The sequence below is a fragment of the Nonomuraea guangzhouensis genome (assembly GCF_019396345.1).
Taxonomy (GTDB): Bacteria; Actinomycetota; Actinomycetes; order Streptosporangiales; family Streptosporangiaceae; genus Nonomuraea; species Nonomuraea guangzhouensis.
The window spans coordinates 57,672-113,786 of sequence record NZ_JAHKRM010000014.1 but is presented as its reverse complement, the minus strand read 5'-3'; the positions used below and the strand labels follow the sequence as shown (position 1 = coordinate 113,786).

The following is a 56,115-nucleotide window of genomic DNA, read 5'->3' as shown; positions in this document are numbered from 1 at the left end:
GAGTGCCTGGTCGGTGTCGACCATGGCATGGCGGTGGCTGGCGTCGCCGTCGGCCATCACGACCGGCACGCCGGGCGGCAGCCGGAGCGCCGGTGTGTCGAGGATCTGCGCCTCGATGAGCACGATGCCGTCGACCGCCTGCAGCGTGAGCTGGTCGAACGCCTCGTGCACGGCCCGCTCGGTCTGCGACTCGATGGCGATCATGTTCACGGTGTAGCCGGCCCGCTGTGCCACCCTGGTGATGGCGTCGACGGTACGGGCGTTGCCGAAGTTGCCGAGCCCGAAGCTGATCAGGCCCAAGGTGCGGAACTGCCCGGTGACCAGGGCGCGCGCGGCCGTGTTGGGCCGGTAGCCGAGGACGCGCATGGCCGACAGGACCCGCTGACGGGTCTCTTCCTCGACGTTGCTGCGGTTGTTGGCCACCCGGGAGACCGTCTGGCTGGAGACCCCGGCCATCGCGGCGACATCAGCCATGGACGGCCGCCTGCGCGGGCGCCGCCCTGACGCCGTCTCCTGGGTCGCCCCGTCCACTGTCACCTCTGGTCGTCCGATCGAGCCCGCTGTCCGTGCAAACTCTCGCATGATGTTTACGTAAACACGGCCCATCCGTCAATGGGTCCCGTCCATGACGACCACAGCGCCTAAACATGGATAAATCAGGCAGTGCTGTTAACTTTGGGTTACCTATTGACACGTCTCGCGGCCCGTTCCAGACTACGGAACGTCCCCATCATGTTTACGTAAACACGCAATCACCCGCACCTCCTGGCCTCGAGCGGAACACGGCAGCGCAGGACGGAGTGCGGCTCCAAGGAGGGTTCAGTGGCAGTCTTCGTGGCAGCGCGAACATCGCGCGGCAGGAGCACGAGATGACCGCGCCTGCCGTACGCGGGGGTCTCCCCCGGCCCTTCCTGCGCCTGCGCGTCGCCGGCTACGCCTTCTTCCTGCCGTTCTTCGTGGTCTTCCTGGTCGCGGTGGTCGCGCCGCTGGCGTACGCGATCTATCTCAGCTTCTTCCAGGACCGCATGATCGGCGGCACGGTCTTCTCCGGCCTGGCCAACTACACCCGGGCCATCGGCGACGCGCTGTTCGGCGCCGGCCTGCTGCGCGTCGCGCTCTTCCTGGTGGTGCAGGTGCCCATCATGCTGCTCCTCGCCCTGGGCTGCGCGCTGGCGATCGACAGCGGCAGGCTGCGCTGGCCGTCGCTGTTCCGCATCACGATCTTCATGCCGTACGCGGTGCCGGCCGTGGTGTCGGCCCTCATGTGGGGTTACATCTACGGCGACCAGTTCGGCCTGGTGGGACAGATCGGCGACGCCTTCGGCGTCGCCCTCCCCAACCTGATGTCGCGCTCCTGGATGCTCAGTTCCATCGGCAACATGGTGACCTGGGAGTTCGTCGGCTACAACATGATCATCCTGTACGCCGCGCTGCGCGCCATACCGGAGGAGCTCTACGAGGCCGCCGAGATGGACGGAGCGGGCGCCATCCGCATCGCCTGGAGCGTCAAGCTGCCCGCGCTGCGCCCCGCGCTGCTCGTGGCGACGATCTTCTCGATCATCGGCAGCTTCCAGCTCTTCAACGAGCCGAACATCCTCCAGAAGCTCGCACCCGCGGTGATCACGACGAGCTACACGCCCAACATGTACGCCTACGGCCTCGCGTTCAACGGCCAGCAGATCAACTACTCGGCGACCGTCGCCGTGGTGCTCGGCCTCGTCACCGTGGTCGTGGCGTACGCGGTGCAGATCCTCACGGCGAGAAGGGAGAACACCCTGTGACGGCCGTTGCCGCCGCGCACCCAAGGGCCGCGCACCGAACCTCCAAGGCGAAGCGCCGGAGGAAGAGCCCCACCCTCACCGTGATCATGCTGGTCATGTTCGGGTACGCGGTGCTGCCGCTGTTCTGGCTGCTGGCCAATGCCAGCAAGAGCGGCGCGGACCTGTTCTCGACCTTCGGACTCTGGTTCGGCGGGGACTTCCACCTGTTCGCCAACATCAGCGAGACCCTGAGCTACAACAACGGCATCTTCGTACGCTGGTTCGGCAACACCGTGCTCTACTCCGTGGTGGGCGCGGGCGGGGCCGCCCTGCTGGCCACCATCGGCGGGTACGCCCTGGCGAAGTACGACTTCCCGGGCCGCAAACTGCTGTTCGCGGTGGTGCTCGGCGGGATCTCCATCCCGGGGACGGCCCTCGCGGTGCCGACGTACCTGCTGTTCAGCCAGATCGGGATCGTCGACACCCCCTGGGCGGTGCTCATCCCGTCGCTGTGCAGCCCGTTCGGTCTCTATCTGATGCGGGTCTACGCGGCCGACGCGGTGCCCGACTCGATCCTGGAGTCGGCCCGCATCGACGGAGCGAGCGAGTTCAAGATCTTCCGCACCATAGCCCTGCGGCTGCTCGCCCCGGGATTCGTCACGGTTCTGCTCTTCGCGCTGGTCGCGACGTGGAACAACTACTTCCTGCCGCTGATCGTGCTGAACACGCCGGACTGGTTCCCGCTCACCGTCGGGCTCAACCAGTGGAACGCCCAGGCCAACAGCGGCACCTCCGGCGCCGGTGACGCCACCTATTCCTTCATCCTGACCGGCAGCCTGCTGTCGATCGTGCCGTTGATCATCGCTTTCCTGGCGCTCCAGCGGTTCTGGCAGTCGGGCCTCGCCACCGGAAGCGTCAAGCAGTAACTCTCCACCCTCCCTGTAAATGAGGAAATGTCATGAGAACACGTCCATCGCGGCGCGGTGTCGTAGCCACCGGGGTCGCCGCCGCCCTGTCATTGGCCCTGGCCGCGTGCGGCGGCGGCACCGGCGGGGGCGCCACCTCCGCCCCGGCCGCCGCCGCCCCGAGCGCGTCGGCGGCCGTCCAGGACGCGCTGAGCAAGCCGGCTGAGCTGACGTTCTGGACGTGGGTCACGGGGATCGAGAAGACCGTCGCCCGCTTCCAGGCGAAATATCCGAACATCAAGGTCAACGTGGTGAACGCGGGTCAGTCCGCCGACCAGTACACCAAGCTGCAGACCGCGATCAAGGCCGGCTCCGGCGCGCCTGACGTGGCACAGATCGAATACTTCGCGCTGCCCCAGTTCGCGCTCGCCAAGCAGGTGGTCAACCTCGCCGACCACGGCGCCGCCTCGCTCAAGGACAAGTTCGCCCCCGCGGCCTGGGGCCAGGTGGCGATCAACGGGGGTGTCTACGGCATCCCGCAGGACACCGGCCCCATGGCGATGTTCTACCGGAAGGACATCTTCGACAAGCTGAAGATCAAGCCGCCGACGACGTGGGCGGAGTTCACCGACGCGGCGAAGAAGATCAAGGCCGACAACCCGGACAACTTCATCACCTCCATCGACCCCGGGGACGCCGGCGGTGTGGACAGCCTGATCTGGCAGGCGGGCGGCGCGCCGTTCAAGACCTCGGGCGAGAGCTCGGTCAGCGTCACGCTCGCCTCCGACCCGGGCGTCAAGCAGTGGGTCGGCACCTGGACCACCCTGCTCGGCGACAAGCTGGTGGACCCGCAGCCCGGCTGGACGGACGAGTGGTGGAAGGGCATGGGCTCCGGCAAGTACGCGACCTGGCTGACCGGCGCCTGGGCCCCGAACGGCATCATCAACTCCATCCCCAAGACGAAGGGCAAGTGGGCGGTCGCCCCGATGCCCCAGTACGACGCGGCCAAGCCGATGAACGCCGAGAACGGCGGCTCCTCGGTGGCGGTCATCCCGCAGAGCAAGAACATCCCGGCCGCCGTCGCCTTCGCCGAGTGGCTCAACTCCGACCCGGAAGCCGTCAAGTCGCTGAACACCGAGGCCGGACTGTTCCCCGCCACGAAGGCGCTGCTCGACGACCCGGCCTTCCGTGACGCACCGCAGGAGTTCTTCGGCGGACAGAAGATCAACCAGGTCCTGGGCGACGCGTCGGCCGCGGTCCGCGCCGACTGGCAGTACCTGCCCTTCCAGGTGTACGCCAACAGCATCTTCAAGGACACCGTGGGCCAGGCCGTCGACGGCGGCGGCGACCTGGCCGCGGCCCTCAAGACCTGGCAGGACCGGATCACCGCCTTCGGCACTGAGCAGGGATTCACGCTGAGCGGCAGCTGACCCTCATGACGACCGGCGGCCCGGCGGAAGACACCTTCTCTTCTAGCGGTCGTCGCAACACCCCAGTTGAGGGGATGCGATGGACTTCGAGATTCGAGGCATGTCGCATCGTCGGCATCAACTCCCGGACCGGATGACGATGGCGTAACGGCCGCAATTCGACCGGCAAGAACGTGGGGGCGCTACCAATCACGTCGGTGGCGCCCCCCGGACGTGCCTGGCCGCTACCTGAACGAGACCAATCGACCTCGCAAAACGCTGGACTGGACGACCTGGTCGATCGGTGCAGAGGCGCCAATCCCAACAGTGGAGGTCGCTCTGAGAAGCGGCTCCGCGCTGGTCAAGTTCCGCAGGATGGCCTCACGTCCTCAGACAGAATCGAGACTCCACATGAGCAGGCGCCCGTCCCGCCCCGCCGTGATCACGGCTGTCCGGCCGTCGAGCTCGGTGAGGCGGACGGCGGATACGTCGCCATTGTGCCCGGCGAGCGGCTCGCCGAGCACGCTGCCGTCCTCCAGGTCCCACACGTAGAGCCGTCCCTCTCCGGTGCCGGTCACCGCAACCGGGCGTCCGTCCACGAGCCCTGCGTCCATGCAGGTGATGAAGTCGTCGAACTCGTCCTCCTCGATCAGCTCGGCGATGTCGTCCGGCCAGGCGAGCGGCTCGCCCCATTCGCCCGTCTCGGGGTCGCCGAGCACGACGTCGTCGCGGCTGGCCGCCACCACACGGGGCCGTCCGCCGACCAGTACGAGCCCGATCCCCTGCAAGCCGCCGACGTAGCGGCCGAACTCGACGAGGCTCCGCCTTTCACGCAGGTCCCACACCACGGCGCTGCCGTCCCAGCTGCCCGACACCAGCACCGGCCGGTCCTTCAGCATCCCCGATGTCAGGGCGCCGAGACCATCGAAATGATGCTCGCACAACTCGGCGTGCAGTTCGCGCCGCTCGACGTCCCACACGCGCACGCGCGGGCTCGTACTGCTGTCGCCGCCGACGAGCATCGGCCGCCCGTCCAGCTCCATGCCCAGCGACTGCCCGAGGCCGGCCTGCGACTCATCCACGAAGACCCGCACCGCACCGCTCTCCAGGTCCCACTGAGCGAACGGCTGATGGTCCGCACCCCCGCCAACCACGATCCGGCCGTCGTGGACCACGGCTCCGATCGCCAGCACCTCGATGCCGTCTATCCCGCTGTCCTCGTGGAAGGGCATGTCCAGCCGGTGCTTGCTCCACCGATCCTCGGACGGGTCCCACAGGAACACGCCGTTGGCGGTGTCGACGCAGACGAGGAACGAACGTCCGTCCAGCCTGACGATGTCGAAGTCCTCGATCGGGCCAGCCGAGGGGATCATGGCGGATCGGATGACAGAGAAGGGTGTCATGACCCGACACCGTAGGGGAAACGGCTCATAAGTGATCCAAAAACGGATCAACTGACGACCCGGGGATGCCGTCACTCGCGGTGGCAGGACGGCGCCGCCGAGAGCGGGATGCGGTCGGCTTCCGGCTATGGGTTTCCGTATCTCCGCAAATCGGGGATACGGAAACCCATTCGGCTCGCTATGCCGGCCACCGCCGGTAAGTGATCACCGGGTTGCGACGGCCCCTCGAATACGCCCACTCTCCCGCCGGGCCGCTTCATGCATGTGTCTAGAGGTCGAACGCTCCGTCTTTCACGCCACCGGTGAACGCCTTCCATTCCGGGTTGGTGAACACCAGGGCAGGCCCGTCAGGGTCCTTGCCGTCTCTCACCGCGATGCGTCCGGCGGAGAGGGGAGCTACTTCCACGCAGTTCCCTTGAGCGTCCGAAAGAGGACTCTTGCGCCATGCCGCGTTCTTGAGTTCCTCGCTCAGTTCCAGATCCACTCTTGCTCCAATCTCTCTCCGATCAGCGCCAGCGAGTCTGCCCGGGACAGGGCATCCGCCCTGATCGTCTGGAACCAAGACTTCAGCTTCTCCACGGGCTCAACCCGGTCCACCATGCGGCCCCCGTCTGGGGTGTCGATGTAGGCCGCCTCGTCTCCATCTCCAGCGGTCCGAGCGATCACGAACCCCGCCACCACGCCACTCGTGGACATGGCACGTAGGGGGACGATCTGAATCACTATATTCGGATTCATCCCCATTACGAGGAGATGTTTAAGTTGCTCTCGGGTGATTTCCTCACTCCCTACCGGGCGTAGCAGTACACACTGATCGAGGACGGCATACAGGTAGGGAGGGTTGTCTCGATGCAAGATGGCTTGTCGCTGCATCCGCGCCTCTACGGCTTCTTTTGCCTGCTCGGCGGTTATCCCTGGCATACCTCGGCAGACGGCTTCCGCGTACTCCCGCGTTTGTAGCAGGCCAGGGATGATCAGCCCTTCATAGGCGCACAGTTCCGTGGCGCGCTTCTCCCTGTCCAGCCACGGCAGGAAGTTCCGAAACGTCACGTTGTTGCGAGACCTACGGGGAAGGTGCTGCACGAGATCACCTTGCGGGAGCCCCAGGATTTCCTCACAAAGGCGCGCCGTTTTTTCGTTCATGTGCCGTTCGGCTCGCTCGATGTTGCCGATCTGCTGACCTGTGAGGGCGAGCCGTGCCCCAAGCTGGGCCAGCGTCAATCCCGCTGCTTTGCGCCTTTCACGCAATTCATATCCATATCGGGCCTCAGGGCTCGTTTCGGGATCTAGCTTCACCTCAATTCCCATGCGCCGCCCCTCCTTTCGTACCACTGCAGTGAAACTCTGTGGGTTCAGAATCTGTGTCACTACAGACTTGTCCGGCCTCTCAGAAAATTACCGGCCCGCTGCCATTCTGGCTAGTGATTCACCACAGCCTTTCTTTACGGTGACACAGACAAAGTTGGTGAAAAGCCATGCCAGCGGCGCTCCAATCTCCAGCCCATTTCCACACCTTCACCATGAACGACGTCGATCCCCGCGCAATCCCCGCAAGGGCACGGGCCACCATCACGTCATGGGTGGGAACAGACCACCCCCGGGCGTTCGACCTGCAAACCCTCGCGACGGAGTTGGTCACCAACGCCATCCGGTACGGCCTGGGGACCATGCCCGCGACGCGTTGGGTGCGTATGAGTCTGGAGCGTGAGGCAAGCTTCCTCCGCCTGGCCGTGATCGATCCCGGCCACGCGAACACCTTCCCCCACCTGCGCGAACCCGTGAACGATCCCCGCCCCGACGATGAGGACGCGGCGATCGAGGGCGGCCGTGGGCTGCACGTCGTACAGAAGATCACCAACGGCTGTTGGGGCCACTACTACAACGTCCAGAACGAGCAGGTCGTCTGGGCGCTGGTCCCCCTTCGCTAGACCTCCCCACGGCCGGTATGACGGTGCCTCTGCCTGCCGTGGGGTGCAAGTCTCCCCAGTTGCCGGTCACTGCCACCTGGATCAGGCCTCAAGTTGACACTCCCTCGCTCGGGCTTTTCGTTCGAGACCGGTTGAGGGCGACGGTCCCTGCGCTGACCGCGAAGAGTGTTGCGGCCAGGAGCATGGTGCCGCCGGTTCCGAAGGTCCCGGCGAGGGCGGCGAGGGCGGCGGCGCAGAGGACTTCGCCGGTGTACTCGGCCTGCGCCAGGAAGGAATGGGTGGTGGCCCGGATGTCGCTGGCGGTGCGACGGTTGACCCAGATGGTGGTGACGGTCCGCACCAGGGGCATGGCTATGCCGTTCATGGTGATCACGGCGGCAACCGCGAGGGCGAGGCTCGACGCCAAGCCGAGGAGGACGAGGCTGACCAGCCCGGTAAGACAGGAGAAGGCCAGGGAGGTGCGGGCGCCGCCATCGGAGTCGAGTCGGCGCTGGGCGGCGATGAGGGCGAGGGCCGCGGTGGCATAAGCGGCCAGGTTGATCGCGGTGAACCAGGCCATGCCGGAGGTGTCTGAGGGGAGCCCGAGGTCGGCGAGGTGTACCGGGTAGATCCGGCCGAACGTGTCGGCCGCGCCGTTCACCAGGACAGTGACGACGACCAGCATGAGGATGGTGCGATCGGTGACCGCCAGGCGTGCGCCTCGGCGGGCGATACCGAGGGCGGCCTTGAGGTGGTCCTTGCGGACGCGGACGAAGTTCTTCTCGGGAAAGGCCGCAGTGAACCATGTCCCCAGCAAGAGCATCAGGACACCCGCGCAGACGATGGCTGTCGGGCGGTCCACGAGGGCCGCGAAGACGCCGAACGCGACGATCCCGGCCCCCGAGCCGATCATCTGCCATCGGGCCTGAGCGGCGATCAAGAGGTGTATGCGGTCGGGCTCGTCAATCTCGTCGGTCGCCCAGGCAACGTCCGATCCGCTGGTGAAGGTCCAGGAGATGCCCCACAGCATCTGGGCCAGCATCAGCGGGACGAAGCTGGGGAACAGGCCGGTGACCGCCATGGCGGTGGCCATCAGGACGTGCGACGCGACGATCGCTTTCTTGCGACCGAGGGTGTCGGCCACAACCCCGGCCGGGACCTCGAAGAGAATGCTCGCCACCCCTTGCGCGGCGGCGATGAGCAGCAGCTGCGCAGGGGACAGGCCCGCATCGACAGCCATATAGAGGCTGGTGACGAGCCACCAGCCGTTGTGCAGCACTGCCCGCAGGAAATTCCAGACCAGGAAGCGGCGGGCGAGGACACGGGGTCCGGGGTGCGGGTGCTCGGGGAGGGCGTCAGGTCCTGCGGGCGTCGGCGGATTCGAACGGCTCATGGCTCCTCGTGTGCAGGTCGGCGGTGACTTCTGGGCACACGAGTACGCGCATGTTCGGCCCGTCCCTCTCACTGGATCGCATACGACTGTTCGTCGAGATCCTGCTGAGGCCGACTGCGTGCTGTCAACGCAATTTGGCGCAGTACGGTGTGCGCGTGGGCGCGGTGACGGAAGCGTGGGCGCGGATCGAGGAGTGGCTGGCGCGGCATGCCCCGGCCAGCACGGCCGTGCTTGCCCCACCCGCTGACCCGGCCGACATCGCCGCCGCCGAGGCCGCGCTGGGGCTCGCCTTCCCGCCTGAGCTCGTCGAGTCGCTGCGCCGCCACGACGGCCTGCGCATCTGGGCGAACATCCTGCCCGAAGGGCCGCCGCTGTCGACCGCCGGAATCGTCGACCACTGGCGCGCGTGCATGGACGTCGCCGCGGACTTCGACGGGCTCACCCCGCACCCGCCGAGCGCCGAGCCGTGGTGGCACGAACGATGGGTACCGTTCGCCGCCCAGGATGGCGATGCGCAAGTGATCGACCTGCGGGCCGGGCCCGGGTATGGGCGGGTCGGGTGTACCTCGCACGACGGCCTCGGCGACTTCGATGGCGCCTGGCCCACGCTCGGCACCTACCTCACCGAGGTGGCCGACGCGCTCGCCGCGGGTAGTCCGGTGCGCTTTTGGTCGCCGTACCTGACGGTCGACGGCGAGCTGTGGTGGAGCACCGAGAATCCGGATGTTGTGCCCGCAGGCGCCAGGCGCTTTGTGAACAAATTCTGACGCAAATACTTTTTATGATAAATGAAAATTATTGACCGGTGAACACGACTACGGCTTTGCGCAGGCGGTTGACCCGGGTTATCTGCCCGGCCTAAATCCCTATAAGGTTGGGCGCGGCGCGCAGACAGGCCCGGCTTTGCCGCGATATCTGACCATTCGTAGGTCGAGGAGATACTGGTGAGTGGCGATACCCACCGCGAAGACCAGGCGATACGCCGGGCGACCGATCGCCTGGTCCAGGTCTTCGCCGGCACCCACTCCGCCGAACACGTCAAGGACGTGATGGCAGCGGTTCATCGCCGCTTCGACGGCTATCCCGTCAGGGACTTCGTCCCCGTCCTGGTCGAACGAATCGTCCGCGGTGAATTGGTGGCAGAGGCGGCGACCGCTGCTGCCGAAGCGCCATCAGAGGCATCCGCGGACGTTCAACCGGAGACCGTGAACCCGGCATCGGACACTCCTGATTCACCAGAAAGTCATTCTCCAGAAAGCAATCGTTCATCGCGAATCCGCAGCAAGGGATTTCTCTCGCTGATCCTGGGTGTCGCGGTCGCCGTGGTCGTCGCCGTCGTGGTGGTCGTGAACATCAGCCAGAAGGAGACGTCACCGCCACCACCTCCGCTCACGACCGTGCGCGGTGTGATCGGCTCCGAGAAGAAAGCATTCTTCGAGGACCCACAAGTGCTGAAGGCCTTCGCCGACAAGGGAGTGAAGGTCGAAGTCGAACCGGCGGGCTCCCGCCAGATCGCCACCTCGGTCGACCTCGGACGCTACGACTTCGCCTTCCCGTCGAGCGCACCGGCGGGCGAGCTGATCCAGCGCAAGCGTCATGTCAGCGCGAAATACACGCCGTTCTCCTCGCCGATGGCGATCGCGACGTTCAAGCCGATCGCGGACCTGCTGACCAAGGCGGGCGTCGTGAAACAGGGCGCCGTCCTGACCTTCAACGTCGACCGCTACCTCGAACTGCTCACCACGGACGTCAAGTGGGCCCAGCTCACGGGCAACACCGTCTATCCCGTCGACAAGAACATCCTGGTCTCCACGACGGACCCGCGCACGTCGAACTCCGCGGCCATGTACCTGGCGATCACCAGCTATGTCGCGAACGGCGACGCGATCGTGCACGGCGCCACCGCCGAGAAGAACGTGCTGCCCCTGCTGACGAAACTCTTCACCAGCCAGGGCTACACCGACAACACCTCCGAGGGCCCGTTCGACGAATATCTCACGGTGGGCATGGGCCCGACCCCGATGGTCTGGATCTACGAGGCGCAGTTCGTGGACGCCGCCGCCCGAGGGCAGATCAAGCCGGAGATGGTGCTGATGTACCCGTCACCGACCGTGCTGTCCAAGCACACCCTGGTGCCTCTCAACACGGCCGGTGACCGCGTCGGCCGCCTGCTGAGCACCGACCCGGAGCTGCAGCGGCTCGCCGCCGAGCACGGGTTCCGCTCGGGCGACGCCACCCAGTTCGCCAAGGTCGCCGCGGACCACCAGGTGCCCGTCGCGAAAGACCTCATCGACGTGGTCGACATCCCGTCCTATGACACGCTTGAGCACCTGCTCAAGGGGGTCGGCAAAGCGTACGGCTAGCCGGAAGCCACACACCTAAAGTAATGCTGTGATTACGCTTAGCCCATGAGCAGCTACGTCCGAACCATTCGGCAATGGATGCGCCCGCAACCGTCCGCAACTTGGACGGAACTACCGCTTGCGGGCGCACCGCTCTCGGAGATCGTCCTTTTCGGCAACGGAAAGGATGCCGACGTCATGGTCGAGCTTCTCGACGGGCGGCAGTTCGTCTTCGGGTTGAGCGGCGCTCTTCGGGTACACGGCTGCCTCGGACTGGAAAGCGAGGTGACCAGCTGGGACGACCGTTCGCTGATCATCCGATATTTCGGGCAAAATCTGAAGGTGGCGACCGTACGGCTTGGGGTCCCGGTCTGGGCAGGCGCGGAGGAGGAGTTTTCGGCCGACATCCGCGAATGGCTGGCCACGGACGGTGCCAATGACCTGCTTTGGGGGCTGGCAATGGAGATCGAGGTCGCGCGGACATCCCAACCCGCTATTTAAGTCAGGCGGCGATATCGGTCAGGGAGCGGTCGCGGGTTCGGACGCCGAGGCGGATGATGGCGGCGGCGATCACGAGCAGGCCGACCATCACGAAGGACGCCGGTCGCGCGCCGAAGCTCGTGAGGATCGGGAGCACCACGAACGGCGTGACGGCGCCGCCCAAGTGCCCGACGCCGTCGGCGATGGCCGAGGCGGTGCCGCGGGCGCGGGTGGGGAAGACCTCGGCGGTGTAGGTGTAGGCCGGGGTGGCCATGAAGGCGATGCCGAACGAGCTGAACAGGGCCCCGGCGGTGGCGACCCCCTCGCCGAGGTCCAAGGTGATGAGCAGCAGGGACGCGGCGAACACCAGGGTGCCGATGACGACCATGGTGCGGCGTTCCATCCGCTCCACCAGCAGTACGGCCGCGATGACGGAGATCAGCGGCATGACCCGGCCCAGCACGGTGACCAGGATCGCCTTGGAGGTCGAGATGCCGATGCCTTCGAGAATGAGCGGCAGGTAGCTGGCGTAGCCGTACATGGCCACGTAGAAGATGAACCAGAAGCCCAGCACGATGAGCATGCGAGCCAGGTACGGGGCCTTGAACAGGGCCCGGGCGGACACCTCCCCCTCGGCGGAGGCACTCTCCTCAACAAGGAGAGTGCCTCCGGGCGGCAGGCCCACGCGGGACTCCATCTCACGGACGATGCCGTCGGCCTCCTCCGCCCGGCCCATCGCGACCAGCCAGCGCGGCGACTCCACCAGGGCGTTCTTGTTGACCAGCGGCAGCACCAGCAGCACCAGGCCGCCGAAGCCCAGCAGGAAGCGCCAGCCGGTGGCGGAGGCCGCCAGCACCGGCAGCGAGGCGAACCCGATGAGCAGGAGCAGCACGGTGCCGACCATGTACAGGCGCGACAGGTAACCGCCGCGCTGGTTCTTCGGGGCCAGTTCCCCGATGTAGGCCGAGCAGAGCGCGAGCACGGCGCCCATCCCGCAGCCGGTCAGGAACCGGAAGAACGTCAGCGACCACACGTCCCACGAGAACGCCGTCAGGAACCCGCCGACGCCGAGCGCGGCGATGGTCAGCGTCAGGCCCTTCTGCCGGCCGTACCGGTCGGCGACGCGCCCGAACAGGTAGGCGCCGATGCAGTAGCCGACGAGATTCCAGGTGACCGGGTACCCCAGCGCGGCCCCGGTCAGCCCGAACTCGTCGCGCATGGCCGGCAGGGTGATCGCGAGGACGGAGATGTCGTAGTTGGCGAAGAAGAAGCAGAGCATGAGGGCGAGCCAGGCCGCCCGGTTGAGCCCGACCTTGGGCATCGCGTCGATGCGGGCGTCCACGGCGCGTGCCGACACCGGCGCGGGCGAATCGAGGGGCATCTGAGACATCGCGGCCTCCTGAAATGGGACGAATGGAGCGTGGGCTGGAGGCGCTCTCTAGCGGCGGGGCTTGTGGCGGGGCTCACATAGAGGCGGTGCGACGAACGGTAGGCAGGTCACGACGGCGGTGACCATCGCGGTTTGGCGCACGTGCACATGCGCCAAAACGCAACGTGCCGAGAGAAAAGGGCCGCGGGCTACAGGGTCAGGGCCTGTCCGGCCCACTCTTCGCGCATGGCCGCGACGAGGTCGCTCACCAAGGGGTCCCGCTCCTCCCGGGAGCGCCGCCACGCCACGCCGAGCAGGAACTCCAGGTCCTCGCGGAGCGGGATCACCGCGAAGGCCGGGTCGTCGAAGACGCTGGCGCTGCCGCCATTACGCGGATCGATCGTCAGGGTGAGACCGTGGCTGCGGCGGACGTGGCTGGCCAGCATGACCGAGTCGTTGTCCGGCATCTGGTGGAACGAGGTGATGCCGGCGTCCCGCAGCCGCTGGTGCAGCCGGTCCACCGCCAGCGGCTGAGGCGTGAGCGGCCCGATGGTCATGGTCCGGTGCGCGACGTCCTTCAACGTCAGCTCCGGAGCACCGGCCAGCGGGTCATCGGCCAGTACCGCCACCGAGAACGTGTACCGGGCGACCACCAGGCTGTCGAGCTCGAGCCGGTCGAGCGGGAGGTGCACCAGGACCGCCTCCAGTTCGCCCCGCTCCAGGGCGGGCAGCAGCTCGGCGGACCGCGCCATCGTCACGTCCACGGGGTGCGCGGGGAACCGCTGCTCGGCCACCGCCACGAACCGGTCCATCACCGCGGGCGGGCACAGGTGCGTGCCGCCCACGCGCACCACGCGGCTCTCCAGGGCCGACGCCTGGTGTACGGCCTCCTTCAGGCCGTCCACCTGCTCCAGGATGCCGCGTACCCGCTCGACCAGGACGGTGCCACCGGGGGTCAGCTCGACCTGGTGGTAGCTGCGGACGAACAGCTCGGCCCCCAGCTCCCGCTCCAGGTCCTTCACGGCGCGGCTGACCGGCGACGGCGTCAGGTGCAGCCGCTCCGCGGCACGACCGAAATGCAGTTCCTCGGCGACGGCGAGGAAGCACCGCAGCTGCTGTACGTCCATGAGCGGGAGTCTGTGACGGACCGTCATCGCACGTCAACCCGCACATCCCGGTAATCCGGCGGAAACGCACGTTGCCGATCGGGACGCGTGCCACGTTGCCGTTTCGGACGTTTTCAGACAGGAATCGCCGTGGCATTCTCCGTCATAGGACACCTGGCCGTAACAAATCCGGCACACAGGCCTGAGCCGCCGATCCGGATCGCCTCCGAGGTCCGTGACAGACCACTCTCTTCACACACAGGGGTGATTCACCATGCCCGCGATCAGGGGCCTTCCCCTCGCCGGCCTCCGGGTCATCGACCTGGCGGACGGCAAGGCCGAGATGTGCGGCCGGTACCTCGCCGACCTCGGAGCCGACGTCATCCGCGTCGAGCCTCCCGGCGGCGCGCCCACCCGCCGGCGCGAACCGCTCCACGACGGCGTGAGCCTCTACTTCGCCACGCACAACGCCAACAAGCGCGGCATCACCCTGGACCTGAACGACCCCGCCGGCCGTTACGGGCTGCTCGACCTGGCGGCGGGGGCGGACTTTCTCATCGAGACCGAACGGCCCGGCACCCTCGACCGGCTCGGTCTGGGCGTGGACACGCTGCTCGCCCGCAATCCGGCGCTGGTCGTCGTCTCGATCACCGACTTCGGGCAGACGGGCCCGTACCGGGACTGGACCGGCACCGACTGGACGCACCTGGCGCTCGGCGGGGTGCTGTCGCGGTCGGGCATCCCGGGCCGGCGGCCGGTCATGCCGCCGGGGCCGCTGGCCTACGAGTCGGCGGCGATCCAGGCCGCGTGGGCGGCCCTGCTGGCGTACCTGAACCGGCTGGAGACCGGGCGCGGCGATCACGTCGACTGCTCGGTGTACGAGATGACCGCCCAGGCGCTGGACCCCGGCTTCGGCATCGGCGGCTCGGCCACCGGCGGCGTCCCGGCGACCAAGCTGCCCCGCGGCCGCCCGAATGCGGGCAACCTCTACCCGATCTTCCCCTGCGCGGATGGGTATGTGCGAATCTGCGTGCTGGCCAGGCGGCAGTGGCGCGGGATGTTCGGCTGGCTCGGCGAGCCCGAGGAGTTCGCCGATCCCAAGTACGACTCGATCGCCGCCCGGTTCGGCGCCACCGAGCGGCTGCACGCGCTGATCGGGGCGCTGTTCAGGGACAAGACCAAGGACGAGCTGGTGGCGCGGGGCCAGGAGCTGGGCGTGCCGATCGCGGCGCTGCTCGATCCGGGCGAGGTGCTGGCCGGCCCGCACTTCCTGGCCCGGGGCGGGCTGCTCGACGCCGAGATCGCCCCCGGGCTGACCGGGCGGGTGCCGTCCGGGTACGTCGAGGTGAACGGGGTACGCGCGGGATTCCGGCACCGGGCTCCCGAGGTGGGCGAGCACGACGACGAGGTGTCCGCCGAGCCACTCCGCACGACGATCACCAAGCCCACCGAGCCCGCGGGCCCGCGACGGCCGCTCGACGGGATCCGCGTGCTCGACCTCGGTGTGATCGTGGTCGGGGCCGAGCTGGGACGGCTGCTCGCCGACCAGGGCGCCGATGTGATCAAGATCGAGAGCCTGGCGTACCCCGACGGCAGCCGCCAGTCGGTGACCCCGGGCGAGACCATGAGCGTCGGCTTCGCCTGGGGTCACCGCAACAAGCTCAGCGCCGGTATCAACCTCCGCTCCCCGGAGGGTCTGGAGCTCTTCAAGCGGTTCGCCAAGGAGTCGGACGTCATCCTGTCCAACTTCAAGCCCGGCACGCTGGAGTCCCTGGGTCTCGGCTACGACGTCATCAGCGAGCTGAACCCGCGCATCATCATGGCCGACAGCAGCGCCCTGGGCTCTACCGGGCCGTGGAGCAGGCGGATGGGGTACGGCCCGCTCGTCCGCGCCGCCACCGGGGTCACCGGGCTCTGGCGCGACACCGGCGTCGAGGCCGGGTTCTGCGACGCCATCACGATCTTCCCCGACCACGTCGCCGCCCGCGTCGGCGCGGTCGCCGTGGCCGCCGCGCTGATCGAACGCCGGCGTACCGGGAAGGGCGGCACGATCAGCGTCTCCCAGGCCGAGACCATCCTCACCCAGCTGTCCACGGGCTTCCTGCGCGAGTCGCTGGAGCCCGGCTCGTTCACCGCCCACGGCAACAGCGGCGAGTGGGACGCGCCCCAGGGCGTCTACCCGTGCGCGGGCGACGACGAGTGGTGCGTGGTGAGCGTCGAGGACGACGAGCAGTGGCGTGGCCTGTGCGCCGTCATCGACCGTCCCGACCTGCGCGCCGACGCCCGGCTGGGCGACGCGGCAGGTCGGCGCGCGCACCGCGACCTCGTGGACGCGGCCGTGACCGCGTGGACGACCGGCACCCCGCCGCGTGAGGCCATGGAACGGCTGCAGGCGACCGGCGTGCCCGCCGGGATGATGCGGCGCGTCACCGAGTACCTCGACGATCCCCAGCTCACGGCCCGTGGCTTCCTGCGCGAGACCCATCACCCGACCATCGGCCACGCGCTGCGCACCGAGAACGCCCCAGCCACGTTCCGGGGGGTCGCCGACCCCGAGCTGCGGCCGGCGCCGCTGGCCGGGGAGCAGACCCGGATGCTGGCCGCCAAGCTGCTCGGCCTGGCCGAGTCCGAGATACAGGCGCTCATCGAGGCGGGCGTGCTGGAGGAACCAACCGTGCAGAACGAGAGGAACTGACCGTGGGTGAGCCCGCCGCGCTCGTCGAGCGCCGCGACCACATCATGCTGATCACCTTGAACCGTCCCGAGGTACGCAACGCCGTCAACGCCGCCCTGACCCGTGCCGTCGGCGAGGCCCTGGACGAGGCCGACGCCGACGCCTCGGTCCGCGCCGTGGTGCTGACCGGAGCCGGGGACAAGGCGTTCTGCGCCGGTGCCGACCTCAAAGAGGTGGCCCGCGGCGAGTTCTCCACCGAGGGGTTCAAGCCGCACTGGGGCTTCGCCGGATGCGTCACGCACCCCATCGCCAAGCCGGTCATCGCCGCCGTCAACGGGTTCGCGCTCGGCGGCGGCACCGAGATCGCCCTGTGGGCCGACCTGGTGGTGGCCTCTGAGACAGCCGCGTTCGGGCTGCCCGAGGTCAAGCGCGGCATCATCGCGGGCGCGGGCGGCGCGTTCCGGCTGGCCGCGCAGCTGCCCACCAAGGCCGCCCTGGAGATCCTGCTGACCGGTGAGCCCGTGAGCGCCGCCGACGCCCTGCGGCTCGGCCTGATCAACCGGGTGGTAGCGCCGGACCAGGTCGTACCGGCCGCGCTGGCCCTGGCCGAGACGATCAGCGCGAACGCGCCGCTGTCCGTACAGGCCAGCAAGCGGATCGCACGGGGCATCTCCGACGGCACGATCCCGTCGGAGCGGGCCGCCTGGGAGCGGACCGCCGCCGAGGGCGCCGCGATCATGCGGTCGGCGGACGCGAAGGAGGGGCCGCGCGCCTTCGCCGAGAAGCGCGCCCCGGTCTGGGAGGGCCGATGAACCGCGCGCCCGTCATCGCCGGGCTCGGCATCACCGAGATGGGCAAGGTCTACGGCCGCGGCGCACCCGAGTTCGCCGCCGACGCCGTACGCCGCGCCGCCACCGACGCCGGGCTGGACCCGCACGACGTGGACGGGCTGCTGACCAACACCGGCATCACCGGCGACGTCGGCCTGTCCCTCCAGCGCGACCTCGGGCTGCGCCACCTGCGCCTGCTGTCGGAGGTGCAGGCGTACGGCTCGTCGGCCGGGGCCATGGTGCAGTACGCCGCCATGGCCGTCTCCTCCGGCATGGCCGACGTCGTGGCCTGCGTGTTCGCCGACGCTCCGCTGAAGGACCGCTCGATGGGCGGCGGCGCCGCCTACGCCGGCGCCCGGGCCCTGACCGGCTGGCAGGGCATGGCCGCGGCCTCCGGCATCTACAGCGCCAACAGCATGTACGCGCTGGCCGCCCGCCGGCACATGGCGACGTACGGCACCACCAGCGAACAACTGGGACACATCGCCGTCGCGCAACGTGCCTGGGCGGCCCGGAACCCGCTGGCCCAGATGCGCACCCCGATCACCCTTGAGGACCATCAGAGCTCCCGGTGGATCGCCGAGCCCTTCCACCTGCTCGACTGCTGCCTGGTCAGCAACGGTGGCGTCGCGGTGATCGTCACCTCCGCCGACCGGGCCGCCGACCTCGCCCAGCCCGCCGTGCACATCCGCGGCTGGGGGCAGGCGCACCCCGGGTACGTCATGGGTAAGGACAGCGAGTTCGGGCTGGTCAGCGGTGCCGCCCTGTCGGGTCCCACGGCGCTGAAGAAGGCCGGGATCACCATCGCCGACATCGACGTCGCCGAGCTGTACGACTGCTACACCTACACCGCGCTCATCTCCCTGGAGGATTACGGTTTCTGCGCCAAGGGCGAGGGCGGCCCCTTCGTCGCCAGTGGGGTGCTCGGGCCGGAGGGCAGCCTCGCGGTCAACACCGGTGGCGGGCAGCTCTCCTCGTACTACATGTGGGGGATGACCCCGCTGTCGGAGGCCGTCATCCAGGCCCGTGGCCAGGGCGGCGACCGGCAGGCCCCGCGCAACGACATGGTGCTGGTCAGCGGCAACGGCGGCGTCCTCGACCATCACTCCACCCTCATCCTCAGCCCGCACGCGCGATAGGAGCATGCCGATGCCCGTGGGAACCGTTCACCGCGACGCGGCCACCGCCGAGTTCTTCGACGGCACCGCGCGCGGCGAACTGCTGATCAGGCGCTGCGCGGAGTGCGGCGGCCCCGCCGCGCCGCAGGCCCGCACCTGCCCGCACTGCGGCTCGCCCGTCCTGTCCTGGACGCCCGCCGCGGGGACCGGCCAGGTCGTGAGCTGGTCCGTGGTGCATGCCAAGGGCGCCCCGCCCACCGTGGTCGCGATCGTCGAGCTGGACGAGGAGCCGTGGATGCAGGTCCAGATCAACGGCGTCGCGCCCGAGGAGGTGCACGGTGGGATGCGGGTGCGCGTCGCCTTCGAGCGGCCCGAGGGGGGTGAGGCGATCCCCGTGTTCCGGCCCGCGAACTGATCTGCGGAGGCCGCCGCTACCCTGAGCTGGATGGACATCCAGCAGCTCCGCTACTTCGTGGCCGTGGCCGAGGAGCTCCACTTCGGGCATGCCGCCGAACGGCTGCACGTGACGTCCTCCCCGCTCAGCCGCCGCATCCGGGAGCTGGAGAAGGAGCTCGGCAAGGACCTGTTCGACCGCGGTTACCACCAGGTCGAGCTGACCGCCTTCGGCCGGGCGTTCCTGGAGCCCGCCCGCGACGTGCTGGCCCGCTTCGACGCGCTGGCGGACCTCGCGGCCGGGCCCGCCGCCGACGCTTCCGAAGCCGTGCGTGTGGGGGCCACGCCGCTCGCCCCCACCCAGGTCCTGGACCTGGTGCTGGAGACGTTCGAGCAGGTGAGCCCCGGGATCGAGCTGCCGGTGAGCCTGGAGCCGTCGGCCGGGCTGCTCGCCCTGCTGGCGACGCACAAGCTGGACATCGCCGTCGTCCACCTGCCTGTGGAGGCTCCCGGCCTCGACAGTCTCGCCTTGGCCGAATACCGCTTCGCCATCGCGATGCGCGCCGACGACCCGCTCGCGGGCCATGCCCGGCTCACGCTCAGTGACCTGGCTGATCGGCAGTTGCTGCTCACCTCGTTCAAGGTGCACCCGACGGTGATGAAGGGGCTGCGTGATCACCTGCGCGAGGGCGGGGTCACCCGGATCCGGGAGCTGCCGCACAGCGACGTCGTACAGATCGCGGCGCACGTCACCCACTCGCGCGCCCTGTCCCTGACCACGCCCAGCACGATCGGGGGCCGCGTCCTCACCGAGGCCGGGCTGGTCCTCGTGCCGCTGGACGACCCTGACCTGCACTTCCGGCTCGGCATCGTCTGGCCGGCGAGCGCGGCGGCTCGCGGCGGGCCGCTGGCGAGCGTCATCGCGGTCCTGCGCGAACGTCCGCTTGCCTTCCTCTGATCATCTGCCGCCATCGGCGCTGTGGGATGGGGAGTGCTCGCCCTGTCCCGAGGCGAGAACGTCAACGCGGTTTGGCTGTTGGCCGCGGCGCTCGGCTCCTACGCCATCGCCTACCGCTTCTACGCCCGGTTCATCCTGCACAAAGTGCTGGGCGCGGACAGCCGTCGGGCCACTCCTGCCGAGCGGCTCAACAACGCCATCGACTACCACCCGACGGACCGCCGGATCCTGTTCGGCCACCACTTCGCCGCCATCGCCGGAGCCGGGCCACTGGTGGGACCGGTGCTGGCGGCCCAGATGGGTTACCTGCCAGGCACCATCTGGATCGTCGCCGGCGTGATCTTCGCTGGGGCCGTGCAGGACATGGTGATCCTGTTCTTCTCCATGCGGCGTGACGGCAAGAGTCTGGGACAGATGGCGCGCGAGGAGATCGGCCCGGTGGGCGGTGCGGCGGCGCTCGTCGCCGTCTTCGCCATCATGATCATCTTGCTGGCCGTGCTGGCGCTCGTCGTGGTGGGCGCCCTGGCCAAATCCCCTTGGGGCGTCTTCTCTCTCGCGATGACCATCCCGATCGCTCTGTTCATGGAGTTCTACATGCGCACGATCCGGCCCGGCCGAGTGGTGGAGACCACCCTGATCGGCGTCGGGATGCTGATCCTGGCGATCGTGGCCGGCGGCTGGATCCAGGAGTCGAGCTGGGCGGCCACGTTCACGCTGAGCCAGTCGTCGCTGGCGCTGTGGCTGATCGCCTACGGATTCGTCGCCGCCGTGCTGCCCGTGTGGATGCTGCTGGCACCCCGTGACTACCTGTCCACGTTCATGAAGATCGGCACCATCGTGCTACTCGCCGTCGGTGTGGCCATCACCCTGCCCCCGCTGAAGAACACCGCGTTCACCGCGTTCGCCTTCAACGGCAAGGGGCCGGTTTTCGCGGGGTCGCTGTTTCCCTTCGTGTTCATCATCATCGCCTGCGGAGCCCTGTCGGGATTCCACTCGCTGATCGCCTCCGGCACGACGCCCAAGATGATCCAGAAGGAGACCCAGGTCCGGATGATCGGCTACGGCGCCATGCTCATGGAGTCATTCGTCGCCGTCATGGCCATCACCGCGGCCTCTCTGCTGAGCCCCGGGCTGTATTTCGCGATGAACTCCCCGGCGGGGGTCGTCGGCGCCACCGTCCAATCCGCCTCGCAAGCGGTCAGCAACATGGGCTTCGTCATCACGCCCGAGCAGTTGCAGGCGGAGGCGCAGGCCGTACAAGAACAGACATTGATCGCGCGGACCGGGGGCGCGCCCACCCTGGCCGTCGGCATCTCGCAGATCTTCTCCGGCTTCCTCGGAGGAGCCGCGTTGAAGGCGTTCTGGTACCACTTCGCGATCATGTTCGAGGCGCTCTTCATCCTCACCACGGTGGACGCCGGGACCAGAGTGGGCCGCTTCATGCTCCAGGACACGCTGGGCAACCTGTGGAAGCCCATCGGCCGAGTGAGCTGGTGGCCCGGACTGACGGCGGTCAGCGCGGTGGTCGTGGGCGCCTGGGGATACTTCCTTTACCAAGGCGTCAACGACCCTCTGGGCGGTATCAACCAGCTCTTCCCGCTCTTCGGCATCGCCAACCAGTTGCTCGCCGCCGTGGCACTGACCGTCGCCACCACGCTTTTGATCAAGAGCGGGCGGCTCAAATGGGCGTGGGTGACCGCGATACCACTCGCCTGGGACGCGGCGGTCACCCTGACCGCGAGCTACGAGAAGGTCTTCTCCAGCGATCCGACGCTCGGCTTCTTCGCCCAGCGCACCCGCTTCCAGGGGGCGCTGGACCAGGGGCAACTCCTGGCTCCGGCCAAGACCGTCGGCGCGATGCGGCAGATCATCGTCAATTCCACCGTCGACGGGATCCTCGCCGCGCTGTTCGCCATCCTGATCATCATCGTGATCGTGGACGCCATACGGGTGTGGGTGAAGGCGATCAAGGCCAAGGAGCCGTTGCCGAACACGGAGACGCCGTTCGAGGAGTCCAAGCTCCTCGCGCCGGCTGGGCTCATCGCCACCCGCGAGGAACGCCGACAGATGGCCACGGCGGAAGGCGGGTAGCCGCCCACTCTCCGGATGGAGGACGTTGCCGGGATTCCGGGCAGACTCCGGTTGTGACTTGGACACCGGATCATGAGGCGTTGCGCGGGCGCGTTGCCGTGGTCGCCGGCGCGACTCGAGGCGCTGGACGCGGCATCGCCGCCGCGCTGGGTGAGGCAGGCGCGACTGTCGTCTGTACGGGACGCAGCAGCGTCGCCGGTCGCGGCCAGTCGGATTACGATCGCCCCGAGACGATTGAGGAGACGGCCGAGATCGTCACGCGGCTGGGCGGCATCGGGATCGCGATTCAGGTGGACCATCTCGAGTCCGACCAGGTTCAGCGCTTGGCCGAGCGCCTGCGTGACCAGCACGGGCACATCGACGTGCTGGTCAACGACATCTGGGGCGCCGAGGTCCTCAAAGGCGGGCCGGCGAGCTGGAACACCCCGATCTGGAAGCACGACCTCGACGACGGCCTGCGGATACTGCGCTTGGCCATCGACACCCACGTGATCACCTCCCACCATCTCCTGCCGCTGCTGATCAACGAGCCGGGAGGTCTGCTCGTCGAGGTGACCGACGGCACCGGTGAGTACAACGCATCGCGGTATCGGCTCTCGGTGTTCTATGACCTGGCCAAGGTCGCCGTTAATCGGCTGGCCTTCTCCCAGGGCCACGAACTGCGCCCCTATGGCGCGACGGCGGTCGCCATCACTCCTGGCTGGCTCCGTTCGGAGATGATGCTCGACAGCTTCGGAGTCACCGAAGGAAACTGGCGTGACGCCCTGGCCCCGAATGGTGCCGCTCCGGACGGGTTCGCGTCGTCGGAGTCACCCAGATATGTCGGCCGGGCCGTCGTGGCCCTGGCCTCGGATCCCGATCGGGCGCGGTGGAACCAGCGGTCTGCCAGCTCCGCTCAGCTCGCGTACGAGTACGGGTTCACCGACCTTGACGGCTCTCAGCCTGATAGCTGGGCGCTGTAGGTTCACCGGTAGGACCCCGGGCGGACGATCATCATGACGACGACGGCCGCCCACAGCAGGTTGTAGATCCCGGCGAGCATGGAGAGCGTGCGTAGCTCTTTGCCGTCGCCGGGCTCGGCGAGCGCGGCCTGCTGGCGTGGATAGATCTGTACGGCCAGCAGGCCGCCCGCGGCGGCGGTGAGGACCATGGAGATGTTGATCCAGATCTCCCCCATCCTGCCCTGGACGACGGCCAAGGCGATCCCGACCACGGGCACGACGAGGCCGAAGACGCTGTAGCCCCGGGTGATGCGGTGCAACGCGACGGCCACGGCCCGGTTCCGCTCTTGGGGAGTCGGGTCGCCAGGGGCGCCTCCGGCGGGCACGCCGGAGGCGACCGGCGCGTACCGGGGAAACAGGCTCGTCGCGACGGCCGAACCGCCCACGAGCACGATGCCCGCGAGGACGTGCAACGACAGCAGCAACTTTTCCACAGACCCTCCCAAGGCAAGCTTCAGGCAGGCTGAAGCTTAGCATGGTAGCTTCAGGCAGACTGAAGGTCGCCTTCGCGGCAGGTCAGGCGGGGGCAGTTGCCGCCGAACGCGGCAGGTCAGACGGTCGCGCCGCCTTCGAACGCGGCGCGTACGGCATCCGCGACCTGCCGTTGGATCGGGTCCGCGGCCGGGCCGAACAGCCGCTCGTCCACCTCCGCCACCACCTGCTTCGCCGCCTCCAGCAGGCGCGCGCCGTCAGGCGTGAGCTCGATCGCCGAAGCGGAGCCCGCGCGGGCGGTGTTGTCGCGCACCAGCCCGGTCCCGGCGAGCACCTTCACCGCCGTGTGGACGCTCTGGACCGTGGTCCCCGACATCCGCGCCAGATCGCTGAACGACACCCCGGGCACACCGGCGATGTGACCGAGCAGGCCGAGCCGGCCGACCGTGAGATCGAGCGGCGCGAGGGCGGCACCGAGCTCGGCCTCGATCCGGCGCGCCAGCGTGAGCAGGACGATGGAGGGGCTGGTCGCGGGCGGGCTGTTCTCGACGGTCACCTCCCCAGTCTCCCCCACCTGACCTGGGTAGCGCAGGCTGTACCTATGGACTCCAGCGCACGGGATCGATCATGGAGGGGTCCCGCCGACATGCTTGGTGACATCGCAGAACAAGCCACCGAGCAGGGAGCCCCCGATGTCGTACGCCACCGTCAAGTCCCCCTCCACCAAGCGCCGCGGCCGGCTGGCCCTGGCCGCGGTGGCCATCGCCGCGCTGAGCGGCCTCAGCCTGAACGCCACGCCGGCCACCGCCGACTCCGCGGACACGGTGCAGCAGGCCCTGAACGGCCTGGTCGGCAAGGGCGGTTTCCCCGGCACGCTGGCCGCCGTGCGGGACGCCGACGGACGCACCCGTGACTACACCGCCGGTGTGGGCGACCTGAAGACGCGGGACGAGGTGCCGGTCGACGGCCGGGTGCGGATCGCCAGCAACACCAAGATGTTCACCGCCGTGGTCGTGCTGCAACTGGTCGGCGAGGGCAAGATCGAGCTGGACGCCCCCATTGAGACGTACCTGCCCAAGCTGATCCGCGGCAACGGCAACGACGGCCGCAAGATGACTGTCCGGCAGCTGCTCCAGCACACCAGCGGCCTGCACAGCTACACCGCGAACATGCCGCCGATCCTGGAGAGCCGGCACAGGTACACCGAGCCCCGCGAACTCCTCGACACCGGGCTGGCGCACAAGCCGGACTTCGCGCCCGGCAAGAGCTGGCTGTACAGCAACACCGGCTACGTGGTGCTCGGCCTGCTCGTGCAGAAGGTCACCGGCCGGCCGATCAGCGAGGAGATCACCAACCGGATCATCAAGCCGGTCGGGCTGCGCGACACCTACTGGCCCGGCATCGGCGAGCGGACCATCCGCGGCGCCCACCCCCACGGCTACACCCCCGACCAGAAGAAGAAGATGGTGGACATCACCGAGCTGGACCCGTCCTGGGGCTGGTCCGCCGGACAGCTCATCGCCACCCCGAGCGACGTCAACCGCTTCCTGGCCGCGCTGATGGACGGCGACCTGCTCAAGCCGGCCCAGCTCAAGCAGATGAAGCAGACCATCAAGGCGCCCGGCCTCCCGGCCACCTGGACGTACGGGCTCGGCCTCGTCAAGATCAAGCTGAGCTGCGGCGAGTCCGCCTACGGCCACGGCGGCGACATCGACGGCTACGAGACCCGCACCGGCATCACCGAGGACGGCCGCGCCGCCACTGTCGCGGTCACCGCCCTTCCCACCTCGGAGGCCGGCGCCGAGCAGGTCAACGCCGCCCTCGACACCGCACTCTGTGCCGCCAAGTAGCCCCCAAGCTTCCAGGTCACGCGGCTAAAATTACTCAGTGAGTTCGGCGCGTTGCGCAACGGCGGCGAAGGAGGCTTGTGGACGAGAGCGGGTCGTTGATTCAGCTGGCTCATCGGCTGGAAGAGGTGGTGGGCGAGCTACGCGGCATCCCCGTCGACGTCGTGCGACTGGAGGACAACGAACTCGTCCGGTTGCAGATCGGACAGGCCGCCCGCTCGGCCCGCGAGCTGCGTGCCATGCACCCGGTGGGCTCGACGGAGAAGGCCCGCGATGAGCAGAAGAGCAGGCGCGACGTGCTCGACGCCCTGCGCGACGGCATGGCGATGCGTACGATCATCCACACGAGCGTGCTGGACGACCCGCGCAAGGCGGCCCGGCTCAGGGAGCTGCACGCCGCCGGTGACCTCCACCGGGTCATCGATGAGCCGATCCAGCAGTTGCTCATCTTCGACCACGCGGTGGCGTTCCTCCGCATCACCCCCGTCCCCTACTCGCCGGGCGCCCTGGTGATCAGGCAGCAGAGCCTGATCAGCACGCTCATCGACCTGTTCGAGCAGACCTGGACCAGGGCCAGGGAGGTCACCGAGCCGGTGCACCGGCTGACCCCGCGCGAGCGTGAGGTGCTCACGTTGATCGCCGAAGGACGTACCAACGGCGCCGTGGCCCGCGCCCTGTCGGTCTCCGAGGCGGCCGTCAACAAGCACGTGGCCAGCGTGTTCACCAAGCTCGAGCTACCCGCGTCGGAGGACGACAACCGGCGGGTGCTGGCGGTGCTCGCGTATCTGCGCGGCACAGCGAAGTAGGCCTCGTGGGTAGTGCCAGGTCTACCTCGTCCTCACCCCAGCCCCCATGCGGACGCACTCCGGTACGCACTTCAATGGTGTCATGCAGAGAATGACTGGATTGCTGGTCGGCGCGGTCTTCGGCGCGGTCTTCGTCGTCGTCAACGCGCAGAGCCCGCTGAACACCGTGACCGCGAACCTCTTACGGGTGGTCGCCTGCCTGGCAGCCGCGAGTGTCGTCGCCATGTGGATCATGACGGCCAGGAAGGAGCGGTCCGTCGCGGGCGGCCCGCTGTTCGGCCGTGGCTACCTGATCGTCGTGGCCGCCGAGGTGATCCTGCTCTTCGGCGGGATCCGGGTGCTGGCCGCCTGGGAACGCCCTGAGCAGACCAACGTGGCCTGGGTGGCGTTCGTGGTCGGTGTTCACTTCATCGCGTTGGCGCCGATCTGGAAGGACTGGAGGATCACCGTACCCGGGGTGGTGCTCACCCTGCTCGGCGCCGCCGGGCTCGTTCTGGCGTCGACGGCCGCCGTGGCCTGGGTGCCGCTCATCAGCGGTGTGCTGTCCGGCGTGGTGCTCCTGACCGGCTCCCTCACCTTCGGCTGGCGCGCGGTGGCCCGGCCGGCCAAGGTTGCGTGACGGGCCACTAGATCGGGAAGCGGCCGCGGTGGATGCGCCAGTGGCGGCCGGCCTTCAGGTGGTCGACGATCGCGCGCTGGAGCACGGTGCGGCGCGGCAACTGGTCGAGCGGCGTGGTCAAGGTACGGAACACGAACCGCAGCACCTCGACGTCGGCGTCCTGCCCTTCCGGCTCCTCGTAGGGCTCCAGCTCGAACATCCGCTGGAACCGGACGATGTTGGAGTCCTCGGGCAGATACTCCAGTAGCTGCGGGTCGAGCAGCCACGAGCCGCAGGAGAACGCCGTGTAGCGCTCGTCGGGAAAGTGGCGTGGGAAGAACGCGCGGGCCTCGTCGAGCGACGCCGCGACCGCCTCCGGGGTCATCGGCCCCGACTCGGGGATGTGCAGGCCGATGGCGGTGCCGCCGCGCTGGTGCTGCAGCCGGCCCAGCTCGTAGATGCCGCCGCGCGCGTGCAGCGTCAGCCAGCTCTGCATGACCGGCCAGCCCTCGCGGCGCATCCGCCGGTCGACCGCGAGGTTGCGGCCCAGGTCCGCGAGGGTCACCCACGACACGGCATCGGCGATGCCGTGGTCGCGGTGGTACGTCGTGACGACGTCGGCCAGGGCCAGGTACGCGTACACGTAGAGATGCCGCCAGGCGGGGCCCCGTTCGCGCGGCAGCTCCGGACCGGGCGACAGCCAGCCGTGGCCCCCGAGATCGGCGCGGACCAGGGCTATCGAGCGGTCGAGCAGCCAGCGCAGCTCCGGAGTCCACAGGGGAGAGTCGGGGTCGGGCCAGCCCGCCATGACCTCGGCGGCGTCGTCCGGCCGCACCGCGAGCCGGTCGAGGATCGCGGGCGCGTCGGCCTTGGCGGGCAGCGGGGCCGATGGCCGGTCGCCGGCGAGCCGATGCACGCGGTCGACGTCCTCGACGGGTACCCCGAGCCGGGCGGCGGTTTCGTCCAGATCCACGCGGATGATCGTACGATCCGGGATACCTCCTCCGAAAGGTGAAAGTTTCAGCTTCACAGCAGCTCCACCGTGCGGGAACGGCCGCGTCTCGAAAGTTTCGCTTGATGGGCTGAAATCTTTCTGAGACGCTCGGCCATCGTCGGCCCCCGCCCCACGGAGGACGCAGTGCACCTCAACCGCACCCGGTTCTGGGCCATCGCGGCGGCCTTGGCCGCGATCGCCGCCGCGCTCATCGCCCCCAACGCCCAGGCCGCCCCGGGCTGTCGCATCACCTACACGGTGACCAGCCAATGGCAGAGCGGTTATGGCGCCAGTGTCAGCGTTACCAACCTTGGCGATCCGCTCACGAACTGGAAGCTGACCTGGTCGTTCACCGCCGGCCAGGCCATCAGCCAGCTCTGGAACGGCACGTACACCCAGTCCGGCGCCCAGGTCACCGTCGTCAACGCCGCCTACAACGGCTCTCTGGCCACCGGCGCCAGTACGTCGTTCGGCTTCAACGCCTCCTGGAACAACTCCGCCAACCCGGCGCCGACCGACTTCGCACTCAACGGCACCACCTGCACCGGCAGCACGCCGGCCCCGACACCGACACCGACCCCGACGGTCACCCCCACCGGCGGCACCGGCACGCTGCCCAGCAGCTTCCGCTGGCGCTCCGGCCCCGCGCTGATCGCCCCCAAACCGGATGCGAGCCACAACATCGCCGCCGTCAAGGACCCGTCGGTCGTCTACTACAACGGCCGCTGGCACGTCTTCGCCAGCACCGCGAACGCGAGCGGCTACAACATGGTCTACCTGAACTTCACCGACTGGGCGCAGGCGGGCGCCGCCACGCACACGTACCTCGACCAGAGCGCGATCGGCACCGGCTACCGGGCGGCGCCCCAGGTGTTCTACTTCGCTCCGCAGAACAAGTGGTACCTGGTCTACCAGACCGGCAACGCCTCGTACTCGACCACCACCGACATCAGCAACCCGAGATCGTGGAGCGCGCCGCAGAACTTCTACGCCAGCATGCCGGACATCATCCGCCAGAACATCGGCAACGGCTACTGGGTCGACATGTGGGTCATCTGCGACACGGTCAACTGCTACCTGTTCTCCTCGGACGACAACGGCCACCTCTACCGCTCCCAGACCACCGTGGCGAACTTCCCCAACGGCTTCACCAACACCGTCATCGCCATGCAGGACGCCAGGAACAACCTCTTCGAGGCCTCCAACGTCTACAAGATCAAGGGCACGAACCAGTACCTGCTGCTGGTGGAGGCCATCGGCAGCGACGGCCGGCGCTACTTCCGCTCCTGGACCTCGACCGCCATCACCGGCCCGTGGAGCGGGCTCGCCGCTTCCGAGAGCAACCCGTTCGCCCGCAGTACGAACGTCACCTTCGACTCCACCGCCTGGACCAAGGACATCAGCCACGGCGAGATGATCCGCGACGGCTACGACCAGACCCTGACCATCAGCCCGTGCCAGCTCCGCTACCTGTACCAGGGCCTGGACCCGAACGCCGGCGGCGACTACAACTCGCTGCCCTGGAGGCTGGCCCTGCTCACCCAGACCAACTCGACCTGCTGAGCAGTCATTCGCCCCGCGGCTCCTCGTAGGGGATGCGGCTCAGGTGCATGATCTGGCCCAGCGTCCCCCACTCGTCGCCGCCGAGCTTGGTCAGCGGGCGCAGCAGTTCGGCGTCAGGGCGCCCGTTGACGAGATACTCCTCGTGCACCGCCGCGAGGAAGATCCTGCCGAAAACCAGGGTGGAGTTGCCCATGCGCAGAGTGGTGTGCGAACGGCACTCCAGGACAACGGGAGCGCTGGCCACCCGGGGCGGCCGCACATGACGGCTGGGTTCGCGTTCGATTCCCATCGTGCCGAATTCGCTGACGACCCGCGGGAAATCGGTGGCGGTGTCGCGGATCAGGTGCAGATTCGGTTCGGAGCAGAAGTTGACGACGAACTCTCCGGTGTCCTCGACATTGCGCAGGGAGTCCTTGCGGCCGATCGAGGTGAATTGCACGATCGGCGGATCGGTGCTGGCGATGCTGAAGAAGGAGTGCGGAGCGAGATTGTCCACCGCTCCGTCGGGTGTGACGGTGGAGACCCACGCGATCGGACGCGGGACGACGACCGAGGTCATGAACCGGTAGAAGGCCGGCCCGCCCAGAGCCTCGGGGTCGAAGTCGACACGCATGCCGTTCAGTATCCGCCGCGCTCACGCTGTGCGGTGGCCGCCACACGGAAAGGCCGTGTCATCGTGTGGCCATGGAACCAACCCCGCCGGCAAGAGGCTCAGGACGCGTCATCATCTTCAACGGAGCGTCGAGCTCCGGAAAATCGACCCTGGCCAGGGCAGTGCGGCACGCGCTTGACGAGCCGTTCCTGTACGTCTCCTCCGACCAGTTCGTGGCAAGCGGAATGCTCCCCGAGCGGCGCGACGACGAAGGTCCTTTCTCCTGGTGGAACGAGATGCGGCCACGCTTCTTCAAGGGCTTTCACCAATGCCTGCCCGCCCTGGCCGGCGCCGGCAACGACCTGATCGTGGAGCACGTCATCGAATTCCGGGCCTGGCGTGAATCTCTTTCCCGCCTGTTGGCGGACTTCGACGTGTTCCTTGTCGGAGTGCATTGCGACCTCGCGGAGATCGACCGGAGAGAACGCGAGCGAGGGGACCGCCGCATCGGAGAGGGCCGCTCTCACGTAGAGACCGACGGCATACACACATTCGGACCGTACGACTTCGAGGTGGATACCAGTGACGGAGTTTCCACCGCGCTTGTCCAATCCGTAATGACTGCCTGGCATTCAAGAAACACGCGACTCGGCGTGCTACGGTCCAAGGTGTGACGGAGCGCCGTATTCTGTGGGCTGATATGTTAACCGCGATCTTGCTCATTGGAACTGGGGCTTTATTTCTGGCGAGTCGCCAGGCGGCAGCAGGAGGCATCCTGTCAGCTGCGACAAACCTGATCTCGCAAGCTTGCGCTGTAGGCGCCGCGGCCCTGCTGTTCGCGGGACTCTTGCGACGTCCACGCACAGGGCCGTCTTTACTCAGTCCGATCCTTGACGAACGTGAAACTCCTGAACGATTGATGGCCCAGCGGGTGATGCAGGCACTGGACTGGAAGCTGGCGGTGCTCCGTACCGCCACTGGCATCATTGTTCTTCAGGCAGCCCTGACCGGAATATCTGCGGTTCTCCCCTGGTAGCCGATGAACCCGGGTTCGGCAATCGACCCTACTCGGGAGGCTCCGGGCGCGGCCAGGTGACCGCGGCGAATACCGCTGAGCACACAAGGAAGCCGGCGCACACCGACGCGAAGCCTGTCCAGAATGAGCTGAGCGACGAGCCGATGTCGATGCCCAACAGCAAGGCGGTGACCAGACCCACACCCAACCCCCAGCCCAGCGCGGCCACGTAGCGGGGCGGCTTGTGCGCCAGGGCGCCGACCAGCGGCAGTACCAGTGGGAATAGGGCGACAGCCCATCCCGCCGTAGGTTCGCCGAACAGGGCCAGCCTGACCGCGGAGACGGCGGCCGATACACCGACCGCCACGAGGGTCCAGATCACGAGCTTGACCGGATGGTAGCGGGTGTTGTGTTCGGCGGCGTAGGCATCCGGGCCTAACGTCCAGAAGGAGAGAAGCTCGCCAATCATGTCACCAATGTTTTGTTTGTCATCGTCGGGATGCTTCTCCTCGGTCATGCGTGGTTTCCTCCTCGAATGGCAGGCGTGACCATAGCAGCAGAGGGCCAAGGCGGTGGGCGCCTGCTCCTCAGGGGGTCTTGGCCTCGCGCCGCCATCACCCACTGTAACGAAAACGTCACTCTTCCGATTTGAGTAGTGACCTACTCATGTCCTGGCCGGACGGCGTGCCTAGCGTCGAGGCTGATGTCAGGGAGGTGGCGATGCGGGCCTACGCGGTTGCCGCGAGCGTGATGGTGCTGATGGCCGCAATCCTGATCGGTCCGGTGAGCCCGGCGATGGCCGGAGCCGGGGAGCCGACAAGCGAGCCGGTGGTAGGCGGGTCGGTGACACCGACGGCCTCATCGTCCTGCCCGACGCTCGACGAGTGGAACAGCGAGACGCATGACGGCACCCACGAGGCGTCCGTGCCGAACGTCATGGGAATGACGCGGGAGAACGCGAAAGCCACCCTGGCGCAGGCCGGGTTCGACACGGAGGCCACACCCTCCGACGCGGCGGCCGACTGGACGGTGACCGACCAGACCCCCACCAGCGAGGAGCTCGCGAACTGCGGCTCCACCGTGACCATCGACCTCGAAGCGCCGACCGTGGAGGTCCCGGACGTCGTCGGCGACCCGCTCGATCAGGCGGAACAGGAGGTACGGGACCAAGGACTCGTCTCATCCGTGGCCCAGGGAGAGGCCGCCGAACCGCGCGTGGTGGACTCCCAGGATCCCGCCGCCGGTACGCGGGTGCCGAAAGGCAGCACCGTGACGCTGCGCCTGCGTCCCCCCGCTCCGGTGTCCCCGACTCCTGAGCAAGTCGCGGTTCCCGACCTGAGCGGGCTCAGCGCGAGCGCGGCGAGACGGCGGGTCCAGGAACGGGGGCTCACGCTCGTCATCGGCAGCGGAGATTCCGGCAGCGGAGGCAGTGTGAGCGAGCAGGAGCCGGCCGCCGGCAGCCTCGTCGAGCGCGGTAGCTCCGTCACCGTCACCCTGACACCGGTCACCGGGCCGACCGACCCCGCGAGCCCGGAGGTCACCCCGACCGACACCGACGAGTCGCCGGAGGCCGGCGCCATCGACACCGACGAGACGGGCTCGTCGAGCACGCCACTGCCCATCCTGCTGGTGGCCGTGCTCGTGGCGGCGGCCGTCCTGGTCTGGGCGCTACGCCGCGCCCGCCGCGGGCGGGGAACGCCCGCGATGGCCGCGGCATCCGCGATGCCCGACATGACCGCGACCACCGTCATGCCGGCGACGTCCGCGCCGCCTCCGGCGGCCTCAGTCGTCTGCGTGCCGTACGCCGACCTCTCGCCCCGCCTGGAGCTCCGCGAGCTGGTGGCTCCCTCGCTCAGCCTCGACTTCGTCTGCCATCACGACCAGGGCCGCCAGGAGATCAGGGAGATCGTACGGTGACCGTCACCTTCACCACCCACCCCAGCACCGCCGACCTGCTGCTCTACGCCGATCCACGACAAGCGGCCCAGGAGCTGTCGCAGGCCGTGGACGCCCACCGGGTGCTCGACGAGATCACCCGGCAGGTCCAGGCACCGCCCGGCGAGCTGCTGCACAAGGCCGCGGAGGCGGGCGCCACCCTGTTGGGCGGCATCGACGTGGGCTCGGTGCTGCTGGGCGGCTGGGCGAAATACCGCAGTCTGCGCGCCGCGGCCCGCAAGACCTTGGACAACCCGGGCATGGGGCTGATGGTGCCGCTGGCCGAGCACGAGGTCGTCTCCCACCACGAGCCCTATGTCGAGGTGCAGGTCAACGGTCAGCCCGTGGGCCGGGTGACGTTCGGGATCGACCTGGTCCTGCATCTGACGATGGTGACCGCGAGTGTGCGGGCCGGTCGGCTGATGCGCCTGACCGGGGGCGCCTGCACGGCCGCCATCGTCTGCAAGATCCATGGCGTCGAGGTGGCCAGAAAGGACTTCGAGCTGGTCACGTTGCCGATCAACCGCGACCTCGGAGAGGGGTTTCCCCTGCTCCCCGAGGCGCGGATGGCGAGCTGACCGGTCAGTCGAAGGTCTCGTGGGTGGTGTCCGGGATGTCGTCGTCCAGCTCGACGCACACCCGATCGATCGTCCCGGTGAAGGGGAAGCCACGCGGGTAGTCCCAGCTCACCGGCGACAGGGCGTCTCGGCCCAGCACCAGGCCCTGCCAGCCGATCAGGTACCGCGCGGTGGTGATCGGCTCCTTGCCGCCGGCCGAACGGCCGTCGACTGCCAGCGCGGCGACGCCCTGGCGCGGACCGGTCTTCGTGAAGATCATCGACACGACTCGGTCGCCGGGCGGCAGGTCGCGGTCGCCACGCACGCGGTACCGGGTGCCCTGGTGGTTGTACTCGTAGTGGAGCCGGCCGCCGGCGACGTACAGGACGTGACCGCCGTTGACGTCGCCCTGCGAGATGAGCACGCCTTCGTCGCCCGCCCGCAACCTGACGTGGGCGTCGATGCGGTACGAGCGATCGTAGATCAGCGGCGTGACCCCGCCGGGGATGCGGCTCATCTCCGGGTACAGCACGAAGCTCCGCCGGCGCCTGGGTGAGGCCGCGCTGTGGTACATCGCGGCCCGCTCGGCGAAGTTGCGATCGTCCAGTGGGAAGACGTCGTACCGGTCGGCCTCGGACCACCAGCGGCCGATCAGCTCATGCAGCACGTCCGGGCGCTCGGCCGCCAGGTCATGGCATTCGGAGAAGTCGTCGTCCAGGTGGTACAGCTCCCACCGGTCCTCTTCGTAGGCAGTGCCGCGCTCGTGGTAGGCGACCGCCTTCCACCCTTCGTGCCAGATCGCGCGGTGCCCGTACATCTCGAAATACTGGGTGGTGCGGCGGGTCGGCGTCGCGCCGTCGGTGAACGTGTAGCGCATGGACATGCCGTGCACCGGCAACTGCGCGAGCCCTCGGTAGGTCCGCGGCATCTCGGCGCCGACGATGTCCAGGATCGTCGGCGTCACGTCAATGACGTCGTGGAACTGCCCCCGCACGCCGCCACCGGCGACCCGCCCCGGCCAGGAGACGATGAGCGGCGCCCGGACGCCCCCGGCGTGCGTGTTCTGCTTGTACCGCTTGAGCGGGGTGTTGCCCGCCTGTGCCCAGCCCCAGGGGTAGTTGCCGTGGCAGCGTGGGCCGCCGATCTCGTCGAGCCGGGCGTGGTTGTCGGCGTGGGAGACCTCGTCCCCGTTCTCGTAGGCGATGGAGTTGGTGTTGCCGAGCCTGCCGCCTTCCTGGCTGGCGCCGTTGTCCGAAAGCAGGACGATCAGCGTGTCCTGCCGGGTGCCGATGCGTTCGAGGTGCGCGAGGAGCCGGGCCAGGTGGGCGTCGGTGTGCTCCAGCATCGCGGCGAACGCCTCCTGCAGCCGGGCGGCGACGGCGCGTTCCTCCTCCGGCAGCTCGGCCCAGGGGTGTACGCCGTCGTTGCGCGGCGCCAGCGCGGTGCCGGGCGGGATGATCCCGAGTTCGAGCTGCCTGGCGTGGCGGCGCTCCCTGATCACGTCCCAGCCCTCGTCGTAGCGGCCGCGATAGCGCCGCAGGTATTCCTCGGGCGCCTGGTGCGGCGCGTGGCCCGCCCCCATGGCCAGGTAGAGGAAGTACGGCTTGTCGGGCCCCACCGACTTGTGGTCCGAAATGCAGGCGATGGCCCGGTCGACGAGGTCCTCGGTCAGGTGGTAGCCCTCCTCCGGCGTCCTCGGCGGCTCCACCCGGTGGTTGTCCTGGACCAGCTCGGGATAGTACTGGTCGCTGATGCCCTCCAGGAAGCCGTAGTAGCGGTCGAAGCCGCGGCCCAGCGGCCACTGGTCGTAGGGGCCGATCGCGCTGGTCTGGTCCATCGGGGCCAGGTGCCACTTGCCGAGCGCGTAGGTGTTGTACCCGGTCTCGCGCAGCACCTCGGCGATCGTGGCCGCGCGGTGGGTCACCGTGCCGCGTTTGCCGGGAAAGCCGCTGTCGGCGTTGGACAGCAGGGACATGCCGACGGCGTGGTGGTTGCGGCCGGTGAGGAGCGAGGCGCGGGTGGGCGAGCACAGTGGCGTGACGTGGAAGTTGGTGTAGCGCAGCCCGTCGCCGGCCAGCCCGTCCATGGCGGGCGTGGCGATCTCCGATCCGTAGCAGCCGAGGCTGCCGAACCCGACGTCGTCGAGGACGACGACGATCACGTCCGGCGCGCCCTCGCGCGGCCTGGGCGGCTCCGGCCACCATGGCGTGGAGTCCTGGTAGGTACGCCCCACGGGTCCGGCCGTCATGCGTACACCCTCTCCTCGAGCTGGCGGAGCGTCAGACCGCGGGTCTCCGGAGCCAGCCGGTAGGTCACCGCCACGTTCAGGACCGCCAGGCCCGCGATCACCAGGAAGGACACCGCGCCGAGCGCTTCGAACATGCTCGGCAGCGCGAGCGTGCCGACCACGCTGCCCGCCTTGCCGACCATGTTGACGATGCCGATGGCGCGTCCCCGCACCGAGGCGGGGAACAGTTCGGGCGCCCAGGAGTAGAAGGCCAGCGAGGTACCGCCGTTGATCACCGCGATCGTGATCGCGAAGGCCACCAGGACGAGCCACGAGGTGCCGAACCCGGCCCAGATGAGGAACGTGCACACGGCGGCGATCGCGGTGCCGGTGAGCGCGATGAAGCGACGGCCGATCGACTCGATCACCCACAGGCAGACGACGAGGCCGAGGATCACCGCGAGCGTCGTCGTGGCCGCGGTGAACAGCAGCGCGGTGAACGTGCTCGGCGTGACGATGCGGCTGATCAGGCTGGGCTGGTAGAGCAGGATGGCCGATCCGTACAAGTTGTTGCATCCCCAGTACACGCAGAGCATGACCATCATGATGACCAGCGGCTTACGGAAGAGCAGGCGCAGCGGGGCCGGCTGACGGGTGCCGGGGGCGGCCGGAGCGGCTTCGGGCGGAATCTCGCCGGAGGTGGCGTAGCGCCAGGCGGCCAGCGCCTCCTCGTGGCGGCCGTGGGCACGCAGCCAGTACGGCGACTCGGGCGTGCGGCGCCGCAGGAACAGCAGCAGCACCGCCGCGATGGCCCCGGTGGCCATCACCCATCTCCAGTGCTCCGCGCCCGCGAGGGTGAAGATCAGCAGCGTCACCGCGATGGCGGTCAGCGCGCCCAGCATCCAGGCCACCCCGCCCAGACCGGTGAACGTCCCACGCCTCCTGGACGGGATGAACTCCGCGATCAGGGCGGCCGAGGCCGGCATGTCCGCGCCGATCGCGAAGCCGACGAAGAACCGCAGCGCGATGAGCTGCCACACGTCATTGACGAGCAGAAACCCCAGTGAGGCCAGGACGAAGACGGCCATCGACGCGAAGAAGACGGGGCGGCGGCCGAGCCGGTCGGTCAGCGGTCCGGTCAGTACGGAGCCGAGGGCCATGCCGACGAACGCGGAGGCGCCCACGAGGCCGAGCAGCCCGGGATCCGGGGAGAGTTCAGGCTTGATGCCCAGCAGGGCACCGGACAGAACCAGCAGGTCGTAGCCGTCCACGTAGTAACCGCCGATGGCGGTCAGTGCGATCCTGCGCTGCCCTCTGGTCATGCGTCCCGTGTCGAATTCGACAGTTTCGCTCGTCATGCGGGCGAATCTATGCGGGACATATCCATTCGTCTATTGCCATAGTGCGACTGCAAATCATACGTTTTCCGAATGAGCGAGCGTCTGAACCTGCAGCTCAGCTGGCTGGCCACCTTTGTCGCCGTCGTGGACCACGGCAGCTTCACCGCCGCCGGGCGCGCCCTGGGCCGGTCGCAGCCGCGGGTGAGCGCGCACGTCGCGGCACTGGAGCAGGCGCTCGGCGGCACGCTGCTCATCCGTACCAGCAAGGAGCTCACGCTCACGGCCGCCGGCGCCCGGTTCCTGCCCAAGGCGCGGGCCGCGCTGGCGGAGATCCAGTCCGGCGTGGACGAGGTGCGCACCCTGGGGACCAAGCTCAGGGGCCGGGTCACGGTGGGCGGTTACCCGGGGCTGAGCGCCGTGCTGCTGGCGCCGCTGATGCAGCAGTTCCGCCGGCTGCATCCCGGGGTCACGGTGGTGCTGCGCGAGGGCGACCCGCTGCAACTGGAGGAGGCCCTCGCCCACGGCGAGGTCGACATCGCCCTGCGTACCTCTGACGTGCCGCAGGTACACCACAACGTCCCCTCGACCCACCTGTTCCACGAGAAGATCGTCCTGGTGGTGCCGGCCCGCCATCCCTTGGCCACCGCCTCCCCGATGGACCTCGGGCTGCTGGCCGACGAAACCGTCATGGTCACCGGGGATCCCTATGGGGGCTGGGCCGACTACCGCGACCGGCTCGACCGGATCGGCGCCGACCCCGTCGAGATCATGGTCATCTCACAGCCCACCACCATCTCCGCCCTGGTGGCCGCCGGTTTGGGAGTGGCGATCCTGGGGGCGTTCGCCGCGCAGGTGGCGGTGTTCGGGGATGACGTGGTGATCCGGTCGCTGCCGGGGCCGCTGTGGCAACGCGAGATCCGCCTGTATCGCCGGTCGGGGCGCGTGTCCACCCCGACGGTGGACGCCTTTCTCGACCTCCTCCACCAGACGGCCCCGGCTCTGACCGCACGTACCGCCATCTGGCACTCAACCGGAGGTACCCATGGCAAGACTGAGTCTCATCAACCCTGACGACGCGACCGGCAACGCGGCCAAGACGCTCGCGGCCTTACCGGTCAAGCTCAACATCTTCCGCATGCTGGCGCACGCGGAGTCGTGCGTGATCCCGCAGGTTCGGCTGGGCCAGGCCATCCTCAGCAGCCTTGACCTCGGGCACCGGCTTCGCGAACTGCTGATCCTGCTCGTCGCGCAGGTCGAGGGCGGCGCGTACGAGTGGCGGCAGCACGTGCCGATCGCCCTGGGAGTCGGCGTGCCGCAGGCGCAGATCGACGCGATCGAACGGCTGGACCTCGGCAGCGACGCCTTCGACGACGCCGAGCGTGCGCTGCTCGCGTTCGGCAGGCAGGTGATCGAGAACGTCCGGGTTGAGGAGAGCGTGTTCACGGCGGCTCGGGGCCACTTCTCCGAGCGGCAGATCGTCGAGGCGATCCTGGCGATCGGCTTCTACATGACCATGGCCCGGCTGACCGAGGCGACGGAGACCGACCTCGACCCGGCCTCGGGGATGACCGTGTTCGAGTCCCTTCAGCCCCGGGACCCGTCCGCGTGAACCGCCCGGGAATTATCGGTGGGCGCGACCGGCTGAGCTTGTCGACATCTCCGGCACCACTCACATCCTCCCTTTGGAGCCGAACATGACCGATCGCGCCGACCAGACCATCGACGCTCTGCGCAGCGGACACGATCACCTGGCCGCTCTCGTACGTGGCCTCGCCCCCGAGGACCTCACCCGGCCGTCCGGAGCGGCGGAATGGGACGTGTCGCAGGTGCTCAGCCACCTGGGCAGCGGCTCGGAGATCAACCTGGCCAACCTGGAGGCCTCGCTGAACGGCACCGCCGCCCCGGACGGGGACTTCAACAAGGCGGTCTGGGCCCGCTGGGACGCGATGTCCCCGGCCGAGCGGGCCGAGGGGTTTCTGACCGCCAGCGAGGCGCTGGTCAGCCGCTACGAGAGCCTCGACGCGCAGACGAGACAGGACCTGCGCGTCAAGCTCGGCTTCCTGCCCGTCCCCGTGGACGTCGCGACCGCGGCGGGTCTGCGGCTCAGCGAGTTCGCCCACCACTCCTGGGACGTCGAGGTCGCCTTCGACCCGGCGGCGGCCCTGGCCCCGGCCGCGACCGACCTGCTCCTCGACCAGGTGGGCCTGCTCATCCACTTCATCGGCAAGGCCGACGCTCTTGGCGGCCGCCGGGGCAGCCTGACCATCCGGACCACCTCTCCCGAGCGCTCCTTCGGGCTCGACCTGGGGGAGAAGGTCGCCCTCGTCGACGAGCCCGCCCAGCCCGACGCCGTCCTCAGCGCGCCGGCCGAGTGGTGGCTGCGGCTCACCACCGGCCGCCACGCTCCCGAACACACGCCGGACGGCGTGACCCTCACGAGCCAGACCCTCACCCTGGACGACCTGCGCCGGGTCTTCCCCGGCTTCTGACCCCGGGACACCGAGCCCGGCCCGGGTCCCGGGCCGCGCTCGAACCGGGGACCGGGACCCGACGACCGGACCGGGGACCGGGGACGTGGTCCCTAGAAGCACACCTTCCGCAGGTAGCGGTAGCCGACCTCCGCGGTGCGCCGGGGAGTCACGTCCGGGGTGTCGTTCTCCACGATGTACTCCTTCACCCGGTGCGCGTCGAAGATCCGCCGGAAGTCGATGGTCCCGGTGCCGAGGTCGGCCATGTCACCGTTGAGGTCCCGGTCCTTGACGTGGAACTGCAGCACCCGCTGCGGCGCCCTGCGGATGACGTCGAGCGTGAATCGCACCGGGTCGGCGACGCCGCGCCCGATGCCGCCGGTGACCGCCCAGTAGAGGTCGATCTCCAGATGGACCAGGCGCGGATCGAGCTCCGAGGTGAGTACGTCCCACGGCGTCCGCCCGCCGCCGAGGTCGGTGGTGAACTCGTGGGCGTGGTTGTGGTAGCCGTACCGCAGCCCGGCCGAGCGGGCGGCCGCGGCCTCGACGTTCATGCGTTCGGCCCACGCCTTCCACTCGTCCTGGCTGGTGGAGTTCAGGTAGGGCACGATCATGAAGGACTGGCCGAGGGTCAGCGCGTTGTTGATCTTCGTGTCCAGCCCGGCGGCGTCGGTGGTGAGGCCGTCGTGGCTGGAGCTGGCCCGGATGCCGATCCCGTCGAGGAACTGACGGAGCTGCTGGGCCGTACGACCGAAGTAGCCGAGCGCGAGCTCGACCTTCGGGTAGCCGATCTCGGCCAGGTAGGTAAGGGTGGTGTCGTAGTTCTGGGACATGTCATCGCGTACCGTCCAGAGCTGGATGCTGATCTGGTCGGGAGGGACGCGGTGACCGCCGCCCTGCGGGGTCGCCGCGGCGGCGGGCGTGGCGGCGGCGGCCAGGGCGCCCGCCCCCAGTCCGAGGCCCGCGGCGAGCAGGGAACGCCTGCTGGGGCCGTACCCGTAACACATGGGGATCTCCTAACGTGTGGGCTGGAGTACGACCTGGTCGCTGCCGGTCAGCGGGGGCAGGTCGGCACCGCCGGGGTCGGTGTAGCCGGCGACGAAGACGCCGGTGAGGTGGTCGGTCTCGGGGTCGTGCCCGCTCGGCTCGGTGGTCTGGATGGAGCCCGTGCAGCCGCGGGCCGTGGTCTGCGGATGACCGTGGTCGTCGTGGCCGAGGATGTAGTCCACGGTCACGTTGGCGCAGTCCACCGGCTGGTCGTCGGTGATCCGCACCTCGAACTCGACGACGTCGCCGAAGTGGAACGCCTGCCCCTCGGCGGGCCGGACCAGCTCCACGACCGGCGCGGCGTTGCCGACCACGATCCGCACCGACGTCGCCGCGGACATGCCGGCGGTGTCGGTGACCTTGAGCGTGGCGTTGTAGAGGCCGTTCGTCCGGAACGTGTACGACGCCTCGGGGCTGCGGGAGTCGACCGTGCCGTCGGCGTTGAAGTCCCAGGCGTAGCGGAGCCTGTCACCGTCGGGGTCGGTCGTGCCGGCGCTGGTGAAGCGGACGGTGAGCGGCGCGTGGCCGCTGGTCACCGACGCCGCGGCGGCCGGGATGGGAGTGTGGTTGCCGGTGTAGCCGATGTAGTCGTAGCGGGCGAGCTGGGCGTCCGGGTTCTCCTGGAAGTAGCCGTCGCCGTACTCCAGCACATAGAGCGCGCCGTCCGGGCCGAACTCCATGTCCATCGGGTTGTCGAAGACGAACGACGGCAGCACGTCCTCGATCCGCCCGTCACGGTGGAACGCCTTGACGTAGTCACGGGTCCACTCGTAGAAGAGCGGAACGCCGTCGAAGTACTTCGGCCACGCCACCGGAGCGCGCCCGCGCGTGGTGCGCGGGTCGAAGTGGTACGCCGGGCCGGCCATCGGGCCGATGCCGCCGGTGCCCAGCGCCGGGAACTCCGCAGAAGGCCCGTAGGAGTACCACACGTCCGGCTGCGCCACCGGCGGCAGCTTGCGCAGGCCGGTGTTGTGCGGCGACTCGTTGACGGGCGCGGCGCAATCGAACTTCGCGCCTGACGCTCCGGTCGCGAAGTCGTAGTCCACGTACGGGAGCCGCGCCGTCGCGCAGTAGGGCCAGCCGTAGTTGCCGGCCTTGCGGATCAACGCCCATTTGCCGGTTCCCGCCGGGCCGCGCAGGGGATCGGCCGCTCGCGCGTCGGGCGAGTAGTCGCCGACGTAGAGATCGCCGGTGGACCGGTTGAGCTCGATGCGGAAGGGATTGCGCAGGCCCATCGCGTAGATCTCCGGCCGGGTGCCCGCGGTGCCGGACGGGAAGAGGTTGCCGCGGGGGATCATGTAGGAGCCGTCCGCGCGCACCTTGATGCGAAGGACCTTGCCGCGCAGGTCGTTGGTGTTGCCGGCGCTGCGCTGGGCGTCGAAGGCGGGGTTCTGGCCGGGGCGCTCGTCGATCGGGGCGTAGCCGCCGGAGGAGAACGGGTTCGTGTCGTCGCCGGTCGACAGGTAGAGGTTGCCGCCGGCGTCGAAGACGATGTCCCCGCCGACGTGGCAGCAGATGCCGCGATCCACCGGCACGTCGAGAACGCGCTGCTCGGTGCGGAGATCGATGGTGGCGCCGGTGAAGCGGAAGCGGGACAGCCGGATCAGCCCCTTGAAGGGCGCGAAGTCCGCCGGCGTGCCGGTGGTCGGGGCGTCGCCCTCGTTGACGTCCGGCGTCGCCGGGTCGTCGATGGGGGTGTTGAGCGGCGGGGAGTAGTAGAGGTAGACCCAGTCGTCCGCCTTGGAGCCCTTGCCGAAGCCGGGGCTGAGGGCGATGCTCTGCAGCCCCTCCTCGTCGTGCCGGTAGACGTCGAGCCGGGCGGCCTGCGTGTTGAGGCCGGTCTTCGGATCATGTAACCAGACGACACCGGTCCGGGTGGTGTGCAGGACCCTCGAATCCGGTAACACCGCCAAGTCCATCGGCTCGCCCGGATTGTCGTTCAGTGTCACCTTCTGGAACTGGTCGTCGGGCGGCGGAGCCACAGCGGCGCTCCCACTCCCGGTGGCATTCGCGACGGCGGCCGGCATGAGGATCGCCGCAGCGGTCAGGGCGGCGATTGCGGTTCTCGTTCTCATGCCTCTCCCTTCGGTCGACTCGGGGGGACAAGAGAGGGCAAAGTAACGTGAATGTAACCCGACTTACGCCGATTGAGGAGGACCTAATTACGCAGGAACACTCATCTTTCGCCTTTTTTCGGACTAAGCATCGTTTCTCACCTGATCTTCATGATTCATCGAGATCCATCTGAGACGGCTCGGACAGCGTTGAGGCCACTGAGAACCCCTCGTACCGGATGGCTCGCATGACACCAAGCAAGATCAGAATCGCCCTGGCGGTGATCGCCACGGCGGTCTCCCTCACCGCCTGCACCTCGACGACGGCCCAGACCACCTCCGCCGGCGTGAGCACGTCCAGCGCGAGCGCGTCCGCCCAGGCGGGGAAGGTTTCGGCGAACACCGCCGACGAGGCCCAGATCACCGCCGCACTCCAGGTCGCCGGAGTGACCAACCCCGACCGGTGGGCCAGAGAGGTCATGGAGTACCGGCCCTACGCCGCCGACGACACCGACCTCACGTCGCTGCGCCAGAACCTGGCCAAGTACAACCCCGGCCAGGACACGGTTGACAAGATCGTCTCGGCGCTGACGCCATGATCATACGCAGAGGGCTCCTGGCCCTGGTTCTCATCAGCATCATGGGCGCCGCCTTGGAGCTCGCCGCCGAACGCCACTGGCAGACCCTGCAGCAGTTACTCCCCTGGGGAGCACTGGCCGTGCTCACGCTCGCGCTGGCGCTGCTCGCCGTCGGCCGGCCTCAGGGAGCGGTGACCACGGTGCGGGTGCTCGCGCTGGCCGTGCTGCTGGTGGCGGCGTTCGGCGTGTACGCCCACGTGTCCGCCAACTACGACGCGGGCCTGCTCGACCAGCGCTACGCCGACACCTGGGACGCCCTGTCCCCGCTGACCCGCTGGTGGTACGCCGTCAGCAAGTCGGTCGGCGCCGCGCCACCCCTGGCACCCGGCATGCTCGCCCAGAGCGCACTGCTCCTCCTGCTGGCCACCCTGACCCGCACCCGCACGAACGCCGATACGCCGACCCCGGTGCCGAGCCGGTAGCCAGGACAAGACGCGCGCACGCTCCGTTAACATGATCTGACACACAGTGCCGGATGGAGCGTATGCGCAACCCCCCACGCGAGCTCGCCCTGGTGATCGGCGCGGTGGCCGTGCTCAGCGCGGTCTTCACCGTGCTGGCCGGGATCTACGTCAACTTCGCCACCGACGGTCAACCCGAGCTCAACCCGGCGCACATCGTGCCCGCGATCCTGTTCGCCTGCCTGGCCGCCGGGCTCACGCCGCTGGGCGGCTTCCTGCAGTCACGCTGGGCCAACCGTACGGCGACCGCGACCAATCCGTTCACCGCGCACGACCTGCCCACGTTCAAGCGGCTGCTCAAGGACCTGCGCGAGGAGGCGCGCACGCCCAAGTTCGCCGAGCTCCAGGCCCGCGCCGCCCGGCGCGGGCTCGCCTTCGACCGGGCCGACCTGGAGAAGGTCACCAGGCAGGGCGCCGGCTGGCTGACCGACGCCGAGCGCGCCGAGCCGGTCATCCGCGCCTTCCTCCTGGTGCACGACGTGCCGGACGCCGCGGCGGACAAGTGGCTCCAGTCCTACCGCAGGCTGGTCGATCCCCAGCCCGCCCGGCCCACCCGCCGCACCAGGCTGATCATCGGCATCGTGCTGTCGGTCGCGTTCGCGACCGCGGCCTTCCTGGCCTACGTGGTGTACGTCGACACCCACGTCCCCGACTCGCTCAAGCGCCCGAACGTGACGATCCTCTCCCTGTACGCGCCCGGCAAGCCCCTGGTCGTCAACACCTCCACCACCGCGCCCCCGCACGCCAGGCTGGGCGGCTCGGCCATCAACACGGTCTTTGACGAAGCCCAGCGGTGGGACCTCCAACCGGAAAAGCACGATGGCGCCTTCCGCTACCGGATCCGCAACCGCCTGAGCGAGCGCTGCCTGGCCCCGGAGGCCCGGCGCATCATCGAGGGGATCTACCTCACCGAGGCGGCCTGCGACGACTCCGACGACCAGCTCTGGCGGCTCACCGGCGACCACGCGATCGCCATCGCCTCCCCTCAGGGAGACCTGTGCGCCGAGCCCAACCAGAGCTCCGCCGAGCCGGGCACCCCGCTGATCCTGCTGCCCTGCGCCGCCGACCGGCCCGGCCAGCGCTGGCTGATCACCGACCGCCTGCCGGACCTCGGCAGCTCACTGGCCAGCGCGGAGAACGGCCGTTGCCTGGACGCCATGGGCGCCGCGGACCTGATCATCTGGGGCTGCCACGGCGGCGTCAACCAGGCGTTCGGCTACCGACGGAACGCCCAGGGCGAATACACGATCACCAGCATGGGCGGCTGCCTGGCCGCCGCCGGCCCACCGGATCAGCGCCGCCCGGCCCGCGAGCCCTGCTCCGGCTCCGCCGGCCAGCTCTGGCGCTTCAATTACCGCTCGGCGTACAACCGGTGGCACTACTGGGAGGTCCAGCACGTCGCCAGCGGCCTGTGCCTGCAGTTGGACCCGGCCAGGCAGGAGGTGTCACTGCGCCCGTGCACGCGGGCGAACGTCCAGCAGTGGCGCACCCCCGACTGGCTGAAGCCCCCGAACACGCCCGCCCATCCTGCGTAACGCCAGGTCAGCGCGCCTCCCCCAGCAGACCGCGGGTGCGGCCGACCATGGGAGGATGCCGGCCAGCAACCGCCTGCCCGTCCTGAGCCTGGCGCTGGCCTCGGGGGCCATGGACGCCTTCACCTTTCTCGCCCTGGGCCGGGTCTTCACCTCGAACATGACCGGCAACCTGGTCCTGCTCGGCGTGTCAGCCGGTCATGGCCGCTTCTCCGAGGCCCTGGGCTCGCTGGTGGCACTGACCGCGTTCGTCTGCGGCCTGGTCGCCACTTTCCGGTTCACCGTCTCGACCACCGGCTGGACCGCCCGTACCCGGCTGGCCCTGGGCGCCGAGCTGGGTCTGCTGATCGCGCTGGCCCTCGCCTGGGCCCTGTCCGGCCCGCGCCTGCCGATGATCGCGACCGCCGCGCTCGCGATGGGCATCCAGAGCGCGATCACCCACCGCCTGCACACCTTCATCGGCTCGACGACGTTCATCACCGGCGCGCTGACCAGCTCGATCTCCCGGCACCTCACTCCCGGCACCGGGCCGCCGCACCTTCCCGAGCTGGTGGCCGTACTCCTCGCCCTGACGCTCGGCGCGGCCGCCGCCACGGTGACCCTGCACCTGCTCCCCGCGGCGGCTCCCGTGATCGCGCTGCTGGGCGCGGCGCTCGCCCTGATCTCCAGTACGCGCTGACGCTCAGTTCCCGTGCAGCACCGCGCGCAGCCGCGGAACGAACCGGTCGGGGTCGTCGGCGAAGCCGATGTGGCCGCCGGGGAACATCGTCGGCTCGATGCCGAGTGCCGCAGCGAGCGCGGTCGACGTACGGTCGCAGATCTGGCCGGTCGAGTCCTCGCCGATGCCGACCACGACGCGGGCGCGCACCGAACGCAGGGCGGCGAGGTCGGGCTGCCAGCTGACGGTGCCACGCAGCTCGTGGGAGAACCAGCGCTGCTCGTCCGCGACCTGCTGCGGATCGCGTTCGCCACCGAACATCATCTCGATCGCCCCTTCCGGCATGGCGATGTTCGCCTGGGCCATGAACTTCGTCCAGGCCCCTATGACGTCGCCGCCGAGGTAGGTGGCGATCTGGTCGTCGGTCCCGGCGCGGAGCTGCTCGCGGTCCTCCAGCAGTTCGACCAGCGGCGGCTCATGGGCGATGACGGTGTGGACCTGCTCGGACCGAGCGACGGCCAGGGCGGTGACGGCGCCCCCGCTGGAGCCGAAGACCGCAGCCGGGCCGGCGTCCAGGTGGGTGATGAGCCGGGACAGGTCGTCGGCGCGTAGCTCCGGGGTCGAGTCCTGGCCGGGGTCGTGGAGGGGGCTGCGGTTGATGCCGCGCGGGTCCGTGGTGAGCACGGTGTGGTCGGCGGCCAGGAGGTCGGCCGCCGCGGCGAAGGACCGGGCGTCCATCGGGGCGCCGACGAGCACCAGCAGGGGGCCCTCGCCACGTACTTCGTAGTGCAGGCGCGCGTCGGCGATCTCAAGGGTGCTGACGGTGTGGTTCATGGGTTTTCTCCTCGTCGTCGGTCGGTCGAAAGAGGTGACTCCGGCGATGGGGCAGAATCGTCGCTTGTGAGCGAAGTCTTTTCCGCCGCGTCGGCGGACCCGGCAACGGAGGGCGCCGAGGACCTGGTCCGGGCACGCGCCGGGGACGACGCCGCGTTCAACCGGCTCGTCCGGCCGTTGCGCCGGGAGCTGCACGCCCACTGCTACCGCATGCTCGGCTCCACCCATGACGCCGACGACGCCCTCCAGGACGCGCTGTTGCGGGCGTGGCGAGGGCTCGCGCGTTTCGAGGGCCGCAGTTCGCTGCGCTCGTGGCTGTACACCGTGGCCACCCGCACCTGTCTGGACACCATCGAGTCCCGAGGCAGGCGGGCCCTGCCGATGGACCTCGGCCCGGCCAGCGACCGCGCCGTGCTCGACGACGCCCCGCTGACCGACGTCGCCTGGCTGGGCCCCTATCCCGGCACCGGCCCGGGCGAGCGCTACGAGCAGCGCGAGGCCGTCGAGCTGGCCTTCGTCGCCGCCCTGCAGCACCTGCCGGGCAACCAGCGCGCGGCGCTGCTGCTCTTCGAGGTCCTCGGGTTCTCCGCCGCCGAGATCGCCACCACCATGAACACCTCGACCACGTCGGTGAACTCCGCCCTGGCACGCGCCCGCAAGCTCGTCGCGGAGAAGGTGCCCTCCGCAAGCCAGCAGCGGACGCTGCGCCAGATCGGCGACGCCCGGGTGCGGGAGATCGTCGCCGGTTACTCGACCGCGCTGGAACGCGGCGACGCCGACGCCCTGGTCGCGCTCCTCACCGAGGACGTCACCTGGTCGATGCCGCCGCTGCCGCACTGGTACCACGGCCTCGACGCCGTCACCGACTTCGCCGTGCGGGTCCCGCTGACCTCATGCGGAAGCTGGCGGCACCGGCCGGCCACCGCGAACGGCCAGCCGGCCGTGGCCTGCTACCTCCGGAACGACGACGCCGGCGCGCACGTCGCCTGGTCGATCAACGTACTGACCCTGAGTGGCGAGCGCATCGCCGAGATCACCTCGTTCGTCGGCCCCGAGCACTTCACGCCCTTCGGGCTGCCGAGCTCGTTGCCCTGACGTTTCTTCTCACTGAGGCTTAATGGTCGCCTCACCGCGGTTCAAGGGCCGCCGTCGAAGGTAAGCGTCATGAGCACGATGACCGCACAGTTGCTGGAGCGCCCGACCAGTGGTCGTCGCGCCCCGGCCGACCACCGGGGCGACCCGCGGTGGGCACGCCCCGCGATGTGGGGCGTGCTCGCCCTGGCCGCCGTCCTCTACACCTGGGCGCTCGGCCAGAACGGCTACGCCAACGACTACTACTCCGCCGCGATCTACTCCGGCACCCAGAGCTGGAAGGCCTTCTTCTTCGGAGCCCTCGACGCCGGTTCGTACATCACCGTCGACAAACCGCCACTCGCACTCTGGGTGATGGGTCTGTCGGCCCGCCTCTTCGGGTTCGGGACGTGGAGCATGCTGCTCCCCCAGGCCGTCGCGGGCGTCGCCGCCGTGGGCCTGGTCCATTCGGCGGTGCGGCGTACGCTCACCGCCAGGCCGATCGGGGACGGGACGGGGCACCTGGCCCACGTCGCGGCGCTGATCGCGGCCCTGGTGATGACGCTCACGCCGATCACGGTGGCCATCAACCGGGACAACAACCCCGACACCATTCTGGTTCTGCTGCTGGTCGCGGCGGCCTGGTTCTGCCTGGAGGCGATCCGGACCGGCCGGACGCGTACGCTGCTGGTCACCGCGCTGCTGGTCGGCCTGGCGTTCAACACCAAGATGCTCCAGGCGTACCTGGTGCTGCCCGCCTTCGCGGCCGTCTACCTGATGGCCGCGCCGGGCCGGCCGCTGCGGCGGATCGGGCGGTTGCTCGCGGCCGGCGCGGTTCTCGTCGTCTCCAGTGGCTGGTGGATGGCGATCGTCGATCTGTGGCCGTCGGGCAGCCGGCCGTACATCGGCGGCAGCTCGGACAACACCGTCTGGGACCTGGTCGTCGGCTACAACGGACTCGGCCGGATCTTCGGCGCGAGCGCCGGTAGCAGCGGCGGCGGCGCCAACTTCGGCGGCGAGGCCGGGGCCACCCGGCTGTTCAACGACACGATGGCCGGACAGATCTCCTGGCTGATCCCGTTCGCGGCCCTCGCCCTGGCCGTGGGGGTCGCCCTGATCGGCCGTCGGCCGCGGACCGATCCGGGCCAGGCCGCCCTGCTGCTGTGGGGTGGCTGGCTGGCGATCCACTTCGTGGTGTTCAGCTTCTCGGAAGGCGGCTTCCACCCCTACTACGCCACCGCGATGGCGCCCGCGATCGCCGCTCTCACCGGGATGGGCGCGGTGCTGATGTGGCACGCCTACCGGCGGTCCGCCGCCTGGAGGTGGGCGCTGCCGCTCGGCATCGCCGTCACCGGTGGCTGGTCCTTCGTGGTGCTCCGCCGGACCACCGACTTCGTGTCGTGGCTGCCCTGGGTGGTCGCCGGCGCGACGGCGGTGGCGGTGCTCGGGCTCCTGGCGGTCGCGTTCGGCGCCAAGCGGCTGGCCGCCGTGGCGCTGGTGGCGGGGCTGTTCGGTGGTCTGGCCGGACCGGCGGCGTACGCGGTGACCCCGCTGACCTCGGCCGTCCAGGGCACCAACCCGACCGCGGGCCCGGCCGGCAGCGGCGGGATGGGGAAAATGGGCGGAATGGGCGGCGGACCCGGTGGCACCCAGCAACCTACGGCCGGCCAACGTACGGGCCGGCCCGGCGGCGGTGGGCAGGTGAGCACTCAGCTGATCGCGTACCTGAAGGCCAACCAGGGCGACGCCACCTGGCTGGTGGCCGTCGACAGCGCGCAGAGCGCGTCCTCGATCATCCTGTCCACCGGCAAGGCCGTCATCGCCATGGGCGGCTTCACCGGCAGCGACCCGGCCATGACCGTCGCCAAGCTCAAGGGGTACGTCGCCGCCGGCACGCTCAAGTACATCCTGATCACCGACGGCAGAAGCTCTTCGGTGACCGAGTGGGTCAAGGCCAACGGCACCCTGGTGGACGCCTCCGCCTACGGCGGCACCGACAGCAGCGGCCAGGCTCTCTACGAACTCGGCTGACGACCGGACAGCGGCCCGGGCGACGGTGATCGCCCGGGCCGTTCGGCACGTTCATGGGCGCCGGTGCCGGTAGTGGTCGACGACCAGAGCGGCGGCGCACGCCATAGTGGCCAGGCCGAATCCGATGCCGACGAAGATGTTGATGCCGATGTTCGAGGTCACGATGTTGAGCACCGCGCTGATCAAGAGCAGGACCCACAGCACGGGACGGAACATCCCGCGCTGGGCGGTCTGGGCCGAAGGGGATGACTCGGTCATGGTGTGCTCCTCACTCGACGGGCTGTCACGCATCGAAGCTACGAGCGATCACCGCCGACGACGATCCCACCAGCGAGACGGGCGTGGTACAGCAGGCTGTACTCCTTGGCCGATGATCTGTCGACCGCCCGGGTGATGCCATATTGTCCTGGGCTATGCCGACCCACGACCCCACAGCCGACCGGCGGTCGGCCCGTGGATGGGACGCGTTCGCGTTCGCCCGCGCCCGAGCCGTCCTGGACGCGCTCGAACACATCGTCGGCGGGCTCGGCACCGCGGTCCTGGCGTTCGTCGCACTCGTGTTGGTGATCGCCACCGCACTGACCTGCCTCATCGGTGTGGGCCTGCTGCTGGCGCCCGTGACGCTGCGTGTGGTGCGGGTCGTCGCCGACCGGGAACGCGGGCGGCTGTCCCGCTGGGGTCCGGAGGTCGTCGGCCCGGCGCCGATGCCGCACGGGCTGCGCCCCGCCCTCGCCGACTCGGCCGTACGCCGGGAACTGGGCTGGGTGGCCGCCTATCCCCTTTTCGGACTGTTGCTCGGTGGGCTGGGTCTCTCGCTGCCCATCTACGTGGTGGAGTACACCCTTTTCCCGTTGTACTGGCAGCTGTTGCCACTGGAAGAGCAGTCCACGTTGACCTACGGGCTCTGGACCGTGCAGGACTGGCCCAGCGCCCTCGCTCTCTCCCTGGTGGGCCTGGGCTGGATCGTCGTCACCGGGACGGTCGCCCCGGGCATGGCTCGGCTGCAGGCCTGGTTCGGCCGGCGGCTCCTGGCGCCGGTCTCCGGCACCGACCTCGCGCTGCGGGTCGTACAGCTCACCGCGACCCGAGCCGCCGCGCTCGACGCGCACTCCGCCGAGCTGCGGCGCATCGAACGGTCGCTGCACGACGGGACGCAGAACCGGATCGTCGCCGTCAACGTCCTGCTCGGCGCGGCGCGCCGGGCGCTGACCCGCGATCCGGCCAGCGCCGAGGCCATTCTCGAACGCGCGCAGGACGCCGCCGAGCAGGCGCTCGCCGAGCTCCGCGGGGTCGTCCGCAGCATCCTGCCGCCGGTGCTGACCGACCGCAGCCTCGCCGACGCACTCACCGGCCTGGCCACGGCCTGCCCGGTGCCCTGCCGGATCGACGCCGACCTCCCTGTCCGGTGCGCCTCCTCCGTCGAGGCCACGGCCTACTTCGTGGTGGCCGAGACGCTCACGAACATCGCCAAGCACAGCCGGGCCCGGCACGCCACCGTCACGGCTCGCCTCCATGACGACCGGCTCGACCTGCGGATCACCGACGACGGCCAGGGCGGGGCGGACGAACGCAACGGATCCGGGTTCGTCGGCATCCGCCGCCGTACCGAAGCGCACGATGGGACATTCATGCTGAACAGCCCTTCTGGGGGACCCACCACCGTGACCGTGAGCCTGCCATGCGGATCGTGATCGCGGAGGACGACGCGCTCCTGCGCGAAGGGCTCGCGCTGCTGCTGCGCGCGGAGTCGCTCGACGTCGTGGCCACCGCCGGCGACCCCGCCGGCTTCCTGGAGGCCATCGGCGTCCACCAACCGGATGTCGCGATCGTCGACGTACGGATGCCGCCGACCCACACCGACGAGGGGATCGTCGCCGCCGTCGAGGCCAGGCGACGCCAGCCGGACCTGGCCGTGCTCGTGCTGTCCGCCTACGTCGAGCAGGCGTTCGCCACCGAACTGCTCTCCCACGGCAGCTCCCGCCTCGGGTACCTGCTGAAGGAGCGGGTCGGGCGGGTCGACGAGTTCCTGAGCGCGCTGCACCGGGTGGCGGACGGAGGTACGGCCATCGATCCGGATGTCGTGGCGCAGCTGCTCGTACGCACCCGGCCGGACACCCGGCTGGAGCGCCTGAGCCCTCGGGAGCGTGACGTGCTGGCCCTGATGGCCGAAGGCCTGGGCAACACGGCCATCGCCGAACGGCTCTTCGTCACCGACGGCGCCGTGCACAAGCACATCCGCAGCATCTTCGCCAAGCTCGACCTGGCGCCCACCGACCGGGCGGACCGGCGCGTCACCGCCGTCCTGCACTTCCTCGAGGACGCCAACCGCCGAGTCTGACCGATCAGTTCGGAGGCATCGGCGACGGCGCGACGGCGTCGCGGGCGACCTGCTTGGCCCTGCTCACGTGGTCGAGGATCTCGCGCGCCTCGACGAGGAACGCGGTGCCCGCGAGAGTCAGGGCGACGTGATGGGTGCTGCGGTCAAGCAGCCGCACTCCCAACTCGCGCTCCAGCCGCCGCACCTGCTGGCTCAGCGCTGACTGCACGATGTGCTCCCGGGCCGCCGCCCGGCCGAAATGCAGCTCCTCGGCAAGCGTCACGAAATAGCGCAGTTGGCGCAGCTCCATCGCCGCCACCCTTCCCAAGCCGGGCGGCGCCGATACCGACCAGCGTCCTATCACTGTAGAACGACTTGGGAAGCGTCAGCAGGCGTCACTTGCTGGGCTGAGGGGTCTGACAAGCGATCTTCGGGTTCATGCCGAGATAGTTGAGGGGACCCGCCAGGATCGTCACGGCGATCGTGGCCACCTGGTTGCAGTCATCGATCGGTTTTGTGTAGTAGTTGCGCTGGTGCGCCGCGAAGGCGCCGACGACCAGCCAAAGGATCACCACGATGGATCCTAAGCGCATGGGTTCTCCTTCCCTCTTCCTGAACCGTGGCCTCCCCTCTCCCCTCAAAAAGGGCAAGGAAACGGAACCCTAAGCAGCCAGGTCCTTGACCCGTCCTGTGGTGCTGGTGGCCGCCAGAGCGACGGCGAACAGGATGAGCTGATTGAGGATCTTGAGAAACACCAGCATCCCCACAGCGCCGGCGACGACCTGGTAGGCGGGGTTGGCCGCCGTCAGGTTGAGATAGACCTGCCCGAGGGTCTTGAGCACCTCCAGGCCGATCACGATGACGAGCGCGGGGCCGATCACCCTGCGCAGCGGCAGATGCAGCCGTGGCGGCGCGGTCAGCAACGCCATCGCCAGCAGGGTGTTGACCGCGAGGCCGATGACGAACGCGGCCGCGGATAGCCCCCACTGGGCCGAGATGGCGTCCGTGCCCACGGTGTGCACGGCCAGCCAGCTCAGCAGCCACTCGGCGGCGAAGGCGACGCCGACCGACAGCAGGAGCAGCAGCCCGAGCCCGGCCACCACGCCCAGGTCGATGAGCTGACGCACGAGGAAGTGCCCCGGATACTGCTCCAGCCGCCAGATCGCCCTGCTGGCCGAGCGCAAGGTGTCCATCCAGAACAAGCCCGTCAGCGGCAGCGCGACGAACGCCACCGCCCCGGCCGTCCCACGCGCGTCGATCAACGCCTGGACGTCCAGCCGCGGGAGGTTCTCGCGCAGGTAGTGCTCCACCGCGAACAGCACCGGCGGATAGTCCAGAAACCGGCCGAGAATCGCGAACCCCAGCAGCGCCAGCGCGAAGGTGGCGAAGAAGGAGTAGTAGGTGAGCGCGGCCGACAACCGGCCGGCGTCCGTCTCGTCATAGCGGACCACGGCCCGGACGAGGTGATCCAGCCAGCCATGGCGGCTTCTCGCCCGCGCCCAAGCCGCCGCCAGCCGCTGTCGTGTCACTTGAGGTCGTTCACCGTACCGTTTCGTGCTGATCGCGGGCGGAACCGCCGGAAAGCTTCACTCTGCCCCCGCGAACGCGAGGTCAACGCGCGTCTCATTGTCTCGGCCGCACCCTACTGGGCGGCGGTGAGCCGTGCCTATCAGGGCCGGAGATGAGAGTCTGAAGGTGTGAAGCCAGATCAAGAACCCCTCTGGGGGCTGGTGCCGCCCACGCTGGCCAAGATGGCCGCGTGGAGCGCCTGCTTGATCTTCATCGGGGTCGTGGCCAACTACGTGTTCGGCATCGTGGCGACGATGCGCATCGTCGCCCTGCCGGTCGCGGTCGCGCTGCTGCTGACCGCGCTGCTGTACCCCCTCACCAGGCGGCTGCGCGCGACGGGGCTGCGGGCGATCTACGCCACGTGGGTCACCATGCTCGTCGCGTTCGCCGTACTCGGTGGGACCGGCTGGATCATCGGGGTACGCGCCAACGAGGAGTTCCCCGGCCTGGTGATGCAGGTGCAGCAGACCGCCAAGACGGTGGAGGGCTGGCTCTACACCGGCCCGCTGCATCTGCAGCCGTACCAGCTCAGCAAATGGGTCGATGACATCGCCGTCCTGGTCACCGCGCAGCAGCGGCAGATCACCACGACGGTGCTCGCGGGCACCGTCGTGCTGCTCGAAGTGCTGGCCTCGATCGTCCTGCTGCTCTTCGTGACGTTCTTCCTACTCAAGGATGGCGAAGGGATCTGGGCCTGGTTCCTCAAGGCGTTCGGCACGGTCGCGCCACGCGTCGATCGAGCCGGGCGGACCGCCTGGGTCACGCTCTCGCACTACGTCCAGGGCACCGTGGCCGTGGCGGCGGTGCACGGCGTGCTCATGGGCATCGTGCTGGCGGTCATGGGCGTCCCGCTCTGGGCGGCGCTCGCCGTGCTGATCTTCCTGGCCAGTTTCATCCCGATCGTCGGCATCTTCTTCGCCGGAGCCGTCGCGACACTGGTGACGCTCGGCGCGAAGGGCCCGATCTACGCGCTGATCTTCCTCGGCATCCTGGTCGTCGAGCAGCAGTTGGAGAACCACGTGCTCCAGCCGCTGATCGTCGGCCGGGCGCTGCACTTCCACCCGCTGGCGATCATCATCGTGCTCGCCGTCGGCGGCATCCTGGCCGGGATCGCGGGCGCGGTCGTGGCCGTGCCGATCGCCGCGATCCTTTATCGGGCGGTGCCCGAGCTCTTCCGGGATGCTCCGCCTCAGCTCCCCCGTGGGCCGGACGCGGCACCACCGGCACCACCGACGCCCCCGGACAAACCCGCGCAGGCGGCCGGGCCCTTGGCTCCCACCAGCGGGAAGCCCGTCCGTCCCGGGCCGGCTTAGTTCGCGGCAAGGAGGATCTTCAGCAGTTCGTCGGGGGCGTCCCGCATCACGTTGTGCTTGGACGCGAGAGCGTGCACCCGCCACGAGGGATCGTCGAGCACCTGCTCATAGGTGGCTTCGAACGGCGATTCCCCTTCCGACAGGGTCGCGTACACATACTCCTTGCGCCGGAACCGGTCGAGGTCGCCGCGCAGGCGGATCGACTGGAGCAGGGACGCCAGCGGGTGCGGCGTGGCTCGCGGATCGAAGAACGGCAGCGTCGGCGTCGTGTAGCCGTTCGGGCCGAGGTCGCTGAGATACCAGTCGCGCGTGCCACCCGGGGCCAGGGTCCAGCAGGAGTCCCCGTCCCGGGGTACGAAGGCGTCGACGTAGACCAGTCCCTCGACGCGTTCGGGGACGCGGTCGGCCGCCCCGGTGATCACCATTCCGGCGTAGCTGTGGCCGACCAGCACGGCGTCGGTGATCTGCTCGTCCTCCAGGAGATTCACCACGTCATCGACATGTGTGTCGAGGTTGACCGAGGCGTTGAGCAGGTGCTTCCTGGCCCCCACGCCGGTCAGCGTGATCGGGTAGGCCTCGTGGCCGTGCTGCCGGAGCCGGCGCGCCAGCGGTTCGAAGCACCACGCGCCGTGGCAGGCGCCGGGAACAAGGACAAAAGTCGTCATGCCCTCACCCTGCGGCAGAACAGGCCAGAAGTCCAAGAGATGATATTTCTGCTTACCAGCACGATCAGTTATAGAGGCCGAGGCCGCCGTCGCCCCGCAGCGAACGACGGCGGCCTCGGCCTGCCCCCGGTCAAGATCGAATAAGCGGCCAGGTGAGCTGGCCGTGCAAGGCTGCCGGGGCACCGGTGGCCAGGGCCCAGTAGCGGTCGCCGTACGACCAGTGCCACCATTCCGTTGGATAGTTCACGAAACCGGCCTCGGACATGGCGTCACCGAGGATGTCCCGGTTGGTGGTGGCCTGGTGGGAGATGTTGGTGGCCGCCGTGTAGCAGGCGTCGTCGCTCTCCTCCGGGCCTGCGTTCACCTCCGTACCCATGTCCAGTTCGATGCCGTCCTGGGTGCACAGGGTGAG

Annotated in this window: 57 protein-coding genes (2 of these 57 running past the window's edge); 34 read left to right on the top strand and 23 right to left on the bottom strand. The window is 69.0% G+C overall.

Going from position 1 to position 56,115, the window contains the following annotated elements:
* A protein-coding gene (locus KME78_RS28345; protein ID WP_246652000.1) for a LacI family DNA-binding transcriptional regulator crosses the window boundary here: on the bottom strand, positions 1-474 show its 5' end (the start). Its footprint begins 525 nt before the window's first position; 474 of the gene's 999 nt are visible here — the first part of the coding sequence; the start codon lies at positions 472-474; the stop codon falls past the left edge of the window.
* Between the two features lie 395 nt (positions 475-869).
* Between KME78_RS28345 and KME78_RS28340 the strand changes: the two genes are divergently transcribed.
* From KME78_RS28340 to KME78_RS28330, 3 genes are read left to right on the top strand one after another with little or no spacing between them, the layout of a single operon-like run.
* On the top strand, positions 870-1,781 hold the full coding sequence (locus KME78_RS28340; RefSeq protein ID WP_219532415.1) for a carbohydrate ABC transporter permease: 912 nt from the start codon (positions 870-872) through the stop codon (positions 1,779-1,781).
* Positions 1,778-2,686: a carbohydrate ABC transporter permease gene (locus KME78_RS28335; RefSeq protein ID WP_308127167.1), complete on the top strand. Its 909-nt coding sequence runs from the start codon at positions 1,778-1,780 to the stop codon at positions 2,684-2,686. Before KME78_RS28340 ends, KME78_RS28335 begins: the two co-directional genes overlap by 4 nt.
* Positions 2,687-2,718: 32 nt before the next feature.
* The gene (locus KME78_RS28330; RefSeq protein ID WP_219532414.1) at positions 2,719-4,095 is read left to right on the top strand and encodes an ABC transporter substrate-binding protein; all 1,377 of its coding nucleotides are present in this window, start codon (positions 2,719-2,721) and stop codon (positions 4,093-4,095) included.
* A 368-nt stretch (positions 4,096-4,463) separates the two neighbouring features.
* Here KME78_RS28330 and KME78_RS28325 read toward each other — a convergent pair whose 3' ends face one another.
* The 3 genes from KME78_RS28325 to KME78_RS28315 all read right to left on the bottom strand — a co-directional run bounded on the left by KME78_RS28325 (position 4,464) and on the right by KME78_RS28315 (position 6,785).
* Positions 4,464-5,477: a WD40 repeat domain-containing protein gene (locus tag KME78_RS28325; RefSeq protein WP_219532413.1), complete on the bottom strand. Its 1,014-nt coding sequence runs from the start codon at positions 5,475-5,477 to the stop codon at positions 4,464-4,466.
* A gap of 268 nt (positions 5,478-5,745) precedes the next feature.
* The gene (locus KME78_RS28320; protein ID WP_308127166.1) at positions 5,746-5,961 is read right to left on the bottom strand and encodes a DUF397 domain-containing protein; all 216 of its coding nucleotides are present in this window, start codon (positions 5,959-5,961) and stop codon (positions 5,746-5,748) included.
* Positions 5,946-6,785 (bottom strand): helix-turn-helix domain-containing protein, encoded by an 840-nt coding sequence (locus KME78_RS28315; RefSeq protein WP_219532412.1) that lies wholly within the window; start codon positions 6,783-6,785, stop codon positions 5,946-5,948. Before KME78_RS28315 ends, KME78_RS28320 begins: the two co-directional genes overlap by 16 nt.
* A 167-nt stretch (positions 6,786-6,952) precedes the next feature.
* Here KME78_RS28315 and KME78_RS28310 point away from each other — a divergent pair, with 167 nt between their 5' ends.
* Positions 6,953-7,405: an ATP-binding protein gene (locus tag KME78_RS28310; RefSeq protein ID WP_308127165.1), complete on the top strand. Its 453-nt coding sequence runs from the start codon at positions 6,953-6,955 to the stop codon at positions 7,403-7,405.
* A gap of 88 nt (positions 7,406-7,493) precedes the next feature.
* On the opposite strand, the gene KME78_RS28305 is transcribed toward KME78_RS28310, so the two are convergent.
* A complete protein-coding gene (locus KME78_RS28305; RefSeq protein ID WP_219532410.1) occupies positions 7,494-8,777 on the bottom strand; it encodes an MFS transporter in 1,284 nt (427 codons plus the stop codon).
* Positions 8,778-8,932: 155 nt separating this feature from the next.
* On the opposite strand from KME78_RS28305, the gene KME78_RS28300 reads away from it, so the two are divergent.
* The 3 genes from KME78_RS28300 to KME78_RS28290 all read left to right on the top strand — a co-directional run bounded on the left by KME78_RS28300 (position 8,933) and on the right by KME78_RS28290 (position 11,620).
* Positions 8,933-9,544, top strand: coding sequence for an SMI1/KNR4 family protein (locus KME78_RS28300; RefSeq protein WP_308127164.1), 612 nt, complete (start codon positions 8,933-8,935; stop codon positions 9,542-9,544).
* A gap of 177 nt (positions 9,545-9,721) precedes the next feature.
* Positions 9,722-11,140 (top strand): three-helix bundle dimerization domain-containing protein, encoded by a 1,419-nt coding sequence (locus KME78_RS28295; RefSeq protein ID WP_308127163.1) that lies wholly within the window; start codon positions 9,722-9,724, stop codon positions 11,138-11,140.
* Between the two features lie 45 nt (positions 11,141-11,185).
* Entirely contained in the window at positions 11,186-11,620 is a 435-nt protein-coding gene (locus KME78_RS28290; RefSeq protein WP_219532408.1) for a hypothetical protein, read from the top strand.
* A gap of 1 nt (position 11,621) precedes the next feature.
* Here KME78_RS28290 and KME78_RS28285 read toward each other — a convergent pair whose 3' ends face one another.
* Positions 11,622-12,989 carry an MFS transporter gene (locus KME78_RS28285; RefSeq protein ID WP_219532407.1) on the bottom strand — a complete coding sequence of 456 codons (1,368 nt, stop codon included), beginning with the start codon at positions 12,987-12,989 and terminating at the stop codon, positions 11,622-11,624.
* Between the two features lie 188 nt (positions 12,990-13,177).
* The gene (locus KME78_RS28280) at positions 13,178-14,095 is read right to left on the bottom strand and encodes a LysR family transcriptional regulator (protein WP_219532406.1); all 918 of its coding nucleotides are present in this window, start codon (positions 14,093-14,095) and stop codon (positions 13,178-13,180) included.
* Positions 14,096-14,348: 253 nt separating this feature from the next.
* Between KME78_RS28280 and KME78_RS28275 the strand changes: the two genes are divergently transcribed.
* The 7 genes from KME78_RS28275 to KME78_RS28245 all read left to right on the top strand — a co-directional run bounded on the left by KME78_RS28275 (position 14,349) and on the right by KME78_RS28245 (position 23,100).
* Positions 14,349-16,769, top strand: a complete 2,421-nt coding sequence (locus KME78_RS28275; protein ID WP_219532405.1) for a CaiB/BaiF CoA transferase family protein — start codon at positions 14,349-14,351, stop codon at positions 16,767-16,769.
* 2 nt (positions 16,770-16,771) lie between these two features.
* Complete coding sequence (locus KME78_RS28270; RefSeq protein ID WP_308127162.1) at positions 16,772-17,560, top strand: crotonase/enoyl-CoA hydratase family protein; 789 nt, start codon at positions 16,772-16,774, stop codon at positions 17,558-17,560.
* Positions 17,557-18,717 carry a thiolase family protein gene (locus KME78_RS28265; protein WP_219532404.1) on the top strand — a complete coding sequence of 387 codons (1,161 nt, stop codon included), beginning with the start codon at positions 17,557-17,559 and terminating at the stop codon, positions 18,715-18,717. Before KME78_RS28270 ends, KME78_RS28265 begins: the two co-directional genes overlap by 4 nt.
* A 10-nt stretch (positions 18,718-18,727) precedes the next feature.
* Positions 18,728-19,111: a Zn-ribbon domain-containing OB-fold protein gene (locus KME78_RS28260; protein ID WP_219532403.1), complete on the top strand. Its 384-nt coding sequence runs from the start codon at positions 18,728-18,730 to the stop codon at positions 19,109-19,111.
* A gap of 30 nt (positions 19,112-19,141) precedes the next feature.
* Entirely contained in the window at positions 19,142-20,047 is a 906-nt protein-coding gene (locus KME78_RS28255) for a LysR family transcriptional regulator (RefSeq protein ID WP_219532402.1), read from the top strand.
* 21 nt (positions 20,048-20,068) lie between these two features.
* Positions 20,069-22,138, top strand: coding sequence for a carbon starvation CstA family protein (locus KME78_RS28250; protein ID WP_308127161.1), 2,070 nt, complete (start codon positions 20,069-20,071; stop codon positions 22,136-22,138).
* 80 nt (positions 22,139-22,218) lie between these two features.
* Positions 22,219-23,100 carry an SDR family oxidoreductase gene (locus KME78_RS28245; RefSeq protein WP_219532401.1) on the top strand — a complete coding sequence of 294 codons (882 nt, stop codon included), beginning with the start codon at positions 22,219-22,221 and terminating at the stop codon, positions 23,098-23,100.
* Between the two features lie 2 nt (positions 23,101-23,102).
* On the opposite strand, the gene KME78_RS28240 is transcribed toward KME78_RS28245, so the two are convergent.
* Positions 23,103-23,573 (bottom strand): hypothetical protein, encoded by a 471-nt coding sequence (locus tag KME78_RS28240; RefSeq protein WP_219532400.1) that lies wholly within the window; start codon positions 23,571-23,573, stop codon positions 23,103-23,105.
* 116 nt (positions 23,574-23,689) lie between these two features.
* Positions 23,690-24,127: a MarR family winged helix-turn-helix transcriptional regulator gene (locus KME78_RS28235; protein WP_219532399.1), complete on the bottom strand. Its 438-nt coding sequence runs from the start codon at positions 24,125-24,127 to the stop codon at positions 23,690-23,692.
* Positions 24,128-24,263: 136 nt separating this feature from the next.
* Between KME78_RS28235 and KME78_RS28230 the strand changes: the two genes are divergently transcribed.
* The 3 genes from KME78_RS28230 (at position 24,264) to KME78_RS28220 (ending at position 26,843) form a co-directional block, all read left to right on the top strand.
* Complete coding sequence (locus tag KME78_RS28230) at positions 24,264-25,421, top strand: serine hydrolase domain-containing protein (RefSeq protein ID WP_219532398.1); 1,158 nt, start codon at positions 24,264-24,266, stop codon at positions 25,419-25,421.
* Positions 25,422-25,498: 77 nt separating this feature from the next.
* Entirely contained in the window at positions 25,499-26,224 is a 726-nt protein-coding gene (locus KME78_RS28225) for a helix-turn-helix transcriptional regulator (protein ID WP_308127160.1), read from the top strand.
* 91 nt (positions 26,225-26,315) lie between these two features.
* Complete coding sequence (locus KME78_RS28220; protein WP_219532397.1) at positions 26,316-26,843, top strand: hypothetical protein; 528 nt, start codon at positions 26,316-26,318, stop codon at positions 26,841-26,843.
* A 7-nt stretch (positions 26,844-26,850) separates the two neighbouring features.
* Here the strand turns inward: KME78_RS28220 and KME78_RS28215 are convergent, their stop codons facing one another.
* The gene (locus KME78_RS28215; protein ID WP_219532396.1) at positions 26,851-27,795 is read right to left on the bottom strand and encodes an acyltransferase domain-containing protein; all 945 of its coding nucleotides are present in this window, start codon (positions 27,793-27,795) and stop codon (positions 26,851-26,853) included.
* A 165-nt stretch (positions 27,796-27,960) separates the two neighbouring features.
* Between KME78_RS28215 and KME78_RS28210 the strand changes: the two genes are divergently transcribed.
* Entirely contained in the window at positions 27,961-29,379 is a 1,419-nt protein-coding gene (locus tag KME78_RS28210) for a glycoside hydrolase family 62 protein (RefSeq protein ID WP_219532395.1), read from the top strand.
* A gap of 4 nt (positions 29,380-29,383) precedes the next feature.
* On the opposite strand, the gene KME78_RS28205 is transcribed toward KME78_RS28210, so the two are convergent.
* Positions 29,384-29,992 (bottom strand): flavin reductase family protein, encoded by a 609-nt coding sequence (locus KME78_RS28205; RefSeq protein ID WP_219532394.1) that lies wholly within the window; start codon positions 29,990-29,992, stop codon positions 29,384-29,386.
* Between the two features lie 71 nt (positions 29,993-30,063).
* Here KME78_RS28205 and KME78_RS28200 point away from each other — a divergent pair, with 71 nt between their 5' ends.
* The gene (locus tag KME78_RS28200) at positions 30,064-30,645 is read left to right on the top strand and encodes a phosphotransferase-like protein (protein WP_219532393.1); all 582 of its coding nucleotides are present in this window, start codon (positions 30,064-30,066) and stop codon (positions 30,643-30,645) included.
* A complete protein-coding gene (locus KME78_RS28195; protein WP_219532392.1) occupies positions 30,642-31,007 on the top strand; it encodes a hypothetical protein in 366 nt (121 codons plus the stop codon). The genes KME78_RS28200 and KME78_RS28195 overlap by 4 nt, the downstream gene beginning before the upstream one ends.
* 28 nt (positions 31,008-31,035) lie before the next feature.
* Here the strand turns inward: KME78_RS28195 and KME78_RS28190 are convergent, their stop codons facing one another.
* Entirely contained in the window at positions 31,036-31,503 is a 468-nt protein-coding gene (locus tag KME78_RS28190) for a hypothetical protein (RefSeq protein WP_219532391.1), read from the bottom strand.
* Between the two features lie 149 nt (positions 31,504-31,652).
* Between KME78_RS28190 and KME78_RS28185 the strand changes: the two genes are divergently transcribed.
* Complete coding sequence (locus tag KME78_RS28185; protein WP_219532390.1) at positions 31,653-32,903, top strand: PASTA domain-containing protein; 1,251 nt, start codon at positions 31,653-31,655, stop codon at positions 32,901-32,903.
* Positions 32,900-33,499, top strand: coding sequence for a hypothetical protein (locus KME78_RS28180; RefSeq protein ID WP_219532389.1), 600 nt, complete (start codon positions 32,900-32,902; stop codon positions 33,497-33,499). Before KME78_RS28185 ends, KME78_RS28180 begins: the two co-directional genes overlap by 4 nt.
* A gap of 4 nt (positions 33,500-33,503) precedes the next feature.
* On the opposite strand, the gene KME78_RS28175 is transcribed toward KME78_RS28180, so the two are convergent.
* Positions 33,504-35,726: an arylsulfatase gene (locus tag KME78_RS28175; protein WP_219532388.1), complete on the bottom strand. Its 2,223-nt coding sequence runs from the start codon at positions 35,724-35,726 to the stop codon at positions 33,504-33,506.
* Complete coding sequence (locus KME78_RS28170) at positions 35,723-37,063, bottom strand: MFS transporter (protein ID WP_219532387.1); 1,341 nt, start codon at positions 37,061-37,063, stop codon at positions 35,723-35,725. Before KME78_RS28170 ends, KME78_RS28175 begins: the two co-directional genes overlap by 4 nt.
* A gap of 72 nt (positions 37,064-37,135) precedes the next feature.
* Here KME78_RS28170 and KME78_RS28165 point away from each other — a divergent pair, with 72 nt between their 5' ends.
* The 3 genes from KME78_RS28165 to KME78_RS28155 all read left to right on the top strand — a co-directional run bounded on the left by KME78_RS28165 (position 37,136) and on the right by KME78_RS28155 (position 39,534).
* Entirely contained in the window at positions 37,136-38,116 is a 981-nt protein-coding gene (locus tag KME78_RS28165; RefSeq protein ID WP_219532386.1) for a LysR family transcriptional regulator, read from the top strand.
* Positions 38,088-38,654 (top strand): carboxymuconolactone decarboxylase family protein, encoded by a 567-nt coding sequence (locus KME78_RS28160; protein ID WP_219532385.1) that lies wholly within the window; start codon positions 38,088-38,090, stop codon positions 38,652-38,654. The genes KME78_RS28165 and KME78_RS28160 overlap by 29 nt, the downstream gene beginning before the upstream one ends.
* 85 nt (positions 38,655-38,739) lie before the next feature.
* A complete protein-coding gene (locus KME78_RS28155; RefSeq protein WP_219532384.1) occupies positions 38,740-39,534 on the top strand; it encodes a maleylpyruvate isomerase N-terminal domain-containing protein in 795 nt (264 codons plus the stop codon).
* 92 nt (positions 39,535-39,626) lie between these two features.
* Here KME78_RS28155 and KME78_RS28150 read toward each other — a convergent pair whose 3' ends face one another.
* Positions 39,627-40,520, bottom strand: a complete 894-nt coding sequence (locus tag KME78_RS28150; RefSeq protein WP_219532383.1) for a sugar phosphate isomerase/epimerase family protein — start codon at positions 40,518-40,520, stop codon at positions 39,627-39,629.
* 9 nt (positions 40,521-40,529) lie between these two features.
* On the bottom strand, positions 40,530-42,635 hold the full coding sequence (locus KME78_RS28145; RefSeq protein ID WP_219532382.1) for a PQQ-dependent sugar dehydrogenase: 2,106 nt from the start codon (positions 42,633-42,635) through the stop codon (positions 40,530-40,532).
* A gap of 227 nt (positions 42,636-42,862) precedes the next feature.
* Here KME78_RS28145 and KME78_RS28140 point away from each other — a divergent pair, with 227 nt between their 5' ends.
* From KME78_RS28140 to KME78_RS28125, 4 genes are all read left to right on the top strand, one after another.
* A complete protein-coding gene (locus KME78_RS28140; RefSeq protein ID WP_219532381.1) occupies positions 42,863-43,213 on the top strand; it encodes a hypothetical protein in 351 nt (116 codons plus the stop codon).
* Positions 43,210-43,674 carry a hypothetical protein gene (locus KME78_RS28135; RefSeq protein ID WP_219532380.1) on the top strand — a complete coding sequence of 155 codons (465 nt, stop codon included), beginning with the start codon at positions 43,210-43,212 and terminating at the stop codon, positions 43,672-43,674. The genes KME78_RS28140 and KME78_RS28135 overlap by 4 nt, the downstream gene beginning before the upstream one ends.
* A 62-nt stretch (positions 43,675-43,736) precedes the next feature.
* Positions 43,737-45,248 (top strand): RICIN domain-containing protein, encoded by a 1,512-nt coding sequence (locus KME78_RS28130; protein WP_219532379.1) that lies wholly within the window; start codon positions 43,737-43,739, stop codon positions 45,246-45,248.
* A 55-nt stretch (positions 45,249-45,303) separates the two neighbouring features.
* The gene (locus KME78_RS28125) at positions 45,304-45,924 is read left to right on the top strand and encodes a YoaK family protein (protein ID WP_219532378.1); all 621 of its coding nucleotides are present in this window, start codon (positions 45,304-45,306) and stop codon (positions 45,922-45,924) included.
* Between the two features lie 3 nt (positions 45,925-45,927).
* Here KME78_RS28125 and KME78_RS28120 read toward each other — a convergent pair whose 3' ends face one another.
* Complete coding sequence (locus tag KME78_RS28120) at positions 45,928-46,737, bottom strand: alpha/beta fold hydrolase (RefSeq protein ID WP_219532377.1); 810 nt, start codon at positions 46,735-46,737, stop codon at positions 45,928-45,930.
* A gap of 66 nt (positions 46,738-46,803) precedes the next feature.
* Between KME78_RS28120 and KME78_RS28115 the strand changes: the two genes are divergently transcribed.
* On the top strand, positions 46,804-47,832 hold the full coding sequence (locus KME78_RS28115) for a sigma-70 family RNA polymerase sigma factor (protein WP_219532376.1): 1,029 nt from the start codon (positions 46,804-46,806) through the stop codon (positions 47,830-47,832).
* 69 nt (positions 47,833-47,901) lie between these two features.
* A complete protein-coding gene (locus KME78_RS28110) occupies positions 47,902-49,839 on the top strand; it encodes an ArnT family glycosyltransferase (protein WP_246651999.1) in 1,938 nt (645 codons plus the stop codon).
* Positions 49,840-49,890: 51 nt separating this feature from the next.
* On the opposite strand, the gene KME78_RS28105 is transcribed toward KME78_RS28110, so the two are convergent.
* Positions 49,891-50,097 (bottom strand): hypothetical protein, encoded by a 207-nt coding sequence (locus tag KME78_RS28105; RefSeq protein ID WP_219532375.1) that lies wholly within the window; start codon positions 50,095-50,097, stop codon positions 49,891-49,893.
* 155 nt (positions 50,098-50,252) lie between these two features.
* Between KME78_RS28105 and KME78_RS28100 the strand changes: the two genes are divergently transcribed.
* Together KME78_RS28100 and KME78_RS28095 are read left to right on the top strand one after the other, a co-directional pair.
* Complete coding sequence (locus KME78_RS28100) at positions 50,253-51,530, top strand: sensor histidine kinase (RefSeq protein ID WP_219532374.1); 1,278 nt, start codon at positions 50,253-50,255, stop codon at positions 51,528-51,530.
* Positions 51,518-52,177 carry a response regulator gene (locus KME78_RS28095; protein ID WP_219532373.1) on the top strand — a complete coding sequence of 220 codons (660 nt, stop codon included), beginning with the start codon at positions 51,518-51,520 and terminating at the stop codon, positions 52,175-52,177. The genes KME78_RS28100 and KME78_RS28095 overlap by 13 nt, the downstream gene beginning before the upstream one ends.
* 4 nt (positions 52,178-52,181) lie before the next feature.
* Here KME78_RS28095 and KME78_RS28090 read toward each other — a convergent pair whose 3' ends face one another.
* The 3 genes from KME78_RS28090 to KME78_RS28080 all read right to left on the bottom strand — a co-directional run bounded on the left by KME78_RS28090 (position 52,182) and on the right by KME78_RS28080 (position 53,685).
* The gene (locus KME78_RS28090) at positions 52,182-52,466 is read right to left on the bottom strand and encodes a LysR family transcriptional regulator (RefSeq protein ID WP_219532372.1); all 285 of its coding nucleotides are present in this window, start codon (positions 52,464-52,466) and stop codon (positions 52,182-52,184) included.
* A gap of 85 nt (positions 52,467-52,551) precedes the next feature.
* Positions 52,552-52,749: a hypothetical protein gene (locus KME78_RS28085; RefSeq protein ID WP_219532371.1), complete on the bottom strand. Its 198-nt coding sequence runs from the start codon at positions 52,747-52,749 to the stop codon at positions 52,552-52,554.
* A 69-nt stretch (positions 52,750-52,818) separates the two neighbouring features.
* Positions 52,819-53,685, bottom strand: a complete 867-nt coding sequence (locus KME78_RS28080; protein WP_219532370.1) for a YihY/virulence factor BrkB family protein — start codon at positions 53,683-53,685, stop codon at positions 52,819-52,821.
* Between the two features lie 168 nt (positions 53,686-53,853).
* On the opposite strand from KME78_RS28080, the gene KME78_RS28075 reads away from it, so the two are divergent.
* Entirely contained in the window at positions 53,854-55,038 is a 1,185-nt protein-coding gene (locus tag KME78_RS28075) for an AI-2E family transporter (protein WP_219532369.1), read from the top strand.
* Here KME78_RS28075 and KME78_RS28070 read toward each other — a convergent pair.
* Positions 55,035-55,703 (bottom strand): alpha/beta fold hydrolase, encoded by a 669-nt coding sequence (locus tag KME78_RS28070; RefSeq protein ID WP_219532368.1) that lies wholly within the window; start codon positions 55,701-55,703, stop codon positions 55,035-55,037. The genes KME78_RS28075 and KME78_RS28070 overlap by 4 nt on opposite strands.
* Before the next feature lie 130 nt (positions 55,704-55,833).
* Positions 55,834-56,115, bottom strand: partial view of a M15 family metallopeptidase gene (locus tag KME78_RS28065; RefSeq protein ID WP_219532367.1) — the end only. Its footprint extends 384 nt past the window's final position; 282 of the gene's 666 nt are visible here — the last part of the coding sequence; its start codon lies off the right edge, out of view; its stop codon occupies positions 55,834-55,836.

Bases quoted from the DNA above. Each gene is read 5' to 3' on its own strand.
- KME78_RS28340 (WP_219532415.1), top strand. From the start codon at position 870: ATGACCGCGCCTGCCGTACGCGGGGGTCTCCCCCGGCCCTTCCTGCGC.
- KME78_RS28330 (WP_219532414.1), top strand. From the start codon at position 2,719: ATGAGAACACGTCCATCGCGGCGCGGTGTCGTAGCCACCGGGGTCGCC.
- KME78_RS28325 (WP_219532413.1), bottom strand. From the start codon at position 5,477: ATGACACCCTTCTCTGTCATCCGATCCGCCATGATCCCCTCGGCTGGC.
- KME78_RS28315 (WP_219532412.1), bottom strand. From the start codon at position 6,785: ATGGGAATTGAGGTGAAGCTAGATCCCGAAACGAGCCCTGAGGCCCGA.
- KME78_RS28310 (WP_308127165.1), top strand. From the start codon at position 6,953: ATGCCAGCGGCGCTCCAATCTCCAGCCCATTTCCACACCTTCACCATG.
- KME78_RS28305 (WP_219532410.1), bottom strand. From the start codon at position 8,777: ATGAGCCGTTCGAATCCGCCGACGCCCGCAGGACCTGACGCCCTCCCC.
- KME78_RS28290 (WP_219532408.1), top strand. From the start codon at position 11,186: ATGAGCAGCTACGTCCGAACCATTCGGCAATGGATGCGCCCGCAACCG.
- KME78_RS28285 (WP_219532407.1), bottom strand. From the start codon at position 12,989: ATGTCTCAGATGCCCCTCGATTCGCCCGCGCCGGTGTCGGCACGCGCC.
- KME78_RS28280 (WP_219532406.1), bottom strand. From the start codon at position 14,095: ATGGACGTACAGCAGCTGCGGTGCTTCCTCGCCGTCGCCGAGGAACTG.
- KME78_RS28275 (WP_219532405.1), top strand. From the start codon at position 14,349: ATGCCCGCGATCAGGGGCCTTCCCCTCGCCGGCCTCCGGGTCATCGAC.
- KME78_RS28265 (WP_219532404.1), top strand. From the start codon at position 17,557: ATGAACCGCGCGCCCGTCATCGCCGGGCTCGGCATCACCGAGATGGGC.
- KME78_RS28260 (WP_219532403.1), top strand. From the start codon at position 18,728: ATGCCCGTGGGAACCGTTCACCGCGACGCGGCCACCGCCGAGTTCTTC.
- KME78_RS28255 (WP_219532402.1), top strand. From the start codon at position 19,142: ATGGACATCCAGCAGCTCCGCTACTTCGTGGCCGTGGCCGAGGAGCTC.
- KME78_RS28230 (WP_219532398.1), top strand. From the start codon at position 24,264: ATGTCGTACGCCACCGTCAAGTCCCCCTCCACCAAGCGCCGCGGCCGG.
- KME78_RS28220 (WP_219532397.1), top strand. From the start codon at position 26,316: ATGACTGGATTGCTGGTCGGCGCGGTCTTCGGCGCGGTCTTCGTCGTC.
- KME78_RS28205 (WP_219532394.1), bottom strand. From the start codon at position 29,992: ATGCGTGTCGACTTCGACCCCGAGGCTCTGGGCGGGCCGGCCTTCTAC.
- KME78_RS28200 (WP_219532393.1), top strand. From the start codon at position 30,064: ATGGAACCAACCCCGCCGGCAAGAGGCTCAGGACGCGTCATCATCTTC.
- KME78_RS28190 (WP_219532391.1), bottom strand. From the start codon at position 31,503: ATGACCGAGGAGAAGCATCCCGACGATGACAAACAAAACATTGGTGAC.
- KME78_RS28185 (WP_219532390.1), top strand. From the start codon at position 31,653: ATGTCCTGGCCGGACGGCGTGCCTAGCGTCGAGGCTGATGTCAGGGAG.
- KME78_RS28175 (WP_219532388.1), bottom strand. From the start codon at position 35,726: ATGACGGCCGGACCCGTGGGGCGTACCTACCAGGACTCCACGCCATGG.
- KME78_RS28170 (WP_219532387.1), bottom strand. From the start codon at position 37,063: ATGACGAGCGAAACTGTCGAATTCGACACGGGACGCATGACCAGAGGG.
- KME78_RS28165 (WP_219532386.1), top strand. From the start codon at position 37,136: ATGAGCGAGCGTCTGAACCTGCAGCTCAGCTGGCTGGCCACCTTTGTC.
- KME78_RS28160 (WP_219532385.1), top strand. From the start codon at position 38,088: ATGGCAAGACTGAGTCTCATCAACCCTGACGACGCGACCGGCAACGCG.
- KME78_RS28155 (WP_219532384.1), top strand. From the start codon at position 38,740: ATGACCGATCGCGCCGACCAGACCATCGACGCTCTGCGCAGCGGACAC.
- KME78_RS28150 (WP_219532383.1), bottom strand. From the start codon at position 40,520: ATGTGTTACGGGTACGGCCCCAGCAGGCGTTCCCTGCTCGCCGCGGGC.
- KME78_RS28145 (WP_219532382.1), bottom strand. From the start codon at position 42,635: ATGAGAACGAGAACCGCAATCGCCGCCCTGACCGCTGCGGCGATCCTC.
- KME78_RS28140 (WP_219532381.1), top strand. From the start codon at position 42,863: ATGACACCAAGCAAGATCAGAATCGCCCTGGCGGTGATCGCCACGGCG.
- KME78_RS28135 (WP_219532380.1), top strand. From the start codon at position 43,210: ATGATCATACGCAGAGGGCTCCTGGCCCTGGTTCTCATCAGCATCATG.
- KME78_RS28130 (WP_219532379.1), top strand. From the start codon at position 43,737: ATGCGCAACCCCCCACGCGAGCTCGCCCTGGTGATCGGCGCGGTGGCC.
- KME78_RS28125 (WP_219532378.1), top strand. From the start codon at position 45,304: ATGCCGGCCAGCAACCGCCTGCCCGTCCTGAGCCTGGCGCTGGCCTCG.
- KME78_RS28120 (WP_219532377.1), bottom strand. From the start codon at position 46,737: ATGAACCACACCGTCAGCACCCTTGAGATCGCCGACGCGCGCCTGCAC.
- KME78_RS28110 (WP_246651999.1), top strand. From the start codon at position 47,902: ATGAGCACGATGACCGCACAGTTGCTGGAGCGCCCGACCAGTGGTCGT.
- KME78_RS28105 (WP_219532375.1), bottom strand. From the start codon at position 50,097: ATGACCGAGTCATCCCCTTCGGCCCAGACCGCCCAGCGCGGGATGTTC.
- KME78_RS28100 (WP_219532374.1), top strand. From the start codon at position 50,253: ATGCCGACCCACGACCCCACAGCCGACCGGCGGTCGGCCCGTGGATGG.
- KME78_RS28095 (WP_219532373.1), top strand. From the start codon at position 51,518: ATGCGGATCGTGATCGCGGAGGACGACGCGCTCCTGCGCGAAGGGCTC.
- KME78_RS28090 (WP_219532372.1), bottom strand. From the start codon at position 52,466: ATGGAGCTGCGCCAACTGCGCTATTTCGTGACGCTTGCCGAGGAGCTG.
- KME78_RS28085 (WP_219532371.1), bottom strand. From the start codon at position 52,749: ATGCGCTTAGGATCCATCGTGGTGATCCTTTGGCTGGTCGTCGGCGCC.
- KME78_RS28070 (WP_219532368.1), bottom strand. From the start codon at position 55,703: ATGACGACTTTTGTCCTTGTTCCCGGCGCCTGCCACGGCGCGTGGTGC.